This is a genomic window from Streptomyces sp. ISL-36 (assembly GCF_018614205.1).
Lineage (GTDB): Bacteria > Actinomycetota > Actinomycetes > Streptomycetales > Streptomycetaceae > Streptomyces.
In genome coordinates this window covers 1-43,198 of the sequence record NZ_JAGGOS010000100.1, presented here as the reverse complement: position 1 = coordinate 43,198, position 43,198 = coordinate 1, and the positions used below count along the sequence as shown (strand labels likewise).

Below are 43,198 nucleotides of genomic sequence, written 5' to 3'. Positions count from 1 at the left end.
CGCCGGGGCCCTCGCCGGGCCGGCCCCTGGGCGCATCCGGCCCCCCGGCCCGAGCCGGCTCCGGCGCCCCGGCCGACACGCCCGGCGGCGTACCCGGTGCCGCAGTCGGTGGCACACCCGGCGCACTCGACGTATCCGGCGCACTGGACGCGCTCGGCGCACCTGGCGCCGCGCCCGGCACGCTGTCTTCCGGCTCCGGCGTTCTGTCGTTCGGTTCTTCGCCCGCCACAGTGACCCCCCGTGGTCCATGCACACGCCACGCGCGATCGCGCCCGTGTGTGACGCCGCCTCAACGGCGCACCCGTCCCCTACCCGCCACGGTCCCGTCCCAGCCGCTTCGCGTCAATGGACTATCCGGCCCACTAGAGTCGCGGGGTGCCGTACGACCACCGGAAGACCCTCGCCCTCACCCTGCTCGGATGCCTCGCGCTCGCGGGGTGCGGCGCCGCGACCGAGAGCGCGACGCAGCCCGCGCGGTCACCGCGGACCGTCGACGCGAAGGCCGACAGCTCCCCCACCTCCCCCGCTTCCGAGGCCTCTGAGTCCTCCGAGGTCTCCGAGTCCTCCGAGCCGACGAAGAGCCCGGCCCGCCCGCTCTCCGGGCGAACCGTCGTCATCGACCCCGGGCACAACCCCGGCAACTTCCGGCACTCCCGCGAAATCAACCGGAAGGTGGATATCGGGACCGCCCGGAAGGAATGCGACACCACCGGCACCTCCACCGAGGCCGGTTACACGGAAGCCGCATTCACCCTCGATGTTTCACACCGCCTGCGCGACCTCCTCAAGGCCCAGGGTGCGAAGGTCGTGTTCACCCATGACGCCGAGCGCCCCTACGGCCCCTGCATCGACGAGCGCGCCCGGACCGGCAACGCCGCCCGTGCCGACGCCGTCGTCTCCGTGCACGCCGACGGGTCCGCCACGGGCCACCGCGGCTTCCATGTGATCCTGCCCGCACTCGTCGGCTCAGGCGCCGCCGACACCACGAAGATCGTCGAGCCCTCCCGTACCCTCGGCGAGGGCATCGCCCGGCACTTCGCCCGCGCGACCGGCACCGCACCCGCCAACTACATCGGTTCGGGCACCGGGTTGGACGTACGCGGGGATCTCGGGGGACTCAATCTCTCAACTGTTCCCAAGGTCTTCGTCGAATGCGGCAATATGCGTGATCCGAAGGATGCCGCACTCCTCTCGGATGCGGCATGGCGCCAGAAAGCGGCGCAGGGGATCGCGGACGGCATCGGGACCTACCTCAAGGGGTAGGACCGGCGAGCGATAGATTCGCTCCGTACGATGGGGCCGCCCCCGTGCTTCGCGCCACCCCGACGAGACGACCCGACGAAGGACTCTTACGTGAATATCCGCTCCCTCACTCGAGGCGATGGCGTGGTGATCGGTGCAGCGGTGGTGCTGTTCATCGCCTCGTTCCTCGGTTACGTCAGCTGTGACGCCAGCGACGCGATCTGCGACTCGGTCGACATCCCGAACTCCTGGGAGATTTCGCCGCTCGGCTGGGGCTCCTTCTTCCTGGGTATCGCCGGTGCCGCGCTGGTCGTCCTCTCCCACGGTCTGCCGCAGCAGCGCAAGGTGGCCGGCCTGGAGCTCGGCCAGGTCGGTGCCGCGTTCACCATCGCCTCCGCGTGGACGCTGCTGATGTGGTTCTTCGAGTCGGAGAACGCCGGCATCGGCCTCATCCTCGGCCTGATCGCCGCGCTGGTCCTCGCCGGCGCCGTGGTCGCCGGTCCGCTGGTCCCGGCCCTGAAGGCTTCGCTCGTCGGCGCCCCGCGCCCGCAGGCGCCGCAGCCGTACGGCATGCAGCCGGGGCACCCCGGCCAGCCGGGCGTTCCCGGTGGCTATGGCTACCCGGGTGCGCAGCAGCAGCCCTACGGCGCCCAGCCCCAGCAGCCGTACGCGGGGCAGCCGCAGCCCGAGCCGCAGGCGGCCGCTCCGGCTCCGCAGCCGGCGCAGGCCCAGGCGCAGCCCCAGCAGCCGGCCGCCGACTTCACGCCGTTCTGGTTCGCGGTCCCCGTCGCCCGCCCGCTGTACGCGGAGGACGGTTCGCCGACCCCGATCGCCGAACTGGCCCCCGGCACCTGGTACCTGGCGGTCGAGCAGCGCGGTCCCGGCCTGGTCGCCCAGACCCAGGACGGCCGCCGCGGTGTCCTGCAGGACACCACCGGCATCCAACGCGGCTGAGCGAGCGCCCCAGCGGCCCCTCGTCCGGAATCACTTCCGGGCGGGGGGCCGTTGTCGTACAGTCCCACCGACACACTGTCTGACGATACGTCAGAAAGGTTGGTGGGGTGCCATGCGGCTCGGACTCGCCCTCGGGTACTGGGGGCGCGGCCCCTCCCCCGCCCACGTCGACCTCGCCCGCGAGGCCGAGCGGCTGGGGTACGACTCCGTGTGGACCGCCGAGGCGTGGGGCTCTGACGCGTTCACCGCGCTGACCTGGATCGCCGCGCACACCAGCCGGATCAGGCTCGGTACCGCCGTCGCGCAGATGGCCGCCAGGACGCCGACCGCCACCGCGATGCACGCGCTGACGCTCGACCACCTCTCCGGGGGCCGGACAATGCTCGGGCTCGGGCTGTCCGGGCCGCAGGTCGTGGAGGGCTGGTACGGCCGCCCCTTCCCGCGCTCCCCGCTGACCGCGACCCGCGAATACGTGGACGTGATCCGCCAGGTCATGCGCCGCGAGGGGCCCGTCGCGCTCGACGGGCGCTTCCACTCCCACCCGTACGCCGGGGAGGACGGCACCGGGCTCGGGAAGGCCCTCAAACCGATCACCCACCCGCTCCGGGCGGATCTGCCCATCCTGCTCGGCGCCGAGGGTCCGAAGAACATCGCCCAGACGCTCGCCATCGCCGACGGCTGGCTGCCGCTCTACTGGTCGCCGAGCCGCTGGGCCGAGGTGTACGCGCTGCCGGCGCGGCTCCCCGAGAACTTCCTCGTCGCGCCGATGGTCCGCGCCCAGCTCTGCGACGACCTCGCCGAGGGGCTGCTGCCGGTCAAGGCGATGCTCGGCTTCTACATCGGCGGCATGGGGCACGCGGCCCGCAACTTCCACGCCGACCTGATGGGACGCATGGGGTACGCGGCCGAGGCCCGGCGCATCCAGGAGCTGTTCGCGGCCGGCCGGCGCGAGGAGGCCGTGCTCGCCGTGCCGGACTCCTTCGCGGACGAGATCTCGCTCGTCGGGCCCCGGGAACGGATCGCCGAACGGCTGGAGCTGTGGCGCAAGGGCCCCGTCACCGACCTCCTGGTCACGGCCCCCGACCCGGCCACCCTCCGCCTGCTCGCGGAGCTCAATTCCTAACGTCGGCCGCCGGTTCGGGAAGCGCTCGGCATCCTGTCCGTCACCGGGGCACCCGCGCTGTCGCGTTCTGCTCGGGGGTGTGGCGTCAGCCTCGCCCCCGGCCCCGTGGCTCCGCCACTCGGGCAACTCCGCCTGGGCGAGGGGACCCGTTATGGACGCGCGGCCGGTGGCGAGGTCACCCCTCGGCCGCCGTAGCGCCGAACCGGGCCGCCCCGAGCCGTAGGTCGGGCGGCACGGCCCCCACCATCCGCGGCCGCCGCGCTGTGGCCCCGGCACACTGCCCTTGGCCCGTGACGGCGGAAGGTGCCGCCGGCACCCGGGCCGGCTCCAGGGGTCACCCTGAGAGACCGCCCGTCGTGTGATCGGCGCTCCTTGTGCCGGAACGCCGTCAGCCGGAAGCGTCTGAGGTCCGAAAACTCGTACGACGAGCGGCAGGAGGCCAGTCCGGCATGATTCCCATCGCTACGCACAGTGATGAGGACCTTTTCGTGGACCTGAGCCGCGAGGTGTTCGCCTCGCTGCGCAGAAGTGACCAGCGGCGCACCGCGGACCAGTACCTGCGCGGCATGCTCGCCGTGCCGGGTCGCAAGACAGCGCGGAACATCGCGACGTACGCCGGAGAGCCGGCGGCCGAGCAGCGCTTCCACCACTTCATCGCCAGCTCCGGCTGGGACTGGCTGCCGGTCCGCGAGGCGCTCGTCCGCTTCCTGGAGCGGACCGCCCCACCGGCGGCGTGGGTGGTGCGGCCGATCACCCTGCCGAAGACCGGGGAGCGGCTCGTGGGGGTCGACCGGCGTTACGTACCGGAGCTGGGGCGGATGGTGAACGGGCAGTTCGGCTACGGGTTGTGGCAGACCTCCGCGAGCGGTGAGATTCCCGTCAACTGGCACCTGGAACTGCCCGAGAGCCTGCTCGGCGACCCGGCCGAGCGGGCGCGGGCTGGAGTGCCGGCGGAGTACGTGGCGCCGGTCTCACCGGAGGACGCGGCGGTGACCACCGCCCTGGAGCTGCCACTCCGGCCGACGTCGGCATTCCGACCGGTCGTCGTCGACGCGCGGCGCGCGGGGCTTGTGACGCTGGTGCGCCGGTTCGACGCGGCGCGGGTGCCGCTGCTGGCCCGGATCAGCGGGGCCACCCGGCTGCTGGCCGGCGACAGCGGGCCGGCCGGGGTACGTCAGCAGCCCGTCATGGCGCGGCAACTGCTGTCCTCGACCGGGGTACGGCGGCCGGTGACCCGGGCCGACGGGTGCCGGATGGCGGTGGCCCTGCGGGTGAGCCTGCCGGCGGCGGTCGGGGAACGGGGGGATGGGTGGCGCCACGGGCAGAAGGAGGAACGGCTTCTGATCGGGGAGTGGTTCGGGCCGCAGGCGGCGCCGGACCGGTTGTGGCTGACCGATCTGACGACGGTGCCGCTGTCCGCCCTGCTGCGACTGACGGAGCTCGCGGGCAACGGCTCCACGATGCCGGTGTCGGGGCCCTCGCCGGAGAGTGGGTCGGCCGAGCGCTCAGGGCTGCACGACTACGGCGGCCGGTCCTTCTCCGGCTGGCACCGGCACATGACGATGGTGTCGGTGGCCCAGGCGGTGCGGGCGCTCATGACGCTGGAAGTGGTGCGGGGCGGCGGGGTCGGGGCCCCGGCGCCGGGCCGGCCGCCGGGGCAGCGCGTCGGCCCTCGGCCGGGTCGGCGCACCGCCGTGGCGGTCTGAGGCACCGCGTACCGCTGGGCGCCACGGTTCCGTGGGCCCCTGAGGCACCGCGTACCGCTGGGCGCCGGGGTTCCGTGGGCCGGCGCCCGGTCAGCGGGCCGTCGTGCCCGGGCAGGGTGCGAGGGATTCTCGTATCCGGTGGAGGCGCAGGGCGAGCTGGACGTCGAGGCCGGCGGTCAGGTCCTGCCACTGGGGGCCGAGGAGTTCGGTGATCCGGTCGAGTCGCCGGGAGACGGTGTTGGGGTGGATGTAGAGGCGGCGGGCGGCCCTGGTGGGGCTGCCTCCGGCCGCGTAGTACGCCTCGAGGGTGACGGCGAGTTCGGCGGAGCGCTGGGCGTCGAACTCCAGGACCGGGCCGATCGTGGCCCGTATGAAGCCGTCCACGTCACGGTCGTGGGCGAGCAGGGTCATCACCGGGCCGAGTTGCTGCGCGGAGGCCGCCTTGCCGGTGGCGCCGAGCGCCGTGAGGGTGCCCAGGCACCGTACGGCCCGGTCGTAGGTGGCGGGCAGGTCTCCCGGGCCCGCCGTCACCGGACCCGCGGCGCCCACGGTGGCCGGGCTGCCCAGGTCTCGGGCGAACGCCTCGACCGTACGGGCCGCTTCGGCGGGGTCCTCGCCCGGGAGCAGGAGGGCGAGGTGGTCGTCGATCCGGACCCGCAGCCCCCCGTTCTCGCGGGTGTACGCGGCGGCCCAGGCGAGGGCCCGGTCGGTGATCCCGGCGACGGGCCGGGCGACCACCACGACGAACGGCGCCGTGAAGTCGAGGCCTGCGGCCCGGCCGTGGGTGAGCAGCCGTTGCCCGATCCACTCGCCGCCGACCAGCAGGGCCTCGGCGAGCTCCTCGCGCAGAACGGTTTCGTCGGGGGCGGCGCCCGGTCGCACGAGGAGCGCCACGGCCCGGCCGCAGAGCCGCAGCAGGGCGGCGTCCTCGGCGGTCGGCGGCTCCTCCCGGTGCAGCACCAGGTAGCCGAGCCGGTCGTCTCCGCCAGGCACAGGAGTGAGCCACACCCCGGGCGCCGACCGCACCGGGGTGTCCGTGGACCGCGCCGCGAGGGCAGCCGCCATGAGCTCCGCCGGGGCCGCCTCGGCGGCGCCATGCCCCGCCACCGTACGGCCCGCCGCGTCGGCGAGCAGGACGCTCCCGCCCAGCAGGTCCCCCGCGGCCGCCAGGAGCTGCGGCAGTGAGCTGCCGTCCAGAGTGCGCTCCATCAGCGCGGCCTGTGCCTCGGCGAGACGGCGCATGGAGTGCAGCTCCTCGCCGAGCCGTACGGCCTCGGCCACGCGCGCGGTGGTCTCGGCCCTCAACTCGTCCAGGAGCCCCGCGATCCCCAGGGCCGCCGCCGCCATCTCGCCGAACGTCCCGAGCAACGCCACCTCGTCCGGGGAGAAGTGACGGACGGCGCGGTGTCCCGCGTACAGGATCCCGAAGTGGGAGCCGTCGCTGGACAGCGGGACGGCGATGATCGCGTGCAGCCCCTCCGCCCGTACCACCTCGTCGATGGAGGGGGAGTGCTCGATGCGGCTGTCGGCGAGGTAGTCCTGGGTCCACACGGGTGCCGCCCGCCGGGTGGCGGGGTTGCCGAGGCCCGCGCCCGGGGGCACCACGAAGCCCGGTGTCAGATCGGAGGAGTGGCCGTCGACGGCCTTGACGACGTGGCTGCCGGTCTTCTGGTCGTACAGGCAGAGGTACGCGATGTCGAGGCTGAGCAGCGTCCGCGCCCGGCGGCAGGTCAGCCGCAGCAGCGTGTCGACGCCATGGCTGCCGAGGAACTCGCGGGCCGCGTCGAGGAGGGCCGCGCTGCCCATGTCGCGGCGCTGCTGCCGCTCGAACTTCGCCCGGATGTCGCGGGCGAGCTGCCGTGCGCGGTCGGGGGTGGCTCCCTCGCCTTCGGTGGTGGTGTCCGGCCCCGGGGCCGCCGGGGCGTGGAGCAGCGGTTCGTCGAAGTGGGCGGCGGGCGCCTCGCGCGCGAGCAGCTCCAGGTACGCGAAAGCGTCGCGGGTGGCGGCGGCCGGCCCCTTGTCCACGGTTCCCCCAACGGGTGCGGCTCTACACATCACTACAGGTCAGGCGCCTCATGGTAGGGAAGTTCCGGTGAGGTCACGAATGTGTCTCAGCAGGCGTGCAACCGGGGTTCCGGGAATGGCCTGAACGTTTCGCCGGACCGGGTGGGTGGGAGAGAGTCGGAAGCTCCGCCACCCCGAGCGGCACCGCTCCATCCAGCCGAGGTTTCCGTGCGACAGACGCAGAGTTACGAACGATCGCTGGCCCGGTGCGCCGAATCGCGTACGCGAGCCGACCGCCCCCGGGTCTTCTCGATGCGGGGGTACGAGTGGGACCTCCTGGACGAGGTGTTCGCCCCCATCCACTCGCCCTCCACGGAGACCGCGCTCGACTTCCTGGGCATCAGCTCCCCCGGCGCCGCCGCCCCGGGTCCGGACTCGCCGGTCCGGCCGTCGGGCGGCTTCCTGGAGATCGGCTGCGGTGCGGGCGTGATCTCCGTGCTCGCCGCGTTCGCCGGCTGCGCCCCGGTCGTCGCGGCCGACATCAGCCCACAGGCCGTACGGAACACCGAACTGAACGCGGCCCGGCACGACGTGACCGGGCGGGTGCGCGTCGTGCACAGCGACCTGTTCTCCGCGCTGGGCCCGCAGGACCGGTACGACACGGTCTTCTGGAGCTCCAACTACGTCCTCGCGCCCGCCGGCTACCGCTACGGCAACGACCACGAGCGCGCCTACGTGGACCCGGGCTACACCGCCCACCGGCGCTACCTCGCCGAGGCACCGGGCCGCCTGACGCCCGGCGGGCGGGCGCTGCTGCACTTCAGCAGCCGGGGGAACCTGCCCAGGCTGCGCGCGCTCGCCGAGGAGTGCGGGCGCGAACTCCGCCAGTTGCGTTCGGCGGTCGTGGCGGAGGGCGACGGGCCGGTGGAGCACCTGCTCCTGGAGATCCGGGAGACTCCGTCGTCCGCGACCTGACGGACAACACGACCTGACGGACACCGGGACCTGACGGACACCGGGACCACTTGACGTCGTGCAGGCGCCGGCGTTGCCGTCGGCCGAGCCCCTTCAGGATGCTCGACCGGGCAGCGCGGGCCAGGCGCCGACGCCGGTCCGCGCGGACGCCCCGACCGAAGGGTTTATCCGCATGTTCCTGCAACGCATCGGCAACAAGGGCATCCGGCTGGGCACGGTCTTCGACCGCGCCGCCGCGCGCCACCCGGCGAATCCGGTCTACCTCGACCACGACCTGGACATCGCGCCCGGCCTGGGGCGTCGGCTCACCCTGACCGAGATCGCCGATCTCGTGGACGACTTCGCCTCCCGGCTGTCGGCCGCGCGCGTACGGCCCGGCCAACGGGTCGCCGTCTACAAGACGGACAACTTCGACATCTCCCTGCTCGCCTACGCGGTGGCCCGGGTCGGTGGCGTGCCGGTGCTTCTCTCTCCGAAGCTCGACGGCGAGACCGTGGCCCGGCTCCTGGAGCGGCTCGACCGGCCGGTCCTGCTGACCGACCCGGCGAAGCTGCAGGACGAGCTGCCCCAGGAGGTGTTCACGCTCGCCGAGCAGGTGGTGACGGCCGTCGGCGACTTCCCGGGGACGGTGGCCCTCGAAGGGCTCGCTGGCGTACCTCGGGTCGCCCCGGTGACCATGCCGCAGGACGGCCCGGCGCTGGTCACCCACACCTCGGGCACGACCGGACTGCCGAAGCTGGCGGTGCAGACAGGCATCACGATCCAGGCCCGCTGCCGCCCGCAGTCGACCGTCCTGGCGGCCGTGGGCCGGCACGAACCGCTCGCCCTGCACGTCTCCTTCGCACACTCGCGGATGATCAGCGGAGTCGCCCTGTTCGCGCTCCGCGGCCATCCCCTGATCGTGTTGCGGGACGACGATCCGGAGTCCGTGGCCGAGCTCTTCGCGCGGATACCGCCGGGAGTGATCGAGGCCCATCCCAACACGTTGCTCGCCTGGGAGGTCCTCGCGGACCATCCGGCCCGCCCCCTGGCCAGGGTCACCTGCTTCAGCAACACGTTCGACGCCATCCACCCGAGGACCGTCCGTACGCTGCTCCTCGCCTCGCGGCGCCGGGCGCCGTACTTCGCCCAGACGTACGGCCAGAGCGAGACGGGTGCCATCGCGGCCCGTACCTACACGCGCCGGCACCGTGCGGGCGCGGACGGCCGGTGCGTGGGGCGTCCCTTCCCCGGCATGACGCACGTTCGGGTGGTCAGCCGTGACGGACGACCGGTGACCCGTTCCTCTCCCGGGCACATCGAGGTCCGCAGCGGAGGACGGATTCTCACCTATCTGGGTGAGGAGGAGCGGTACGACGAGCAGGTCACGCCGGACGGCTGGTGGCGGATGGGCGACCTCGGCTACCGGACGAAGTACGGCTGTCTGCATCTGCTCGACCGCGAGGTGGACGAGATCCCGGGCATCAACAGCACGCTGGAGATCGAGGACCAGCTCTTCAGCCGTGTTCCCTCGCTGATCGAGGTCATCATCGTCCCGGGTCCCGACGGCAGGGCCGTCCCGGTGGTGTGCACGCGCGACGACAAGCCGCTGGACCCGCTCGAGTGGCGAAGGGCGGTCGCCGATATGCCGATGCTCGCCCCGCCGGTGCAGCGTCGGCTCGACGAGCTGCCGCACACGGCGACGACGAAGGTGAAGCGGCTGGAACTGGCCCGGCTGCTCGCGCAGGAGTGACGGTACGGGGGAGGGGAGGGGCGTCCGCTCGGCGCGGGTGCCCCTCCCCTCTTCCATGAACGACTAGTTCAAGCCACTTTCGGGACGGCCGCTTCAGGCCGCGTCCGGGACGACGCACTCCACGAGCACAGGCCGGTCGTGCACGGCGTGCGCCCGTTCGACGGAGGCGGCGAGGCCGGCCGGATCGGTGCGGTCGAGGGCGGAGCAGCCCATCGCCTCGGCCATGCCGCCGAGGTCGGCGACAGCCTCGCCCGCACCCCGCAGGACGAGGACCTTCAGCGGCACCTGGTTCAGTGCGGCTGTGACCAGCTCGCGCCCGGTGGCCAGGAAGCAACCGGGGTCCGTGACCGCCCAGACGTCACGGCCGGGCAGGCCCATCGCCGCGCCCAGGGCGGCGGGCAGGGCGTAGCCGGGGGTGCTCCACTGGTGGGAGGCGAGCGCCGTCTCGCCGCTGCCCCGCCACAGGTGGTGGAGTTCGCCGCCGAGGACGTGGAGGGTGTCGGGGCCGGTGGCGCGGGCCAGGGTGTCCAGAGCGGCAGCCATGGGGGTGGCGGTGCCCTGCGGAGTGTCCCGGGCCACCGCAGGGGCGGGCCTCGGGCGGGCCTGCGCGGGCTGGTACGCGAGGGCCGGTTGCCGCACCGGCCGCTGGAGCGCGTCCTTGGTGATGTCGACGACGACCGGGCCGGGGTGCTCGCCGCCCGCGATACGGAAGGCGTCCAGAACGCGCTCCGCGATCTCGGCAGGGTCGCTGACGAGGTAGCTGTGCCGGGTGACGGGCCGGGTGACGCCGCAGAAGTCGACCTCCTGGAAGGCGTCGGTGCCGACGAGTTCCTTGGGCACCTGACCGGTGATCACCACCAGGGGTACGTCGTTGACATGGGCGTCCGCGATGGCCGTGACCAGGTTGGTGGCTCCGGGCCCCGAGGTTGCCATGCAGACGCCGACCCGGCCGGTGGCCTGGGCGTATCCGGCGGCGGCGTGGCCGGCGCCCTGCTCGTGCCGGACAAGGACGTGCCGGATCGAGGGAGCGCCGAGGAGGGCGTCGTACGCGGGGAGGATCGCTCCGCCGGGCATGCCGAAGACGAGGTCCACTCCGGCGGCCTCCAGGGCGCGCATGAGGCTGTCGGCTCCGGTGATCTCGGGCACGTCGGCGGCGGCGTGCGCGTCGGGCACGTCAGGCGCGGCGTGCGCGTCGGGCACGTCGGGCGCGGCGGCGTTCCCGGGGGTGTCCATGGGGGCCGGTGCGGTGTTCGGTGCGACGGTCATCGTTCCCGTCCCTTTCACGAGCGCTTCGTCAGCAGGGCGCCGGCGCGGAGCCAGACGAGCGAGGCCAGGGCGAGAACCCCGCCGATCACGTAGACCAGCCAGACGCCGGTGGGCAGGGCGAGTCCGCCGATGACGGTGCCGAGGCCGATGCCGAGGTAGATGCCGGAGGAGTTGAGCGACACCACGAGGGCCGCCTCCTGCGGGGCGGCGGAGATCAGCCGGTGCTGCTGCGGGGGCGTCTGACACCAGCTGCTCGCTCCCCAGGCCAGGGCGAGCACTCCGACCAGTACGGGGAGGTCCGCGGAGGCTCCGGCGAGCCAGGCCAGGATGCCGAAGGCGGCGGCCATGACGGTGTAGCCGACGGTGAGCACGCGGACGGCGCCGACGCGGTCGGTGGCCTGTCCAGCGACGAAGTTGCCGACGACGGCGCCCACTCCGTACAGGAAGAGCATCAACACCACGCCGGACTGCGGCACACCGACGGCTTTCAGGGTGGGCACGCTGTAGGCGTACGCGGTGTAGCAGGCGGCCATACCGAGGACGGTCAGCGGCAGCACGGCGATCACTCCGGGCCTGCGCAGGACGGCGAGCCGCGTGGTCAGCGGGACGCGGGGGCCGCCGGGCAGGTGCGGCATGACGAGCAGGACGCCGAGCGCGCAGACCAGGCTGAGCGCGGCGACGGCACCGAGCGCGACCCGCCAACTCGTCCACTGGGAGGCGGCGTTGCCGAGGGGCACGCCGAGCGCGGTGGCGATGGTGAGGCCGCCGATGACGACGGCCAGGGCGCGGGCGCGCAGTTCGGGGCGGACGAGGGCGGCGCTGACGGCTCCGGCGTTGGGTGTGTACGCGGCGGCACCGGCTGCCGCCAGGACCCGGCTGATCAACAGGGTCGGGTAGTCGGGGGCGAGGGCGGAGAGCAGGTTGGCCAGGGCGAGGACGACCAGCGCCGACACGAGCAGGGTGCGTCGCGGGATGCGCGCGGTGAGGGTGGCGAGGACGGGCGAGAGGACGGCGTAGGCCGCCGCGAAGAGAGTGACGGACTGGCCTGCCGCGGAGGTGGACACGTGCAGCGACTGAGCCATGGAGGGCAGGAAGCCGGCCACGACGAAGGCATCGGTACCGACGGCGAAGGTGCCGAGCGCGAGGACGAAGGTGGGGCCGAGTCCACGGCCTCCGGCCTCCTGTTCCGTCGGATTCTCCGGCTCGCTCTTATTCAGGATAGTTTTCATCTCGAATCTCCCGCTGGGAGGGTCAGGGTCAGGGGGCGGCGGTGGGTCGGGCTCCGGACGGCCTGGCGAGCCCACGCCGGATAGTGCTGGCGAGACGTCAGGTGGAGATACGGTCGTAACTCCTGCGGATCCTGCGCGGCGTGGCGGCCGGGGCGGATGCCATCAGATCGGCGAGGGTCTGGCCGGCGAGTTCACGTCGCCACGCCATCTCGGCCCGGCGCATCGCGGTGGCGATGCCGCACGGCTGCAGGGACTCGGATGCGGGAATCTCCGCACCGCCCGCCCCCCGCTGCCTCAACTCCGAGCAGCGGAAGAGTTCGTCCCGGCCTTCCAGGGCCGAGACGATGTCCATGACAGTGATGGTTTCGGGGGCCCGTGCCAGGCGCACACCCCCGCGGGGTCCGGAGGTGGAGGTCAGAATCCCCGCCCGGACCAGGCGTTGCAAGCACTTGTTGAGATACGAGGGCGACAGATCGAACAGCGCCGCCAGCTTCGCCGACGGCGCCGGCTGCTTCTCGTCGAGCCAGGCCAGCGTCACACAGCAGTGCAGGCCCCACTCGACGACTTCACCCGTACGCATATCCTGGAGTCTAACTATCCAGGTTCTGTCGCGCCAGTCACCGGCGTTCGACGATGTCCTTGATGCGCCGGACCGTGGCCGCGAGGTCGCCGGCCACCTTCGTCTGCCATTCCGCGAAGAAACGCGCCCGAGTGGCCTCGTCCATTTCCGCGGTGATTCCCTTGATTCCCTCGGTGGGGTTCCCCATACGGAAATGATGGGTCAGAAGGCAGCCGGACCCGGACGGTTCGACGTCGAATCCCCAAACGCTGTCCTGGCGTTCTCCGGAACTGTTCCGCATCGACCACCGAAACGTCACTCCGGGTTCCGCCGCGACGACTTCGGCCTCCGTGTGCCAGGTCCCTCGCACCACGGGAGCCCAGGCCACGACCTCGGCGGCGCGCTGGTTCTCGCCCCGGAAGACGGATCCGACCGCGCCCGGCTCGCCGGAGATCCACTCGCCTCCGAGGCATTCCGGGCTCCACTCACCGCTGCGAGGGAGATCACTGACGACGGAATAGACAGCATGCGGCTCGGCGGAAATCACCACGGCCGAGCGCGCTTCGAGGAGCACACTCCGGGAGTTCTCTGTCTGAGGCATGTCCGGAGCGTCCTCCGGGCGACTGGCGCGCGTCAAAAAAACGCGGACCGGTGTGTCACGTCACGACAGCGGCGCCGACCGCCAGGAGCGACAGCCCCCGGTGACCACCGCGCCGCCGGCCCGGGTGAGGGCTGGTCGTCCGGCCCGGCGGCAACCTCCTTCCGTTCGGCGGCGACAGGGGGACGAACCATCCCCCACAGGAACGGAAACGACCGTGAGCGAGAACCGCACCAAGGCCCGACACCGCAGACGGAGGACGGCCCTGATCGTCGGCGTCCCCCTGGCCCTGAGCGCCGCAGGGGTCATGGCCTACGGCGCCGCCTTCGGCGTCTTCGGCGAGGACGCCGGGCCGAGGGCGTCGGCCGCCACCGTCCCCGCCTCGGCCACCACCGTCCCGGCCTGGGCCGCCACCGCCCCGGCCTGGGCCACCGACGTCGCCGACGGCTTCGCGTCGGTCGACGCCCTGGGCCAGAAGGGCACCTACGGGGGCCGGGACGGCCGGATCGTCACCGTGAAGACCCTCGCCGACCTGGAGAAGTACGCGACGGCCCCGGAGCCGTACGTCATCGTGGTCGCCGCGGCGATCACCATGAACCCGGTGGGCAAGGAGATCAAGGTCACCTCCGACAAGACGATCGTGGGCGCGGGGACGTCCGGGCACATCGTCGGCGGCGGCTTCTTCCTCGGCCAGGGCGTGCACAACGTGATCATCCGGAATCTGACGATCCGGGACGCCTATCAGGGAGTCTGGAACGACAAGGAGCACGACTTCGACGCCGTCCAGATGGACGGAGCCCATCACGTCTGGATCGACCACAACGATCTGCGCAACATGGCCGACGGGCTCATCGACGTCCGCAAGGACAGCACCTATGTGACGGTGTCCTGGAACAGGCTGAGCAACGACAACAAGGCGTTCGGCATCGGCTGGACCACAAACGTCGTCACCGACATCACGATCCACCACAACTGGATCCGCGAGACCGAACAGCGCAACCCGTCCACCGACAACGCGGCGCACGCGCACCTCTACAACAACCACCTCCAGGACGACCCGGGCACCGCCATCACGTCCTCGTACGGCAACTACGCCCGTGGCGCGACCAGGATGCTCCTGGAGAACAGCTACTTCCAGGGCGTGAACAACCCCGTCATCAAGGACGCGACGGCGAGCATCGTCCAGAAGGGCAACACCTTCGTCGGCACCAGGGGGCGCAACGAGAGCGGTGGCACCGCCTTCGACCCGAAGGCGTACTACGGCTACACGCTCGACGGGACGGCCGATGTGCCGGGCCTGCTCAAGTCCGGTGCGGGGCCGCGCGGTTCCGTCGGCACGCCGTCCAGCGCCGCGACCACGGCCGCCGCCGCGGCCACCCTGACCGTCGCCAAGGACGGCTCCGGCCAGTACCGGACCGTCCAGGCGGCTGTCGACGCCGTCCCCGCGAACACCCCCTCGCGGGTCGTGATCTCCGTGAAGCCGGGCACGTACCGCGAGACGGTCAAGGTCCCGGCGAACAAGCCGCACGTCACGATCCAGGGCGCGGGCAGCAGCCGCAAGGACACGGTCATCGTCTACGGCAACGCGGCCGGGATGCAGAAGCCGGACGGCTCCGGGACGTACGGCACGCCGGGCAGCGCCACCGTCTCCGTCCAGTCCGACGACTCGCAGGTCCGCAATCTGACGGTCACCAACGACTTCGACGAGGCGAGCCACCAGGACATCGCCAACCAGGCGGTGGCCCTGCTGACGTCCGCCGACAGGATCGTCCTGGACGGGGTGATCGTCAACGGCGACCAGGACACCCTGGAGCTGGAGACCGCCGCCAAGGACAAGCCCGGCCGCGTCCATGTCACCAACTCGTACATCACCGGCAACGTCGACTTCGTCTTCGGCCGGGCGACCGTCGTCATCGACAAGTCGGTCATCACCCTCAAGAAGCGGTGGAACGGCACCTCGGCCGGCTACATCACCGCGCCGAGCACCCCCGCGAACCGCAAGGGCATCCTGATCAACCGCTCCACCGTGAACGGCGACGTGCCGGCGGGCAGCTTCTTCCTCGGCCGCAACTGGCACCCCGGCGGCGACACGACCGTCGACCCGCAGGCCACGGTCCGCAACAGCACGCTCAGCTCCGCGATCAAGGCCACCCCCTGGACCGACATGGGCGGCTTCTCGTGGAAGGACGACCGGTTCGCCGAGTACCGCAACACCGGTCCGGGCTCGGGTACGGCGAGCGGAGACCGACCGCAGCTCACCGACGCCCAGGCCGCGGAGCAGGAGGTCGCGGACTGGCTCGGCGGCTGGAACCCCACCGCCGCCTGAGCCGGCGCGGAGCGCGGCACACAGCGCCCGTCGGCCGGGGGCGGCCGGACCGCCCCCGGCCGACCCCGCCCCGGCCGACCGCTCAGCCGCCGAGCTGGGAGGTCGTCGGCACCTTGTCGGTCACCTCGGCGCCCGCGCTCCTGCCCGCGTCCTTCACCTTGTTGATGACGTTCTCGAAGGCGCCGACGTCGGCCTCGCTCGCCTCGCCCTTCCTCAGCTTCGTACCGAGCTCCTTCAGCGAGTCGATGCCCGCCGTCAGCGGCGCCACCGCCTTCGAGAGCAGCGCGTCGCCCTTGGCGTTGTTCACCGCCGCCTTGAGCCGGTTGTACGCGAATGTGCCCGCGAGACCCGCCTTCACCAGGGCGAACGTCCGGCCGTCCGCACCCTTCTTGAACTTGCCCTCGCGGTACGGCTTGACGATCCACTGGTACGTGGCGCCGGCCGCGAGCCCCGCGTTGGCCACGAACCGGGTCTTGGCGAGCCGCTGCTGCTCGAAGGAGCTCGTGCTCGTCGGGGTCGCGCTGCCGCTCGCGCTCCCCTCGTCGTCACCGCCGCACGCGGCCGTGGTCGCGAGGAGCGCGCAGGACAGGAACAGGGCCACGACGGCGCGGCGCAGACGTATCGGGGCGGATGTGGGCACGGCGGGACCTTTCTGGGGGACTTGGCGCCAGCCTCACCCCCGGTCCGACACTCCGCCACCCGGGCGACTCCGAACGGGTTTCGAACGGCAACGCGCGGTAACACGGGCTGCATGACTTCCGGACGGAGTAACACCACGCAAGCGGCGAGGGTGATCAGCGTCGTCGCCGATGTCATGGCCGCGATCATCGGTCTCTGGATCCTGATGTACCTGCTGGACGCCAACCGGGCCAACGGGTTCGTGGAGTTCATCCGGGACCTGGCGAGCTGGCTGGCGGGCTGGTCGCACGACCTGTTCACCTTCGACGAGGCATGGGCACGGGTGGTGGCCGGCTACGGTCTCGCCGCCGTGGTGTATCTCGTCGTCGGCCACATGGTGGCGGGCCGCCTGCTGCGCCGCCACTGACGTCCGCCCCTGAAGCCGGGGCGCCCGAACGCCCGGGACGTCAGGCGCCGCAGCAGTCCGGTTCCAGGCCCCTCGGCAGTCGTTCGCCCCCGAACACCGCCCCGGTCGCCTCATCGCCGCCCAGCGCCGCCACGGCGAGGAGGAGCGAGCCCGCCGTCCAGGTGGTGAGCTCCTCGGGCCACACGGCCGTGCTGCCCTCGAAGACGTAGCCGGTCCAGTACATGCCGTTCTCGGCGCGCAGGTGCTGGATGGACTGCAGGATCTCCAGGGCCCGGTCCGACTCCCCCGTCACCCAGAGGGCGAGGGCGAGTTCGCAGCTCTCGCCGCCCGTCACCCACGGGTTGGGCAGGACGCAGCGCACGCCGAGCCCGGGGACGACGAAGTCGTCCCAGCCCGCGTCGATCCGGGCGGTGGCCGCGGCTCCCGTCAGAGCGCCGCCGAGGACCGGGTAGTACCAGTCCATGGAGTAGCGGGACTTGTCGAGGAAGCGTTCGGGGTGGCTGCGGATCGCATGGCCGAGAGCGCCCGCCGCCAGCTCCCAGTCGGGCTGGGGCTCCTCGCGTTCCTCGGCGATGGCGAGGGCGCAGCGCAGCGCCTGGTGGATCGACGAACTGCCGGTCAGCAGCGCGTCGGCGACCGGTGTCCCGTCCTCCTCGCGCTTCCAGCCGATCTGGCCGCCCGGCTGCTGCAGGGCGAGCACGAACTCGACGGCGGCGTAGACCATGGGCCACATCCGGTCGAGGAAGGCGTCGTCGCCGGTGGAGAGGTAGTGGTGCCAGACACCGACGGCGACGTACGCGACGAAGTTGGTCTCCCGGCCCCGGTCGGTGACGTCCGACGGGTCGCCGTCGTGATAGGCCGCGTACCAGGAGCCGTCGAGGTTCTGGTGCCGCGCCAGCCACTCGTAGGCCCGGGTCGCCGCCGCGCGTTCACCGGCCGTGTCCAGGGCCATGGCGGCCTCGATGTGGTCCCACGGGTCGAGGTGGTGGCCGCGGAACCAGGGGATGGCGCCGTCCTCGCGCTGGACGGCGAGTATCCCGGCGACGGTCTCGGCGGCCTCCTCGGCGGTGAGGACGCCGGGCAGGACCAGGTGCTCGGCGATCCGCTCCGGAGAGGTCACTTGGCGTCGGCCTTCGGCAGGTGGGGCTTGGTCGCGTACGCCACGAAACTCTTGCCGACGACCGGGTTGAGCAGCTGCTCGGCGACCCGGGTCAGGGCGGGCTTCTTCATGATGTCCCAGACCAGGAGCTTGTGGTACGCCCGTACCGGCAGGGCCTTGTCGTTGTCGACGCCGAAGGCGCACTTCAGCCACCAGTAGGGCGAGTGCAGAGCGTGGGCGTGGTGGGTGCCGTACGGCTTGAGGCCCGCCTGGCGGATCTTGGCGAGGAGCTCGTCGGCCTTGTAGATGCGGATGTGGCCGCCCTCGACCTCGTGGTAGGCGTCGGAGAGCGCCCAGCAGACCTTCTCGGGGCCGTAGCGCGGGACGGTGATGGCGATCCGGCCACCGGGCTTGAGGACCCGGACCATCTCGGCGAGCACACCCTTGTCGTCGGGGATGTGCTCCATCACCTCGGAGATGATCACGACGTCGAAGGACTCGTCGGGGAAGGGCAGGTTGAGCGCGTCGCCCTCCATCGCGGTCGCGGTCGCGCCGGCCGGGGCCTCGCCGGCCTCCTTCATCGCCGCGAACCACTTGGCGACCTCGCGGATCTCCTCGCCGTTCTGGTCGAGGGCCACGACCTGGGCGCCGCGCCGGTAGCACTCGAAGGCGTGCCGGCCCGCACCGCAGCCCAGATCGAGCACGCGGTCGCCGGGGGCGAGCGGGAAGCGGGTGAAGTCGACGGTCAGCACGGGGTCTGCCCTTCCGGAGGGGTGGCGGTACGGGGGTGGGGGTGGCAGGGAGGGGTGGACCCGGCCGTCACCCGGGGGTTCCTCGACGGGCTCCATGACCGGCTGCCTGGCGGGCGCCTTGACGGGCTCCCTGGCCGGCTGCCTGACGGACTCCTGGGCCGGCTGCCTGGCGGGCGATGGCCTCGCGGTAGAGCTCGGCCGTCCCCTGGGCCGCCCTGGCCCAGGTGAAGTTGGCCAGAACCCGTGCGCGTCCCGCGGCACCGAGCCGGGTGCGCAGGTCCGGGTCGCCGAGCAGCCGGGCGAGGGCCGAGGCGAGCGCGCCCGCGTCGCCGGGGGGCACGGCCAGGCAGGTCTCGCCGTCGGCACCGGCGACCTCGGGGATGGCGCCGCCGGTGGTGGCGACGAGCGGGGTCCCGGTCGCCATGGCCTCTGCGGCGGGCAGCGAGAACCCTTCGTACAAGGACGGTACGCAGGCGACCTGGGCGGAGCGCACGAGGTCGACGAGCTCCGCGTCCGAGATGCCCTTGACGAACTCGACCGCGTCCTGGAGTCCGTACCGCTCGATGGCCTGCGCGACGGGGCCGTCCTCGGCGCGCCTGCCGACGACGACGAGGTGCGCCGCCGGGTTCTCGGTGCGGAGCTTGGCGAGGGCCTCGACGAGGTGGATCAGGCCCTTGAGAGGGACGTCGGCGCTGGAGGTGGTGACGATCCGGCCGGGGATCTCGGCGACGGCCGGGTCCGGTGACCAGAGGTCGGTGTCGGCGCCGATGTGGACGACGCGGATGCGGTCGTCTCGTACGCCGAGGTGGTCGACGATCTCCTGCCGGGAGGTGCCGGAGACGGTCAGGACCGACGGCAGGCGGCGGGCGACCCGCTTCTGCATCCGGGTGAAGGCGTACCAGCGGCGTACCGAGGCGCGGCGCTTCCAGTCGGCGGCCGCGTCGAGTTCGAGCTGCCGGTCGACGGTGATGGGGTGGTGGATCGTGGTGACGAGCGGCGCGCCGAGGTCTCCGAGGAGGCCGTAGCCCAGCGTCTGGTTGTCGTGGACGACGTCGAAGTCGCCGCGGCGGGCGGCGAGCATGCGCCGGGCCCGCAGGGAGAAGGTGAGGGGTTCGGGGAAGCCGCCGGTCCACATCGTGGCGACCTCGAGGGCGTCGATCCAGTCCCGGTACTCGTCGCGCCCCGGCGTACGGAACGGGTCGGGCGAGCGGTAGAGGTCGAGGCTGGCGAGCTCGGTGAGCGGAACGCCTTCGTCCAGGGTGGGGTACGGCTGCGAGCCGACGACCTCGACCCGGTGGCCGAGGCGGGCGAGTTCGCGGGAGAGATGGCGTACGTAGACGCCCTGGCCGCCGCAGAACGGGTTCCCCTTGTACGTGAGGAGAGCGATCCGCAACGGACGGTCACCGTCCGCGGGGGCGGCCGGGGCGGCGCCCTGGCGGGGGCCTGCTTCTATGGCCTCAGCGGTCACTCGCGGCCCCCTTCGAGCTTGCGTTTCGCGGGAGCGTAACCGCTCGCGCTAATCTAGAACAAGTTTCAGACTTGATCGTTCTTGATCGTTCAAGGAGCACTGAATCTACCGGCAGGTAGCCCCGCCGTAAGAGCCGGATCAGGTGATTCGCGCCACGACGGTCGCCTCGCCATACTGTCGCTCCTCCACCGCACGGAACGGGACCTCATGACCGCGGAAGACAGACCGGCCTCGCCGCCCCTGACAGAGCGCCAGGAGGCGCGTCGCCGCCGCATCCTGCACGCCAGCGCGCAGCTGGCCGGGCGGGGCGGTTTCGACGCCGTACAGATGCGCGAGGTCGCCGAGGCGGCCGGGGTGGCCCTGGGCACGCTCTACCGCTACTTCCCCTCCAAGATCCATCTGCTGGTCGCGACGATGCAGGACCAGCTGCAGCACATGCACACGACGCTGCGCAAGCGCCCGCCGGCGGGCGACAACGCGGCGGAGCGCGTCGCCGAGACGCTGATGCGGGCGTTCCGGGCGCTCCAGCGGGAGCCGCAGCTCGCGGACGCGATGGTGCGGGCGCTGACGTTCGCGGACCGGAGCGTGAGCCCCGAGGTGGACACGGTCTCGCGGCTGACGACGGCGATCATCCTGGACGCGATGGGTCTGGAGCACCCGACGCCGCAGCAGCTGTCCGCGGTGCGGGTGATCGAGCACACCTGGCACTCGGCCCTCATCACCTGGCTGTCGGGGCGGGCCTCGATCGCTCAGGTGAAGATCGACATCGAGACCGTCTGCCGGCTGATCGATCTGACGGCGGCGAACGGGCCGGGCGGGCCCGGCGGGCCGACCGCGCCCGCGGTCCCGGAGGGACGCGGGCGGGTCTGAGCGCCCCGTCAGGGCTTCTTGTTCTTCTCCAGGTCGGCCCTGAACAGCGCCTCGCACTTCGCGGTCTTGTCCGTACCGATGAACATCACGATCGAGAATCCGGCGGCGCCGTGGCTGCTGGCCTTCAGCGACCAGGTGCCCTTGTTCAGCGTCTTGATCGTGGACCCGGACTGCTCCGTGCTCTGGCCCTCCTTCCAGCCGCCGCCGGACAGGGTCTTCACCGTGGCGTCGTAGGACTTCTTCGGGTCGGCCGCCTTCTCCGCGTCGGCCGTCCAGGACACCATGCAGTCCTTCAGCTCCGCCGGGACGTCCTCGCCCGAGGCGTCCTGCACGAAGCCCGCCGCCGTGGCCGCGGCCTCGATCTCCTTCTCCACCGCGGCGGCGTCCGGGCTGTCGCCGCCGCCCGCCTCCGAACCGCCACCGGCGGTGGAGCCGGCCGAGGAACCGGCGGACGAGCCGCCGTCGCGCTTGCCCGAGCCGCCCTCGCTGCCGCAGCCCGCGACCAGCAACACCACACCGGCGGCCGCGGCCACCCACTTCGCCTTGCGCACAACTCTCCCAAATCCGGGCGCACGCGGGCCCGTTGCCCCGTGATCAAGGGAGTAGTTTTGCACGTGGGAACGCCTCCGTGGCGCGCACACGCCCTCCGAGGGAGGTCACTCCTCGGGAGGGAAGACGGGCTCCCCGCTGTCGAGGAGCGTGATCAGGATCGCTTCCACCGGGCATCCCTCGGCCGCCGCGAGCACCCTCTCGTTCGCGTCCGCCTCCGGCCGACTGGGGTGCGACTGGCGGGCGGTGTCGAGCCGGAAGCCGTCCGGGGCGTGGTTGACGCACATGCCGGAGCCGATGCACACCCCCCGGTCGACCTCCACATGCCAGCGGTCACCCATCACGCGCCACCCGGCCCCTCGTACCCGGCCGGCAGGTGGATCATCTTGTGCTCCAGGTACTCGCCGAAGCCCTCGGGGCCGAACTCCCGCCCAAGACCCGAGTTCTTGTAGCCGCCGAACGGGCCGAGCATGTCCAGGCTGAAGGTGTTGACGTTGAAGGTGCCCGTCCGCACCTGCCGGGCGAAGTCGATGCCGTGCTCCACGTCGCCGGTCCAGACGCTGCCGCTCAGCCCGTAGTCGGAGTCGTCGGCGAGCGCGAGGGCCTCGCTCTCCTCCCCGTACGGAAGGAGGCAGATGACCGGCCCGAAGATCTCCTCGCGGGCGATGCGCATGGTGTTGTCGACCTCCCCGAAGAGGGTGGGTTCGACGTACCAGCCGCGCTCCAGGCCGGCCGGCCGGCCGCCGCCCGCGAGGACCTTGGCGCCCTCCTCCTGGCCGATCCGGATGTAGTCGAGCGAACGCTCCCGCTGACGCCGGGCCACCAGGGGGCCGACCTGGGTCGCGGGATCGAGCGGGTCGCCGACCACCAGCGCTCCGGCGGCCGCCGCGAACGCCTCGGCGATCTCCTCGTACCGGCTGCGCGGCGCGAGGATACGTGTCTGGGCGACGCACGCCTGGCCGTTGTTCATCCAGGCGGCCGGGACGATCCCGGCGACGGCCGTCTCCAGGTCGGCGTCGGGCAGGATCACGGCCGCGGACTTGCCGCCGAGTTCGAGGGTGACACGGGTGAGGTTGCGGGAGGCGACCTCCATCACGCGCTTTCCGGCCGCGACCGATCCGGTGAAGGACACCTTGTCCACCCCGGGGTGCCCCACCAGGTACTCGCTGACCTCGCGGTCGGCGGGCAGGATCGACAGAACGCCCTCGGGGAGCCCGGCCTCGGTCGCGATCTCGGCGAGGATGTACGCGTCGAGCGGGGTCTCGGGCGAGGGCTTGAGGACCACCGTGCAGCCGGCGAGGAGCGCGGGCCCGAGCTTGGCGGCGGCGGTGAACTGAGGCACGTTCCACGGCACGACCGCCGCGACCACCCCCACCGGCTCGCGCCGCACCAGGATCGGCCCGAGGACACCGGCGCGCTGCCCCTCGTAGGGAAAGTCGCGCGCGACGGTGATGGCCGCGTCCCAGACCATCATCGCGCCGAGCGCCTGGGCGAGGACGCTCCAGGAGTACGGGGAGCCGTTCTGCGCGCTGATCGAGCGGGCGATCTCCTCGTGGCGCACGGCCACGGCGTCCTTGATCCGCGAGACGACCTCGATCCGCTCCTCGACGCTCATCCGGGGCCAGGGCCCGTGGTCGAAGGCCTCACGGGCGGCGGCGACGGCCCGGTCGACATCGGCCTCGGAGGCGTGCGGCACACGGCCGATGACCTCCTCGGTGTGGGGCGAGACCACCTCGATGACGCCTGCGCCGAGCGGATCGGTCAACGCCCCGCCGATGTACAGCTTTCCGTGCTCCACAAGCTCGGTCATGACCGACTGCCTCCAGGAACCCGCGACGTTATCTGACTGTGTTTCAGAACTGATACCAGTTCTAGTTATACTTGGCCAGACGTAGGGCCAAATGGGCCCCCACCAGCAGATTTACCACCGGTGGGGGCCGTGATCATGCCGCCTGGGCCGCCTCTGGGCCGTCCGGCGCTCCGCCGACCGCTCGATACATGTCGTCGACGGCCTTACGAGTCCGGCTCTCGCTGCTCGGCATGAGGTGCGTGTAGACCCTCAGCGTGAAGCCCGGGGCGACGTGACCGAGGTAGCCGCTCAGCGCCTTGATGTTCTCGCCGGCGTCCAGGAGCACTGAGGCGTAGAAGTGCCTGAGGGCGTGCATGCCGTCCTCGCGCGACTCCTGGGGCCTCTCCCCCGGTTCGGGCTCCGGGATGAAACCAGCGACCACCGGAGCGGGCTTCCGCGTCACCGTGTTGAAGTAGTGCCGACCGACGGCCTTGCCCTCCTCAGTGGTGAACATCAGGCGCTTGGTTTCCTGAGGGGGGAACGCCTTCATGTGGGCAGCCGGCGCACGGCTCACATGCTCCGGCGGGGGACGTCACGCACCTTGCCGCGCTTCGGCGGGGCGAAGACGGGTCGACCAACGATGAGCTTCACCTGGAATCCGACGTACAACCAGCTGGCGAGGAAGCCGACTTCATCCACGGACAGTCCGAAAATCTCCCCTTGTCGCAGTCCGCAGCCGCCGCCCAGGTCGGCCATGGCACGGCAGTGGGCCGGGAGCGCCTGCCGAACGGCGAAGACGTGCTCGGCTGTCCAGGGGCGGACCCTGCTCGGCGTCGGGGCCGGCGCCTTAACGGAGGCGGCGCGGCAGGGGTTTCGGGAGATCGGCGTTCCTTGATGTCCTTGAGGAGCAGGGGCCTAGTCGTTGATCGGCCGCGTTCGCGACGCTGAACTGTCCGACAGCGCCCTGATCCGTTGGCCACGCAGCAAGCCCCATGACGATGCCACCGTGGTTTACGTCTACCCGTAGCGGGGGAGCCGGGCTGTGGACGTCGCCCTGGCGGTCGCACTGGGCGGGGACTGCCTCGCGGACGTCGCGATGCTGCGGTGTGAGCCGGCCGTCTTCGGCCCGGTCGCCTCCGACCCGACCATCTCCCGCCTGATCGACACCCTCGCCGCCTCCGGCGAGAAAGCCCTGCAGGCCATCCGGTCCGCACGCTCCGAAGTCCGCCAGCGTGCCTGGTCGTTGGCCGGCAGAACGCCCCAGGCGCCGACGGCCAGGTCACGGTCGATGTCGACGGCGCCCTCGTGATCGCCCACTCCGACAAGGAGGACGCGGCCGCGACCTGGAAGAAGACCTACGGCCATCACCCGTTGACGGTCTTCGTCGACCATGGACCGGGCGGAACCGGTGAGCCCGTTGCCGCCCTCCTCAGGCCGGGAAACGCGGGCTCGAACACGGCCGCCGACCACATCGCCACCGCCCAACTTGCCCTGGCTCAACTGCCGAAGCACCACCGGCGGGGGCGGCAGACCCTGATCCGCACGGACTCCGCCGGCTGCACCCAGGACTTCGTGTCCTGGCTCGCCAGGCGAGGACGGTGGCTGTCCTACTCGGTCGGCATGGTGATCACTGAAGCGATCCATGAACACGTGCTGAAGGTCCCCGCCTCAGCCTGGACCCCGGGCCGTCGAGACCGACGGTGAGGCCCGTGACGGGGCCTGGGTCGCCGAGCTCACCGGCAAGCTGCTTCACGGCTGACCCAAGGGCATGCGACTGATCGTCCGAAAGGAACGGCCCCATCCTGGCGACCAGTTGAGAATCACGGACGCGGACGGCATGCGGATCACATGCTTCGCGACCAACACCCCTGACCGGCCGATCGCCGCCCTCGAGCTCCGTCACCGGCTGCGGGCCCGGACCGAGGACCGGATCCGGGCCGCCCGCTCCACCGGCCTGCGTAACCTGCCGCTGCGCACAACAGCCCAGAACAAGGTCTGGCTCGAGATCGTCCAGATCGCCCTTGACCTGCTCGCCTGGATGCCCATGCTCGCCCTCACCGGCAAGGCCCGACTCTGGGAACCCCGCCGCCTGCGATTCCGCCTGTTCTCCGCGGCCGCTCAACTCGTCACCACCGGCCGACCCAGGATTCTCCGCCTTGCCCAGCACTGGCCCTGGACCGGCGAGATCACCGCCGCCCTCGAACGGCTCGCGCTCCTGGCCACCCCCGGCTGATCAGCAACTTTCCACCGCCCCGACGACAACAGCACCCGCCCGGGCAGTGGAACCCGGCGCCCACCCGACGCGACAACGGGGCCGCCGGCCTGCCCATCATCAGCTCCGGAAAGCGAAAGGGGCCACCGACTCCGTCTGCGGACCCTCGCGAAAGATCGAGGCTAAGGGCGCTCTCCTCGGTCTGTCTGTCACGCCGTTGGAAGCCGAAACGGCTGAGAGCTTCAGCTCCGTCGCGTCTGGGGTCGCTCACGACCTGATTGCGTGGGATGACGCCATAGAGACGCTGGACGGGGACCGGGACGAGCTGCGGCGGATCTTCTTTGCTCGAATGGAGGCCTTGCCGCACACAGTTGACATTTCATCGACATGACTCGTGGTTACCTTCAGACGCTGCAAGACGTAACTCCGGAGCGGCGTCGGCGGATCTGGCAGCGCCGCTCCGTCGTGTAGCGATCAGTGCCCGCAGTCGGGCTTGGAACACTCTTAAGCACTGAGGCCCTTTGCTGAGCTGACGGCAATCTGTGACGGCAACGTTGGTGCACCTAAGCGGCCATGTGCGCTCTTCAGCGCCCAGGGCGACACTTGACTGTGCGCATGGCTGCGAGGACGGGGGCGTGGCCGGGCGAACTTATAAAGCAGCGATCGGCACGCCGGAAGCTGTACAGCAGCGGAGTAGAGCAGCCACGGCGACCGCGGTCGACCTTAAGCTGACACCCGAGGGCCGAGTCGCCAGCCTGCCAGACCTCAGCGACCGCCCCGCCGGTAGTTCGCATCGAGGGTTTAAGGCCAGGCGCCCTCTAGCGGGCCCGGAGAACCGCTGACCGAGAGGAGCACTTAATCCGTTTCCCTCCGGTAGCAGTCTGGAGATTTGTTCGAGGAGTGGAACTTAGGCAGGTCATCGCGAAAAAAGAAGATCTGTCGTTGATCTGCACCGTGAATTTCATCGATGGCCTTCTTTGAAACGATCAGGCAGAATTTGTTGGTCAAAGGATCACGATTCCCCGACCGGCTCAACTGAAGCGATCCCTCATACTGGCCGGGTTGGAAGGTCCAGCTGTCAGCCCAGAACACGAGAGTGGGCTGCTGGGGTTTGTCCTGGCTGACGATAAATGGGGCGGGATCACTGCTCCAGCTATAGTTGACCTGGTCCGAATCGAAATCGTATACGTATGTCCCAGTTTCATGCCAGTAGAAAATTGGCTTCTTTGCAGACGAAATCGAGCCGACGGGAGTCAATTGCAGACGTGCATCACGGATCACCTCGACATCCTGGGTCTTGAACCTGGTGGATACCGTCGGCTGAATCTGGAAAACGGTTCCGTTGTCTACCGGTCCAGTCCGCAACAGGTGGGGAAGTGACACATCGATTCTGGGCTTCTTTTGGAATTCAGCGAAGTTGTAGATCGAGAAAGCAAGCGCGACAATAGCGGCTAGCGTGGCAGCCCACTTGTGCACATTGTCGAATCGCGCTCTTCGAGATTCCGCCGACCTCGCATCCGTTTCGTTCACACACCTACTCTCTCTGAGATCAGAGTCGTCGGTCTGCTGTGTTGCTCCATTTGGCCAGCACAACTAGCACCTGCCAGCGAACCGCTCACTCTCACACCCGCCGATGCCTGCAAGATCCGATCGCGCGGCGAATTTTTTGGTGATCACCAGCTCGATCGGCGAGGCCGTAGGCACCAAGCGGCAGTGAGCTCCTGAGGACTACCCGTGGACGGATGATGCTCGCTCAATGAGCCACGAAGCCCTGGCCAGCCATCTTGTTGAGGAGCGAAGCGGCCTCCGGAGCCGTGTCCGCCAGCATCATCATGGTCATCATCAACCCTGAATTCAGCAGTGCCCCGACGGAGAGCACCCGCGTCACGGCCGTGGTGGACGGTGCCAGTCTGGTCTTCGAGTGGGACGAGGACGCCCGCATCGAGGTCCGGGCCCTCGGGCGAGAGGTGGTCATTGAGGCGAATGCCGCGGGCCTCGGGACGCTTGCTGGGCAGCTGCTCGCGCTGGCCGGCGACGGTGTTCCCGACGGAGCCCACCTGCACCTCGAAAACGGCAACGGAGTGGAGGAAGGTTCCGTCGATTTGGTTCTGGAGCGCAGCGACGAGGAGTGAGAGCGCCAGTGCGCGGCTTGCGGGGAGCGATGGCTGGGCCGTCCCTGGGCCGTCCAGGGGGCCCGGTGACGGCCGACAACGACCAACCACGACGGCCCAACTGCTGATCAGCGACGGCCCGTAGGTGATTCACGCTGGCCACTCTGACGCCTCGTCAGTTCTAGTTATAGTGGGCAATGGTCGAGCGAGCGCCGCGCCGTCGCGAAGAGATGAGGCCCCATGAGCCAGGTGACCGACCACGGCGGAGGCGTCTGGTCCCTTCGGGTGCCCATTCCGGACAACCCGCTCGGGCACACCCTCGTCCACGTCCTCGACACCGACCGCGGCCCCGTGCTGATCGACACCGGCTGGGACGACCCGGCGTCCTGGAACGAGCTGGCCGGAGGGCTCGGCGCGCTCGGCATCCCCGTCGGCGACGTGCACGGCGTCGTGATCACCCACCACCACCCCGACCACCACGGCCTGTCCGGCCGCGTACGGGAGGAGTCCGGGGCCTGGATCGCGATGCACGCCGCCGACACCGCCGTCGTCCGCCGCACCCGGGCGTCCGAACCCGGCGCCTGGCTCGACTACCTCGCCCGCAAACTGGCCGCCGTCGGCGCCCCCGAGGAGCACACCGCACCGCTCCGCGCCGCCCGCTCCTCGGGCCGGATGCGCACGCTTCCGGGGCTGCGCTCGGCCCTCCCCGACCGCGAGATCGTCCCCGGGGAGCTCCTCGACCTCGCGGGGCGCCGGCTGCGCGCGATCTGGACGCCCGGCCACACGCCGGGCCATGTCTGCCTCCACCTGGAGGAGGAGCATCCCGCCCGACTGCCCGGCCACGGGCGCCTCTTCTCGGGCGACCATCTGCTGCCCGGGATCTCCCCGCACATCGGCCTCTACGAGGACCCCGACGACGCCACCGTCACCGACCCCCTCGGTGACTATCTGGACTCGCTGGAGCGGGTCGGCCGGCTCGGCGTCGCGGAGGTGCTCCCGGCCCACCAGCACCCCTTCACGGACGGGGCCGGCCGGGTACGGGAACTGCTCGACCACCACGAGGAACGGCTGGCCGGCCTCCTCGCCCTCCTCGCGAACCCGCTCACCCCCTGGCAGCTCGCCGAGCGGATGGAGTGGAACAGACCCTGGGAGCAGATCCCGTACGGCTCACGGAACATCGCTGTGAGCGAGGCCGAGGCCCATGTGCGCCGACTGGTGAAACAGGGACGCGCGGAGGCGATGGCGGGCACGGATCCGGTGACGTACGTGGCGGTGTGAGGCGGGCGGGGTGCGGGAGGCGCGCGCGACAAGCGGGCGGAGCGAGGGCGGGGAGCGGGCAGGGAGCGGGCGGAGTGAGGAAGCGGTCCGAGGGCCGGCGCAGCGGCGTGCCGGGCGGGTGTGACGCCGCTCCCATCCCCGGGGCGGCCCGCCTACGGGCCGGTAGAGTGTGCGAGTCGTCATCACACCCGTACGGGGGGAAGCCGGTGGAAATCCGGCACTGACCCGCAACCGTGAGCCACCTTCGGGTGGCGAGTCGGAATGCCCCGCCCGGGACGTGACCGCCGGCGCCGTCGAGGAATACGGAGCCGAGCCTGGTGCCTTGAGCGTGCCGGTGCCCGGCCGCAGGAGAGGCCACCAGCACGCATGACCACCGTCCGCCGCGGCGCCGCCGCGTTCGCAGCCGCCGCAGTGCTCTGCGCGGCACTGGCCCCGACCGCCTCCGCCGCGCCCTCCCCTTCGGCCACCCCGGCGCCCGTGATCCCCTCCGGGCTGTACGGCACCAAGGACCCGACGTACGACGGCGTCTGGCGCCAGTCGCTCGCCTTCATCGCCCAGCGGGTGAGCGGTGTGCAGCCCGCCGAGCAGGCCGTGACCTGGCTGCAGCGGCAGCAGTGCGAGAGCGGCGCCTTCACCTCGTACCGGCCTGACCCCGCCAAGCCCTGCGACCCGGCCACCATGCTGGACACGAACGCCACCGCCGTCGCCGTGCACGCCCTCGCCGCGGTCAAGCCGGAGAGCGCCGACCCCGAGGCCGTGTCCCATGCCGTCAAGGCCGGTGCGGGCTGGCTGAAGGGCGTTCAGAACAAGGACGGCGGCTGGGGCTACAATCCCGGCAGCCCCAGCGACGCCAACTCGACCTCCCTCGTGATCAGCACGCTCGCCGCACTGGGGCAGAAGCCGGGTGAGGTGAAGTCCGCCGAGGGCAGGACCCCGTACGACGCACTGCTCGGCTTCGCCGTGCCCTGCTCCGCCAAGGACGGGGCGGGCGCGTTCGCCTACCAGCCCGACAAGGCCGGCAAGCTGCTCGCGAACGCCGACGCGACCGCGGCCGCCACGCTCGCCGGTCTCGGCAAGGGCATCACCGCCCGCGGGGTGAAGCCCCAGCAGTCCCCCACCTGCACGGACCTGCCCAAGCCGACGGTCGAGCGGGCCGCGCTCAACGGCGCCTCCCACCTGGTCGGCGCGCTCGCCAAGAGCGGGCACCTGAACACCCCGCCGATGCCCGGCGCCGCCGACCCGGTCGAGCGGCCCGACTTCGGCAACACCGCCGACGCGGTCGTGGCGCTCGCCGCGACCGGTGCCACCAAGGAGGCGACCGGCGCGCTGACCTGGCTGGAGAAGAACTCCGCCGCCTGGGCCGAGGAGAACGGTCCCGCCGCGTACGCCCAGTTGATCCTCGCCGCGAACGCGATGGGCGTCGACCCGCGCGCCTTCGGTTCGGCCGACCTCGTCAAGGCGCTGAGCGCCACCGGCCCCGCGCCGCAGTCCACGCCGGCCCCTTCGGCGTCGGCGGGCGACAAGGCCGAGGGCGAGGGCTCCGGCTCCTTCGACCTCTGGTGGATCATCGGCATCGGCATGGTGGTCGGCGTCGGCATCGGATTCCTGATGAGCGGCCGCAAGAAGTGAGGCCCGCCCGGCCCTTGCGGGCCCCGGCGTCCGGCACGGGGTCCGGGGCGGTGTCCGGTCCTCGGTCCGTCACCGCGTCCGGACGTCGGCCCGTCCCGGCGTCCGGCACGGGGTCCGTCCCGGCATCCGGCACGGGGTCCGGCCCCGGGCCCGTCACCGCGTCCGGACGTCGGCCCGTCACCGCGTCCGGTCCTCGGTCCCTCGCGGCGGCCCTCTCCGCGTCCGTCGCGGCGGCCGTCGTCCTGACCCTGGCCGCCGCCGTCCCCGCGCAGGCGGACGGCTACCGCTACTGGTCGTTCTGGGAGAGCGACGGCGGCGGGAAGTGGGCGTACGCCACGCAGGGCCCGGCGACCGCCCGGCCCGCCGACGGTGACGCCATCGGCTTCCGCTTCGCCGTCAGCAGGGACGCGAGCGACGCCTCCCAGCCCGCGGCCGCCCCCGACTTCGCGGCGATCTGCGCCGGTACGGAGAAGAGGGCCGGCACCAAGCGGGTCGCGGTCGTCATCGACTTCGGTGGTCCGCTGGACGCCCCGCCGGGCGAGACTCCGCCGGACAAGCTCCTCAAGGTCGGCTGCCCGCAGCTGCGGGAGGACGCGACGGGCGCGGAGGCGCTCGCGGCGGTGGCCGAGCCGCTGCGCTACGACGGCGCGGCGCTGCTGTGCGGCATCGCCGGCTACCCGGCGAAGGGCTGCGGCGAGCAGGTGAGCGGGACGGAGACGCTGCCTTCCGGCCCAGCGTCCGGGACCGGGCCGTCGGGGACCGGGCCGTCCGCGCCGTCCGCGACCGGGCCGAAGACCGCCACCGGGCCGACGGCCTCGACCGTCAGTGGCCGCGGCGGGCCCTCCGTCGGTGTCCTCGCGGGCGGGGTCGCCGTACTCCTGCTCGGTGGCGCCGCCGTCTGGAAAGCCCGCCGCCGCGGATGAGCCGCGCATGATCCGCGCCCCCGAGGCGAACCGCTCCAACGCCCTGCACGCCGGCGCCTGGTGGCTCTGGGCGCTCGGCCTGGCCGTGGCCGCCTCCCGTACCACCCATCCGCTGCTCCTCGGCCTGATCGTGGGGGTCGCCGGATATGTCGTCGCGGCGCGCCGTACGGACGCTCCATGGGCGCGTTCGTACGGGGCGTTCGTGAAGCTGGGCCTGTTCGTGGTCGCCCTGCGGGTGGTCTTCTCGCTGGTCCTCGGCTCGTCGATCCCGGGCACCTACGAGGTGTTCACGCTGCCCGAGGTACCGCTGCCCGAGTGGGCCCAAGGAGTACGGATCGGAGGCCGGGTCACCGCCGAGCAGATCGTCTTCGCGGTGTACGACGGTGCCAAGCTGGCGACCCTGCTGATCTGCGTGGGCGCGGCGAACGCGCTCGCCAATCCGGCGCGGCTGCTCAAGTCCCTGCCGGGCGCGCTGTACGAGGTCGGGGTCGCCGTCGTCGTGGCGATGACCTTCGCGCCGAACATGGTGGCGGACGTGGTGCGGCTGCGTACCGCCCGGCGGCTGCGAGGGCGGCCGACGGGCGGGGTGCGGGCGGTGCTCCAGATCGGCCTGCCGGTCCTGGAGGGCGCGCTGGAGCGGTCGATCGCGGTGGCGGCCTCGATGGACGCGCGCGGCTACGGGCGTACGGCGCAGGTTCCGGCGGCCGTGCGGCGCGCGACGAACGCGCTGACCCTGGGCGGGCTGCTCGGGGTCTGCGCGGGATCGTACGGTCTGCTGGCGGCGCAGGGCGCGCGCTACGGGCTGCCGCTCGTCGTCGGCGGCCTTCTCGCGGCCATGGCCGGGCTGCGTCTCGGCGGGCGCCGGGCGGTACGCAGCCGGTACCGGCCCGACCGTTGGGGCGTGCGGGCGTGGCTGGTCGCCGCTTCCGGCGTCGCGGTGGCGGCGTTGATGGTGGCGGCGAACACCTCCGCGTACGAGGCGCTGCACCCCGGGGTCGTACCTCTGGTGGCGCCGGACCTGCCGCTGTGGCCCGCCCTCTCCGTACTGGTGGGCCTCGTGCCCGCGTTCGTCGCCCCTGTCCCCAAGGAGTCCTGAGTCTCGTGATCCGCTTCGAGAACGTCTCGGTGACGTACGGGGACGCGGGAGGCGTGCCCACGCTGCGGGACGTGGACCTGACCGTCCCCGAGGGCGAACTCGTCCTCCTCGTCGGCCCGTCGGGGGTCGGCAAGTCGACGCTGCTCGGCGCGGTGTCGGGGCTCGTCCCGCACTTCACGGGCGGCACGCTGAAGGGCCGGGTGACGGTCGCCGGCCGGGACACGCGGACGCACCGGCCCCGCGAACTGGCGGACGTGGTCGGCACGGTGGGCCAGGATCCACTGGCGCACTTCGTCACGGACACGGTCGAGGACGAGCTGGCGTACGGGATGGAGTCGCTGGGCCTGGCGCCGGCCGTGATGCGGCGCCGGGTGGAGGAGACCCTGGACCTGCTGGGTCTCGCGGAGCTCCGTGACCGGCCGATCGCCACGCTCTCCGGCGGTCAGCAGCAGCGGGTGGCGATCGGTTCGGTCCTGACCCCGCACCCGAGGGTCCTGGTCCTGGACGAACCGACGTCGGCGCTGGACCCGGCGGCGGCGGAGGACGTCCTGGCGGTGCTGCAGCGCCTGGTCCACGACCTCGGTACGACGGTCCTGATGGCCGAGCACCGGCTGGAGCGGGTGGTGCAGTACGCGGACCAGGTCCTGCTGCTGCCGGAGGGGGTCATGGGGCCGCCCGCCGACATCATGGCCGTCTCCCCCGTCCATCCCCCGGTGGTCGCCCTGGGCCGTCTGGCCGGCTGGAGCCCGCTGCCGCTGACGGTCCGCGACGCGCGGCGCGGGGCGGGGGACCTGCGGGAGCGCCTGGCGGGCCGGACACCCGGGAACGCGGCCCCGCCACCGGTCGACTCACCCCCGCCGGTCGACTCACCCCCGCTGGCCGCCCCGGCCCTGTCCGTCAAAGCAACCGCTCCGAGCGACGCGGGCGCCGCGCCGACCGGGGCCCCCTCGGCGTCCGAGGCTCGCTCGGCGTCCGGGGCTCCCTCGGCGTCCAGGGCCGGAACCCCCGGTCCGAGGAGGGGCCGGGGCGCAGGGACCCCCCTCTCCCGGTACCGGGGTGGGGCGATCTCCTTGTTCCGGCGGCGGCGCCCGGTCACCGGCGCCGTGCCGACCGACACCCTCGTCGCCGTCGACGCGCTCGGCGTCCGCCGGGGCCGCGTCGAGGCGCTGCGGAGCGTCCATCTCACCGTCACCCCCGGTGAGACCGTCGCCCTCATGGGCCGCAACGGCGCCGGGAAGTCCACCCTCCTCGGCAGCCTCGTCGGCATGGTCGAGCCGACCTCCGGGAGCGTGCTGGTGGGCGGGCGGGTGCCGCACAGGACCGATCCGCGCGAGCTGATCCGGCAGGTCGGTCTCGTACCGCAGGAACCGCGCGATCTGCTGTACGCGGACACGGTCGCCGCCGAGTGCGCCGCCGCCGACGCGGACGCGGGCGCCGCGCCCGGTACGTGCCGGGCACTCGTCTCCGAGCTGCTGCCGGGTGTGGCGGACGACACCCACCCGCGCGACCTGTCGGAGGGGCAGCGCCTCGCGCTGGCCCTGGCCGTCGTCCTCACCGGGCGCCCTCCGCTGCTGCTGCTCGACGAGCCGACCCGCGGTCTGGACTACGCCGCCAAGGCGCGTCTCGTGGCGCATCTGCGCGGCCTCGCCGCCGACGGGCACGCCATCGTGCTCGCCACCCACGACGTGGAGCTGGCCGCCGAACTGGCACACCGGGTGGTGATCCTGGCGGGCGGCGAGATCGTCGCGGACGGCCCGACGGCCGAGGTCGTCGTCTCCTCCCCGGCCTTCTCCCCGCAGGTCGCCAAGATCCTCGCCCCGCAGCCCTGGCTCACGGTCGAGCAGGTCAGGGAGGCTCTGTGAGCACCTCGGCGCGCCGCCCCCTCCGGCTCGGGCCCCGTTCGGTCACCGCGCTCGTCCTGATCTCCCTGATCGGGGTCATGGCCTTCGGCTGGCCGCTGCTCGCGGACTCCTCGGCGGCCGTCACCTCGCACTCCACCGACGCCCCCTGGCTCTTCGCCGCCCTGCTGCCCCTGCTCGTCGCCGTGGTGGTCGCGACGATCTCCGACAGCGGGATGGACGCGAAGGCGGTGGCGATGCTGGGGGTCCTGGCCGCGGTGGGGGCGGCGCTGCGGCCGCTCGGGGCGGGGACGGCCGGTCTGGAGCCGATGTTCTTCCTGATGGTGCTGAGCGGCCGGGTGCTCGGGCCGGGCTTCGGCTTCGTCCTCGGCGCGGTGACGATGTTCGCGTCGGCCCTGCTCACCGGCGGTGTGGGGCCCTGGATGCCGTTCCAGATGCTGTCGATGGGCTGGTTCACCATGGGCGCGGGGCTGCTGCCCGGGCCTGAGCGTCTGCGGGGCCGCGGCGAGCTGCTGATGCTGTCGGTGTACGGCTTCGTGGCGGCGTTCGCGTACGGAACGATCATGAACCTGTACGGGTGGACGATCGTGCCCGGTCCGGCCTCGGGCGTCTCCTTCGAGGCGGGCGCCCCGGTGCAGGAGAATGTGGCGCGGTTCGTCGCGTACGTGCTGGCGACCTCCCTCGGCTGGGACCTCGGCCGCGCCGCCCTCACCGTCGTCCTCACCCTGGCCGTCGGCGGCACCCTTCTGAAGGCGCTTCGACGGGCCACGAGGCGGGCCGACTTCGAGGCCCAGGTCACATTCGAGGCCCCTGGAGGGTCCCCTCACGGTGAGGCGCCCCACAGGACCTACGTCACGTACGACCCGGAATAGGAGTGGAACAGGACGGGTCAAATCATCCCATAACGGGGCGTGACCTGCGGAAACTCGCGTAAGGGACCACGGGACTTCCACGCCGGGTGCGAAAGACGCTAGTACAGGCGGTCGTTGCATCGGGCTTCCTGCCCTGCTTGTCTGGTGGACGTCGCCAGGCAGCCGCCGCTCAGCGCAGCGCCTCGGGCAGGCCGATTCCCCACCGATCCGGGACCCCCCGGGCTCTGGTTCCGGCTTGCCGAAAACGTCTGGTGCGCCCCTTGTCCCCGACGTTAGGTCGCTTCGTGTTCCGCTCGCTCTCCACTCGTGTCTCGTCCCGCAAGAAGACCTTCGCCGCCTCCGCAGCCGTGCTGCTGGGCGCCTCGGGTGCGGTGCTCGGCACGACGTCCACGGCTTCGGCCGCGACTCCGCAGGAGATCGCCAAGCAGATCGTTCCGGCTTCGCAGTACCAGTCCTTCAGCAAGATCGTCTCCCACGAGTCCGGCTGGAACCACACCGCCACCAACTCGTCCAGCGGCGCCTACGGCCTCGTCCAGGCGCTCCCGGCCTCGAAGATGTCCTCGGCCGGCTCCGACTGGAAGACGAACCCGGCCACCCAGATCAAGTGGGGCCTGAACTACATGAACGAGCGCTACGGCAGCCCGAACGCCGCCTGGGCGTTCTGGCAGGCCAACGGCTGGTACTAAGAGGTCCGGGAGGATCCCCGACCGGCAGCCGCGCACAGCCACGCACAGCCACGCAAGGCCCCGCCCTCCTTCCGGAGGGGCGGGGCCTGCCACGTTCCGGCTCCGCCCCCGGAGCGCCACGGCGGCACCGACGGCACCAGCGGCATCGGCGGCATCGGGGCGTGCGAGGCCCTGGCCTTCGCCTACAGCCGCTGGATGATGGTGCCGGTGGCCAGCGCCCCACCCGCGCACATCGTGATCAGCGCGAACTCCTTGTCGGCGCGTTCCAGTTCGTGCAGGGCGGTGGTGATGAGCCGGGCGCCGGTGGCGCCGACGGGGTGGCCGAGCGCGATCGCTCCCCCGTTCACGTTGACCTTCTCAAGGTCCTGCTCGAAGACCTGTGCCCAGCTCAGGACGACCGAGGCGAAGGCCTCGTTGATCTCGACGAGGTCGATGTCCTTCAGCGACATCCCGGCCTTGCCGAGCACCGCCCGGGTGGCGTCGATCGGCCCGTCGAGGTGGAAGTGAGGATCTGAGCCGACCAGGGCCTGGGCGACGATCCGGGCGCGGGGGCGCAGTTTGAGGGCGCGGGCCATGCGTTTGGACGCCCACATGAGCGCGCAGGCGCCGTCGGAGATCTGGGAGGAGTTCCCCGCGGTGTGGACGGCGGTCGGCATCACGGGCTTGAGCCGGGCGAGCGCCTCCATGCTGGTGTCGCGCAGCCCCTCGTCGTGGTCGACGAGCCGCCACATGCCCTGTCCGGCGGCCTGCTCCTCCTCGGTGGTGGGGACCTGGACGGCGAAGGTCTCGCGCTTGAAGCGCTCCTCGGACCAGGCGTTGGCGGCCCGTTCCTGGGAGAGCAGGCCGAGGGAGTCGACCCGTTCGCGGGTGAGCCCGCGGCGCCGGGCGATGCGTTCGGCGGCCTCGAACTGGTTGGGCAGGTCGACGTTCCACTCGTCCGGCCAGGGCTTTCCGGGGCCGTGCTTGGAGCCGGAGCCGAGCGGGACGCGGGACATCGCCTCGACGCCGCAGCTGATGCCGATGTCGACGACCCCGGCGGAGATCATGTTGGCGACCATGTGGCTCGCCTGCTGCGAGGAGCCGCACTGGCAGTCGACGGTGGTGGCGGCGGTCTCGTAGGGCAGTCCCATGGTGAGCCAGGCGTTGCGCGCCGGGTTCATGGACTGTTCGCCGGCGTGGGTGACGGTACCGCCGACGATCTGCTCGACGCAGTCGGCGGGGATGCCGGTGCGGCCGAGGAGTTCGCGGTAGGTCTCGCCCAGGAGGTAGGCGGGGTGGAGGTTGGCGAGCGCGCCTCCGCGCTTGCCGATGGGGGTGCGTACTGCTTCGACGATGACGGGTTCCGCGGCCATGAGCTCGTCCTCTCCTCGCCCGGGCGGGATGTCCCGGCACCCCGCCACGGGGAACTAGTACGCGTTCTAGTTCTGCATGCAGTCTTATGACTGCTACCGCCGGTACGCAAGGGTTGTGCATCGACCCGCGTGCGCCGACCCCCGGCAACAGTTCCCGCCATGGGCCTTGCGACTTGTAGAACTCGTTACTACCTTTCGGGCACCTCGCACCTTCTGATGGTCCGTCAGACAGCGCGGTCAGACAGCGCGTCTCAGACATGGAGTGTGTTGCCGATGCCCTGCCCTCACCTCCCCGAAGGGTTCGACGCCACCGACCCCGATCTGCTCCAGAGCCGCATCCCCTTCCCGGAGTTCGCGCAGCTGCGGCAGACCGCGCCCGTCTGGTGGTGCCCCCAGCCGCGCGGCGTCACGGGCTTCGACGACGAGGGCTACTGGGCCGTCACCCGGCACGCGGACGTCAAGTACGTCTCCACGCATCCCGAGTTGTTCTCCTCCAGCGAGAACACGGCCGTCATCCGCTTCAACGAGCACATCACCCGGGACCAGATCGAGGTCCAGAAGCTGATCATGCTCAACATGGACCCTCCCGAGCACACCCGGGTCCGTCAGATCGTCCAGCGCGGCTTCACGCCCCGCGCGATACGGACCCTGACGACCGCCCTGCGCGAGAGGGCGCGGAAGATCGTCGAGGAGGCGAAGCGGAACGCCGGCGCGGACGGCTCCTTCGACTTCGTCACCCAGGTCGCCGTCGAGCTGCCGCTCCAGGCGATCGCCGAACTCATCGGCGTACCGCAGGAGGACCGCTCCCGGATCTTCGACTGGTCGAACAAGATGGTGGCGTACGACGATCCCGAGTACGCCATCACCGAGGAGATCGGCGCCGAGTCCGCCATGGAGCTCATCGGGTACTCGATGAACCTGGCCGCCGCCCGCAAGGAGTGCCCGGCCAAGGACATCGTGACCCAGCTCGTCGCCGCCGAGGGCCAGGGCAACCTCTCCTCGGACGAGTTCGGCTTCTTCGTGCTGCTGCTCGCGGTGGCCGGAAACGAGACCACGCGCAACGCCATCAGCCACGGTATGCACGCCTTCCTCACCCACCCCGAGGAGTGGGAGCTGTTCAAGCGGGAACGGCCGGCGACCGCCGCCGAGGAGATCGTGCGCTGGGCGACCCCGGTGGTCTCCTTCCAGCGGACGGCGACCCAGGACACCGAGGTCGGCGGCCAAAAGATCCGCCGGGGCGACCGGATCGGACTCTTCTACTCCTCCGCCAACAACGACCCCGAGGTCTTCGGGAACCCCGAGGTCTTCGACATCACCCGCGACCCGAACCCGCACCTCGGCTTCGGCGGCGGAGGTCCACACTTCTGCCTCGGCAAGTCCCTCGCCATCAACGAGATCGAGCTGATCTTCAACGCACTCGCGGACGTGCTGCCCGATCTCACGCTCGTCGGCGAGCCGCGCCGACTGCGCGCGGCCTGGCTGAACGGGATCAAGGAACTCCGGGTCCGCGTGGCCGGCTGACGGGGAAGGCGGGGGCCGCCCCCTACGCCCGGCCCCCGCCTCTCCCGCTCTCCCCCTCTCCCGCTCCTCCCGTCCGACCGCCCGACCGCCCGACCGGGGCGATGTGTTCCTACGCGCAGAACCGGATCTTCGCGGAACCGGTTCTGCGGCGCTCGCGTCTGACCCCGCATGCGGGGGATGCAGAGACTTCTGGCCATGCTCGTCGCGCTGTTCGCGCTCCAGCTGGGCTCACTCGTCGCGTCGGCCCACGCGTGCGGCTGCGGGGCCATGATCCCGGACCGGTCGCAGCGGATCGGCGTCGACCGGGAGACCTCGGCCGTGCGCTGGGACGGCCGTACGGAGCAGATCGTCATGCGCTTCACCGTGCGCGGAAACGCCGAGCGGGCCGCCTGGATCATGCCCGTTCCCACCCGGGCGGACGTCGAGCTCGGCGACCCCGAACTCTTCGACGAACTCGACCGGCTGACCCGGCCCGCCTACCGGGACCGGCACCATTTCTGGCCACGCGGCGACGACTGGCCCTTCGCCGGCGGCGCAGGGGACGGCGCCGCCGCCGCGCCTCCCGGCGACGCGGGCGCGGACGTCGGGGTCGTCGGGCGCGAGCGGCTCGGGCCCTTCGACGTGGCGCGGCTGACGGCGACCGACCCCGGGGCACTGAGCGGCTGGCTGGAGAAGAACGGCTTCGAGCTCTCCGACCGGCTGGCCGGCGAACTGGAGCCGTACGTCGAGCAGAAATGGGAGTACGTCGCGGTCCGCCTCGCCCCCGACCAGAAGGCGACGGGCGCGGAAGGTGCCGAGGGCACGGGCACCGACGGGACGGACACCGACGGGACAGGTAACGACGGGACGGGCGCCGGAGGCAGGGGCACCGAGGGCGCGCGGGCCGTGCTGAGAGGCGACCTCGACCCGCTGAGGATCAGCTTCGCGAGCGACCGGCTCGTCTACCCGATGCGGCTCTCCCGGCTCGCGCCGACCCCGCAGTCCCTCGGTCTGTACGTCCTCGCCGACCACCGCATGGAGCCTCGGGGCGACATCGGCGGGGCGAAGCCCGAGGTCACGTTCGCGGGCGAGATCACCGAGCCCGCGGGCCCGGTCGCGGCGCTCACCGGCGGACGGCCGGTCTACCTCACCGCCCTCGACCAGGAGTTCCCCGAACCGTCGCGGATCGACGGCGACCACGAACTGAGGACGGTCGCCGACACCCCGTACCAGGAGGTCATCTACACCGACCGCCTGCTCACGATCGGCGGCGGCATCCCGGTCTGGCTGCTCACGGTGTCCGGCGTCCTCGCGGTGGTGGCCGGAACGGTCGGCGCGCTCGTGGCGGTACGGCGGCGGGGACCGCGCGGCGCGGTACGTTCGGCCCCATGACCAACGACCAATGGACCACCGTCGACCGCTACATCACCGACCTGCTCGCCCCGGCCGACGACGCACTCGCCGCCACCCTCGCCGACTCCACGGCCGCCGGGCTTCCCGAGATCGCGGTCGCCCCCAACCAGGGCAAGCTGCTGAACCTGCTCGTCGCGATGCAGGGCGCGCGGACGGTCCTGGAGATCGGCACGCTCGGCGGCTACAGCACGATCTGGATGGCCAGGGCGCTGCCCGCCGACGGCCGGCTGATCACGCTGGAGTACAACCCGAGCCACGCCGACGTGGCCCGCGCCAACATCGCCCGGGCCGGCCTCGACAAGATCGTCGAGGTCCGTACGGGCGCGGCCCTGGACACCCTGCCGCAGCTGGAGGAAGAGGGCGCGGGCCCGTTCGACCTCGTCTTCGTCGACGCCGACAAGGTGAACAACCCGCGCTATGTGGAATGGGCGCTGAAGCTCTCCCGGCCCGGCACCGTGATCATCGTGGACAACGTCGTACGCGGTGGCCGGATCGCCGCCCCGCACCCGGACGACGCGGCGATCACCGGGACCCGCGCGATGTTCGAACTGGTCTCGCGCGAGCCGCGGTTGGACGCCACCGCCTTCCAGACGGTGGGGACGAAGGGTTACGACGGGCTGCTGCTCGCCCGCGTCGTGGAGTAGGGCGGCGCGCCGGACTTCCAGCCGGCGAAGAGCGGCACCTCTCCGGAGCCGTCGAGCACGACCACGCCGAAGGGCCGGTCGAAGGCGATCCGCTCGACGACCTCATGCCGGGGTGGGGCGGCGCCGCGGGTCATCGCGACGGCGGTGACCGCGGCGGCCTCCACGCCCGCTTCGGCGACCTCGACGAGGGCCTCCTGCACGGCGGCGGAGATCCACAGCGGCCGCTCGGCCGAGAGCCCGGTGAAGTCCGCCTCCGGCCGGGCGGCCACGTCGACGCCGAGCACGCCGAGCAGGGCGTGCACATCGGTCCGCGTACGGAGCGAGAAACGCGGCAGCGCGAGATCGACGGCCTCGGCGGCGAGGGGTTCTCGCCCTGCGGCGGGCGCCCAGGCGGCGGGCAGCACTTCGGCGGGTCCCGCGCCCCTCGGCCCGAGGACGAAACGGACCAGCGCCCCCGGCTCGCCCTCGCAGGGCAGCTCCACCACGGTGGCCGCGCCCACGGTCCAGGCCCAGTGGGCAGGCAGCCGCTGACGCATCGTCGGTACGGGGACGGTGTCGCCCGAGGCGTCCGTGAAGGGCTCGTCGCGGGTCAGGGCCGGTGCGAACGGCGCGCGCCACGAGGCCTTCAGCGCGAGGGCGTTGACCAGGACGAGCGCCTCGGAGCCGTCCAGGGCGAGCGGCAGCCGGTCGATCCGGCCTCGGGTGGCCTCCCGTACCCATGCGTCGAGCCACACCTGGGCGTCCCGGCCCAGCGGTCCCGAGCCGACGTCCGGCAGCGCTCCGGTCCAGGACGCCAGCAGCGGACTCCGGCTCCACACACCCGTCGCCACGTCCAGCGCGTCCGTCCCGGCCAGCTCGTGCGCCATGGCCGTCACCGCGTCGGCCGCCTCCGCGCCGGCGGCTCCGAGCAGCCCCCGCAGCTCCTCGGCGGTCTCCGCCCGTGCTCCGGCGGCGACCGCACCGAGCGCCAGCCACAGCCCGGCGGGCGAGCAGACGAAGTCCCGCCCGCCGCCTGCCTTCTCGCCTGCCTGATGGCCCGCCTCCGCGCCGGCCTTCTCGCCCGCCTCCGCGCCGGCCTTCTCACCGGCTTCCGCGCCGGCCTTCTCGTCGGCGCCCTCCGCCTGCGCGGCGAGGGCCGTCACCCAGCGTTCACCGATCGCGCGGATCGCGCCCGCGCGCGTGCTCAGTTCGGTCCCACCCATATCCTGCCCTCCATGAGCATCGTGAAGATCAACGTACTGACCGTCCCGGCCGAACAGCGCGAGGTTCTCGAGCAGCGCTTCGCGTCCCGTGCCGGGGCCGTGGAAGGCTCCGACGGTTTCGAGTGGTTCGAACTGCTGCGCCCCCTGGAGGGTACGGACCAGTACCTGGTCTACACCCGCTGGCGCAGCGAGGAGGACTTCCAGAACTGGATGAGCGGTTCCATGAAGGCCGCCCACCAGGGCACCTCGGGAGGCGCCGAGGGCGAAGGCGGCGGCCGGCCGAAGCCCGCTGCGACCGGCTCCACCCTGTGGTCGTTCGAGGTCGTGCAGCAGGCGTCCCCGAAGTGAGCGCCTGGACCTTCCATGCCGAGGGCTACGACGGCCCCGACGCCACCGCCCTGCGCCGTGACTACTACGACGAGGTCGCGAGCCGGTACTGGAAGCGGCCCGCGACGCAGGCCGAGATCGACGAGGGGCTGACCAACGACGGGGTGGAACTGCTGACCCCGCCGACCGGCCAGTTCCTGGTGGCCCGGTTCGAGGGCAGGCCGGCCGGCTGCGGCGGCGTCCTGATGCTGGACGGGGAGCGGGCGGAGCTGACGCGGGTGTTCCTGCGTCCGGCGTTCCGGGGGCTCGGCGGCGCCGGCGCCCTGCTGCGGACCCTGGAGGACGCGGCCGGCGAGCTGGGCGCGCAGCGGATGGTCCTGAACACCCGCCTGGACCTCGTCGAGGCCCGTGCGCTCTACACCCGCCACGGGTACGCCGAGATCCCGGCCTACTGCGAGGGCCCGTACATGGACATCTGGTACGGCAAGAAGCTCGCGGCGCTGTAGATGTTCCGGGCGCTCCAGATTCTTCGGGCCCTCTAGAGGCTGTGGGGCTAGAGGCTCTGGGGGGCTCTAGGTGTATTGCCCTGTGAGGTTGGGGACGCGGCTGGCGGGTGTTTTGCCTGCGAGTGCGGTGTGTCCGCGGTGGTGATTGTAGGTGTGCAGCCAGCCGGGGTAGGCGTCGCGTCGTTCCTGTTCTGAGCGGTAGGGCTGTGCGTAGGCCCATTCGTCGAGGAGGGTGCGGTTGAGGCGTTCGACCTTGCCGTTGGTCTGGGGGCGGTAGGGCCGGGTTCGCTTGTGTGTGATCC

General features: G+C 71.7%; 38 protein-coding genes, 2 pseudogenes and 1 riboswitch. Of the genes and pseudogenes, 23 read left to right on the top strand and 17 right to left on the bottom strand.

Annotated features, from left to right (window positions below; genetic code table 11):
• Positions 1–375 precede the first annotated feature (375 nt).
• The 4 genes from J7E93_RS25295 (at position 376) to J7E93_RS25280 (ending at position 5,025) form a co-directional block, all read left to right on the top strand.
• The gene (locus tag J7E93_RS25295) at positions 376–1,263 is read left to right on the top strand and encodes an N-acetylmuramoyl-L-alanine amidase (protein ID WP_215072244.1); all 888 of its coding nucleotides are present in this window, start codon (positions 376–378) and stop codon (positions 1,261–1,263) included.
• A gap of 90 nt (positions 1,264–1,353) precedes the next feature.
• The gene (locus tag J7E93_RS25290) at positions 1,354–2,196 is read left to right on the top strand and encodes a DUF5336 domain-containing protein (RefSeq protein ID WP_215072243.1); all 843 of its coding nucleotides are present in this window, start codon (positions 1,354–1,356) and stop codon (positions 2,194–2,196) included.
• A 112-nt stretch (positions 2,197–2,308) separates the two neighbouring features.
• Entirely contained in the window at positions 2,309–3,319 is a 1,011-nt protein-coding gene (locus J7E93_RS25285) for an LLM class F420-dependent oxidoreductase (protein ID WP_215072242.1), read from the top strand.
• Between the two features lie 449 nt (positions 3,320–3,768).
• Complete coding sequence (locus J7E93_RS25280) at positions 3,769–5,025, top strand: transposase (RefSeq protein WP_215072241.1); 1,257 nt, start codon at positions 3,769–3,771, stop codon at positions 5,023–5,025.
• A 90-nt stretch (positions 5,026–5,115) separates the two neighbouring features.
• Here J7E93_RS25280 and J7E93_RS25275 read toward each other — a convergent pair whose 3' ends face one another.
• Positions 5,116–7,050 carry a helix-turn-helix domain-containing protein gene (locus J7E93_RS25275; protein WP_215072240.1) on the bottom strand — a complete coding sequence of 645 codons (1,935 nt, stop codon included), beginning with the start codon at positions 7,048–7,050 and terminating at the stop codon, positions 5,116–5,118.
• A 207-nt stretch (positions 7,051–7,257) separates the two neighbouring features.
• Here J7E93_RS25275 and J7E93_RS25270 point away from each other — a divergent pair, with 207 nt between their 5' ends.
• Both J7E93_RS25270 and J7E93_RS25265 read left to right on the top strand, forming a co-directional pair.
• Entirely contained in the window at positions 7,258–8,004 is a 747-nt protein-coding gene (locus J7E93_RS25270) for a 50S ribosomal protein L11 methyltransferase (RefSeq protein ID WP_308368780.1), read from the top strand.
• A gap of 172 nt (positions 8,005–8,176) precedes the next feature.
• Complete coding sequence (locus J7E93_RS25265) at positions 8,177–9,736, top strand: class I adenylate-forming enzyme family protein (protein ID WP_215072239.1); 1,560 nt, start codon at positions 8,177–8,179, stop codon at positions 9,734–9,736.
• Between the two features lie 93 nt (positions 9,737–9,829).
• Here J7E93_RS25265 and J7E93_RS25260 read toward each other — a convergent pair whose 3' ends face one another.
• From J7E93_RS25260 to J7E93_RS25245, 4 genes are all read right to left on the bottom strand, one after another.
• Positions 9,830–11,002, bottom strand: coding sequence for a thiamine pyrophosphate-binding protein (locus J7E93_RS25260; protein ID WP_215072238.1), 1,173 nt, complete (start codon positions 11,000–11,002; stop codon positions 9,830–9,832).
• Between the two features lie 14 nt (positions 11,003–11,016).
• Complete coding sequence (locus J7E93_RS25255) at positions 11,017–12,231, bottom strand: MFS transporter (protein WP_215072237.1); 1,215 nt, start codon at positions 12,229–12,231, stop codon at positions 11,017–11,019.
• Between the two features lie 97 nt (positions 12,232–12,328).
• Positions 12,329–12,811 carry an Rrf2 family transcriptional regulator gene (locus J7E93_RS25250; RefSeq protein ID WP_215072236.1) on the bottom strand — a complete coding sequence of 161 codons (483 nt, stop codon included), beginning with the start codon at positions 12,809–12,811 and terminating at the stop codon, positions 12,329–12,331.
• A 37-nt stretch (positions 12,812–12,848) separates the two neighbouring features.
• Positions 12,849–13,364, bottom strand: coding sequence for an SRPBCC family protein (locus tag J7E93_RS25245; protein ID WP_308368779.1), 516 nt, complete (start codon positions 13,362–13,364; stop codon positions 12,849–12,851).
• Between the two features lie 241 nt (positions 13,365–13,605).
• Between J7E93_RS25245 and J7E93_RS25240 the strand changes: the two genes are divergently transcribed.
• On the top strand, positions 13,606–15,714 hold the full coding sequence (locus J7E93_RS25240; protein WP_215072234.1) for a pectinesterase family protein: 2,109 nt from the start codon (positions 13,606–13,608) through the stop codon (positions 15,712–15,714).
• 82 nt (positions 15,715–15,796) lie between these two features.
• On the opposite strand, the gene J7E93_RS25235 is transcribed toward J7E93_RS25240, so the two are convergent.
• On the bottom strand, positions 15,797–16,354 hold the full coding sequence (locus tag J7E93_RS25235) for a hypothetical protein (protein WP_215072233.1): 558 nt from the start codon (positions 16,352–16,354) through the stop codon (positions 15,797–15,799).
• Between the two features lie 111 nt (positions 16,355–16,465).
• Here J7E93_RS25235 and J7E93_RS25230 point away from each other — a divergent pair, with 111 nt between their 5' ends.
• Entirely contained in the window at positions 16,466–16,759 is a 294-nt protein-coding gene (locus J7E93_RS25230) for a hypothetical protein (RefSeq protein ID WP_215072232.1), read from the top strand.
• A gap of 40 nt (positions 16,760–16,799) precedes the next feature.
• On the opposite strand, the gene J7E93_RS25225 is transcribed toward J7E93_RS25230, so the two are convergent.
• The 3 genes from J7E93_RS25225 to J7E93_RS25215 form a co-directional block, all read right to left on the bottom strand.
• Positions 16,800–17,879 (bottom strand): prenyltransferase, encoded by a 1,080-nt coding sequence (locus J7E93_RS25225; protein WP_215072231.1) that lies wholly within the window; start codon positions 17,877–17,879, stop codon positions 16,800–16,802.
• Entirely contained in the window at positions 17,876–18,610 is a 735-nt protein-coding gene (locus tag J7E93_RS25220; RefSeq protein ID WP_215072247.1) for a class I SAM-dependent methyltransferase, read from the bottom strand. The genes J7E93_RS25225 and J7E93_RS25220 overlap by 4 nt, the downstream gene beginning before the upstream one ends.
• 67 nt (positions 18,611–18,677) lie before the next feature.
• Positions 18,678–20,078 carry a glycosyltransferase family 4 protein gene (locus J7E93_RS25215; RefSeq protein ID WP_308368778.1) on the bottom strand — a complete coding sequence of 467 codons (1,401 nt, stop codon included), beginning with the start codon at positions 20,076–20,078 and terminating at the stop codon, positions 18,678–18,680.
• A 207-nt stretch (positions 20,079–20,285) separates the two neighbouring features.
• Between J7E93_RS25215 and J7E93_RS25210 the strand changes: the two genes are divergently transcribed.
• Positions 20,286–20,948, top strand: a complete 663-nt coding sequence (locus J7E93_RS25210; RefSeq protein WP_215072230.1) for a TetR family transcriptional regulator — start codon at positions 20,286–20,288, stop codon at positions 20,946–20,948.
• Between the two features lie 8 nt (positions 20,949–20,956).
• On the opposite strand, the gene J7E93_RS25205 is transcribed toward J7E93_RS25210, so the two are convergent.
• The 4 genes and pseudogenes from J7E93_RS25205 to J7E93_RS37385 form a co-directional block, all read right to left on the bottom strand.
• Positions 20,957–21,499 carry a hypothetical protein gene (locus J7E93_RS25205; protein WP_215072229.1) on the bottom strand — a complete coding sequence of 181 codons (543 nt, stop codon included), beginning with the start codon at positions 21,497–21,499 and terminating at the stop codon, positions 20,957–20,959.
• A 105-nt stretch (positions 21,500–21,604) separates the two neighbouring features.
• Positions 21,605–21,838, bottom strand: coding sequence for a ferredoxin (locus J7E93_RS25200; RefSeq protein WP_215072228.1), 234 nt, complete (start codon positions 21,836–21,838; stop codon positions 21,605–21,607).
• The gene (locus tag J7E93_RS25195) at positions 21,838–23,307 is read right to left on the bottom strand and encodes an aldehyde dehydrogenase (RefSeq protein WP_215072227.1); all 1,470 of its coding nucleotides are present in this window, start codon (positions 23,305–23,307) and stop codon (positions 21,838–21,840) included. Before J7E93_RS25195 ends, J7E93_RS25200 begins: the two co-directional genes overlap by 1 nt.
• Before the next feature lie 133 nt (positions 23,308–23,440).
• Positions 23,441–24,168: pseudogene (locus tag J7E93_RS37385) on the bottom strand (tyrosine-type recombinase/integrase); the annotation flags it as partial.
• Positions 24,169–24,316: 148 nt separating this feature from the next.
• Here J7E93_RS37385 and J7E93_RS25180 point away from each other — a divergent pair.
• Positions 24,317–25,519: pseudogene (locus tag J7E93_RS25180) on the top strand (IS1380 family transposase); the annotation flags it as partial.
• Between the two features lie 834 nt (positions 25,520–26,353).
• Here the strand turns inward: J7E93_RS25180 and J7E93_RS25175 are convergent.
• Entirely contained in the window at positions 26,354–27,028 is a 675-nt protein-coding gene (locus J7E93_RS25175; RefSeq protein WP_215072224.1) for a hypothetical protein, read from the bottom strand.
• 284 nt (positions 27,029–27,312) lie between these two features.
• On the opposite strand from J7E93_RS25175, the gene J7E93_RS25170 reads away from it, so the two are divergent.
• The 8 genes from J7E93_RS25170 to J7E93_RS25135 all read left to right on the top strand — a co-directional run bounded on the left by J7E93_RS25170 (position 27,313) and on the right by J7E93_RS25135 (position 35,952).
• The gene (locus J7E93_RS25170; RefSeq protein ID WP_308368777.1) at positions 27,313–27,630 is read left to right on the top strand and encodes a hypothetical protein; all 318 of its coding nucleotides are present in this window, start codon (positions 27,313–27,315) and stop codon (positions 27,628–27,630) included.
• 219 nt (positions 27,631–27,849) lie between these two features.
• The gene (locus J7E93_RS25165) at positions 27,850–28,887 is read left to right on the top strand and encodes an MBL fold metallo-hydrolase (protein WP_215072223.1); all 1,038 of its coding nucleotides are present in this window, start codon (positions 27,850–27,852) and stop codon (positions 28,885–28,887) included.
• Positions 28,888–29,043: 156 nt separating this feature from the next.
• Positions 29,044–29,176: riboswitch (cobalamin riboswitch) on the top strand.
• 77 nt (positions 29,177–29,253) lie between these two features.
• Entirely contained in the window at positions 29,254–30,516 is a 1,263-nt protein-coding gene (locus tag J7E93_RS25160) for a prenyltransferase/squalene oxidase repeat-containing protein (protein WP_215072222.1), read from the top strand.
• Between the two features lie 242 nt (positions 30,517–30,758).
• A complete protein-coding gene (locus J7E93_RS25155) occupies positions 30,759–31,439 on the top strand; it encodes an SCO2322 family protein (protein WP_215072245.1) in 681 nt (226 codons plus the stop codon).
• 7 nt (positions 31,440–31,446) lie between these two features.
• Entirely contained in the window at positions 31,447–32,535 is a 1,089-nt protein-coding gene (locus J7E93_RS25150; protein WP_215072221.1) for an energy-coupling factor transporter transmembrane component T, read from the top strand.
• Between the two features lie 5 nt (positions 32,536–32,540).
• Positions 32,541–34,397 (top strand): ABC transporter ATP-binding protein, encoded by a 1,857-nt coding sequence (locus J7E93_RS25145; protein ID WP_215072220.1) that lies wholly within the window; start codon positions 32,541–32,543, stop codon positions 34,395–34,397.
• Positions 34,394–35,266, top strand: a complete 873-nt coding sequence (locus tag J7E93_RS25140) for an ECF transporter S component (RefSeq protein WP_215072219.1) — start codon at positions 34,394–34,396, stop codon at positions 35,264–35,266. Before J7E93_RS25145 ends, J7E93_RS25140 begins: the two co-directional genes overlap by 4 nt.
• 284 nt (positions 35,267–35,550) lie before the next feature.
• Complete coding sequence (locus J7E93_RS25135) at positions 35,551–35,952, top strand: transglycosylase SLT domain-containing protein (RefSeq protein ID WP_215072218.1); 402 nt, start codon at positions 35,551–35,553, stop codon at positions 35,950–35,952.
• 182 nt (positions 35,953–36,134) lie between these two features.
• On the opposite strand, the gene J7E93_RS25130 is transcribed toward J7E93_RS25135, so the two are convergent.
• Positions 36,135–37,304, bottom strand: coding sequence for a steroid 3-ketoacyl-CoA thiolase (locus J7E93_RS25130; RefSeq protein ID WP_215072217.1), 1,170 nt, complete (start codon positions 37,302–37,304; stop codon positions 36,135–36,137).
• Positions 37,305–37,577: 273 nt separating this feature from the next.
• Between J7E93_RS25130 and J7E93_RS25125 the strand changes: the two genes are divergently transcribed.
• The 3 genes from J7E93_RS25125 to J7E93_RS25115 all read left to right on the top strand — a co-directional run bounded on the left by J7E93_RS25125 (position 37,578) and on the right by J7E93_RS25115 (position 40,861).
• On the top strand, positions 37,578–38,825 hold the full coding sequence (locus tag J7E93_RS25125; RefSeq protein ID WP_215072216.1) for a cytochrome P450: 1,248 nt from the start codon (positions 37,578–37,580) through the stop codon (positions 38,823–38,825).
• A 168-nt stretch (positions 38,826–38,993) separates the two neighbouring features.
• Positions 38,994–40,196 carry a DUF2330 domain-containing protein gene (locus J7E93_RS25120; RefSeq protein ID WP_215072215.1) on the top strand — a complete coding sequence of 401 codons (1,203 nt, stop codon included), beginning with the start codon at positions 38,994–38,996 and terminating at the stop codon, positions 40,194–40,196.
• Positions 40,193–40,861 (top strand): O-methyltransferase, encoded by a 669-nt coding sequence (locus J7E93_RS25115; RefSeq protein ID WP_215072214.1) that lies wholly within the window; start codon positions 40,193–40,195, stop codon positions 40,859–40,861. The genes J7E93_RS25120 and J7E93_RS25115 overlap by 4 nt, the downstream gene beginning before the upstream one ends.
• Here the strand turns inward: J7E93_RS25115 and J7E93_RS25110 are convergent.
• Positions 40,825–42,063: a serpin family protein gene (locus J7E93_RS25110; RefSeq protein WP_215072213.1), complete on the bottom strand. Its 1,239-nt coding sequence runs from the start codon at positions 42,061–42,063 to the stop codon at positions 40,825–40,827. The genes J7E93_RS25115 and J7E93_RS25110 overlap by 37 nt on opposite strands.
• A gap of 12 nt (positions 42,064–42,075) precedes the next feature.
• Here J7E93_RS25110 and J7E93_RS25105 point away from each other — a divergent pair, with 12 nt between their 5' ends.
• A complete protein-coding gene (locus tag J7E93_RS25105) occupies positions 42,076–42,411 on the top strand; it encodes an antibiotic biosynthesis monooxygenase (RefSeq protein WP_215072212.1) in 336 nt (111 codons plus the stop codon).
• The gene (locus tag J7E93_RS25100) at positions 42,408–42,896 is read left to right on the top strand and encodes a GNAT family N-acetyltransferase (RefSeq protein ID WP_215072211.1); all 489 of its coding nucleotides are present in this window, start codon (positions 42,408–42,410) and stop codon (positions 42,894–42,896) included. The genes J7E93_RS25105 and J7E93_RS25100 overlap by 4 nt, the downstream gene beginning before the upstream one ends.
• A gap of 66 nt (positions 42,897–42,962) precedes the next feature.
• Here J7E93_RS25100 and J7E93_RS25095 read toward each other — a convergent pair.
• A partial coding sequence (locus J7E93_RS25095) for an integrase core domain-containing protein (protein ID WP_215072210.1) occupies positions 42,963–43,198 on the bottom strand: 236 nt, incomplete at its 5' end.

Coding starts and splice junctions, on each gene's coding strand:
- J7E93_RS25255 (WP_215072237.1), bottom strand. CDS start 12,231: ATGAAAACTATCCTGAATAAGAGCGAGCCGGAGAATCCGACGGAACAG.
- J7E93_RS25210 (WP_215072230.1), top strand. CDS start 20,286: ATGACCGCGGAAGACAGACCGGCCTCGCCGCCCCTGACAGAGCGCCAG.
- J7E93_RS25165 (WP_215072223.1), top strand. CDS start 27,850: ATGAGCCAGGTGACCGACCACGGCGGAGGCGTCTGGTCCCTTCGGGTG.
- J7E93_RS25125 (WP_215072216.1), top strand. CDS start 37,578: ATGCCCTGCCCTCACCTCCCCGAAGGGTTCGACGCCACCGACCCCGAT.
- J7E93_RS25120 (WP_215072215.1), top strand. CDS start 38,994: ATGCGGGGGATGCAGAGACTTCTGGCCATGCTCGTCGCGCTGTTCGCG.
- J7E93_RS25105 (WP_215072212.1), top strand. CDS start 42,076: ATGAGCATCGTGAAGATCAACGTACTGACCGTCCCGGCCGAACAGCGC.
- J7E93_RS25260 (WP_215072238.1), bottom strand. CDS start 11,002: ATGACCGTCGCACCGAACACCGCACCGGCCCCCATGGACACCCCCGGG.
- J7E93_RS25280 (WP_215072241.1), top strand. CDS start 3,769: ATGATTCCCATCGCTACGCACAGTGATGAGGACCTTTTCGTGGACCTG.
- J7E93_RS25285 (WP_215072242.1), top strand. CDS start 2,309: ATGCGGCTCGGACTCGCCCTCGGGTACTGGGGGCGCGGCCCCTCCCCC.
- J7E93_RS25110 (WP_215072213.1), bottom strand. CDS start 42,063: ATGGGTGGGACCGAACTGAGCACGCGCGCGGGCGCGATCCGCGCGATC.
- J7E93_RS25200 (WP_215072228.1), bottom strand. CDS start 21,838: ATGGGTGACCGCTGGCATGTGGAGGTCGACCGGGGGGTGTGCATCGGC.
- J7E93_RS25265 (WP_215072239.1), top strand. CDS start 8,177: ATGTTCCTGCAACGCATCGGCAACAAGGGCATCCGGCTGGGCACGGTC.
- J7E93_RS25160 (WP_215072222.1), top strand. CDS start 29,254: ATGACCACCGTCCGCCGCGGCGCCGCCGCGTTCGCAGCCGCCGCAGTG.
- J7E93_RS25150 (WP_215072221.1), top strand. CDS start 31,447: ATGATCCGCGCCCCCGAGGCGAACCGCTCCAACGCCCTGCACGCCGGC.
- J7E93_RS25250 (WP_215072236.1), bottom strand. CDS start 12,811: ATGCGTACGGGTGAAGTCGTCGAGTGGGGCCTGCACTGCTGTGTGACG.
- J7E93_RS25195 (WP_215072227.1), bottom strand. CDS start 23,307: ATGACCGAGCTTGTGGAGCACGGAAAGCTGTACATCGGCGGGGCGTTG.
- J7E93_RS25130 (WP_215072217.1), bottom strand. CDS start 37,304: ATGGCCGCGGAACCCGTCATCGTCGAAGCAGTACGCACCCCCATCGGC.
- J7E93_RS25230 (WP_215072232.1), top strand. CDS start 16,466: ATGACTTCCGGACGGAGTAACACCACGCAAGCGGCGAGGGTGATCAGC.
- J7E93_RS25115 (WP_215072214.1), top strand. CDS start 40,193: ATGACCAACGACCAATGGACCACCGTCGACCGCTACATCACCGACCTG.